The 56,806-nt window shown below is 45.9% G+C and carries 59 protein-coding genes, 2 tRNA genes and 2 other RNA genes (2 of these 63 running past the window's edge); 17 read left to right on the forward strand and 46 right to left on the reverse strand.

Features of this window, described 5'->3' with window-relative positions; all coding sequences use genetic code 11:
* The 19 genes from P0M28_RS10230 to P0M28_RS10320 all read right to left on the reverse strand — a co-directional run.
* A protein-coding gene (locus P0M28_RS10230; RefSeq protein WP_302209797.1) for a hypothetical protein crosses the window boundary here: on the reverse strand, positions 1-2,567 show its start. 2,995 nt of this gene lie to the left of the window's left edge; only the first 2,567 of its 5,562 coding nucleotides appear in the window; the start codon lies at positions 2,565-2,567; its stop codon lies beyond the left edge, outside the window.
* A gap of 59 nt (positions 2,568-2,626) precedes the next feature.
* Complete coding sequence (locus tag P0M28_RS10235; RefSeq protein WP_302209799.1) at positions 2,627-3,232, reverse strand: hypothetical protein; 606 nt, start codon at positions 3,230-3,232, stop codon at positions 2,627-2,629.
* Positions 3,229-3,756 (reverse strand): OmpH/Skp family outer membrane protein, encoded by a 528-nt coding sequence (locus tag P0M28_RS10240; RefSeq protein WP_302209801.1) that lies wholly within the window; start codon positions 3,754-3,756, stop codon positions 3,229-3,231. The genes P0M28_RS10235 and P0M28_RS10240 overlap by 4 nt, the downstream gene beginning before the upstream one ends.
* 5 nt (positions 3,757-3,761) lie before the next feature.
* The gene (locus P0M28_RS10245) at positions 3,762-4,853 is read right to left on the reverse strand and encodes a fibronectin type III domain-containing protein (protein ID WP_302209803.1); all 1,092 of its coding nucleotides are present in this window, start codon (positions 4,851-4,853) and stop codon (positions 3,762-3,764) included.
* A gap of 20 nt (positions 4,854-4,873) precedes the next feature.
* Positions 4,874-6,343, reverse strand: coding sequence for a hypothetical protein (locus tag P0M28_RS10250; protein WP_302209805.1), 1,470 nt, complete (start codon positions 6,341-6,343; stop codon positions 4,874-4,876).
* A 369-nt stretch (positions 6,344-6,712) separates the two neighbouring features.
* Complete coding sequence (locus P0M28_RS10255; RefSeq protein WP_302209807.1) at positions 6,713-7,234, reverse strand: hypothetical protein; 522 nt, start codon at positions 7,232-7,234, stop codon at positions 6,713-6,715.
* Positions 7,235-7,251: 17 nt separating this feature from the next.
* Positions 7,252-7,668 (reverse strand): hypothetical protein, encoded by a 417-nt coding sequence (locus tag P0M28_RS10260; protein WP_302209809.1) that lies wholly within the window; start codon positions 7,666-7,668, stop codon positions 7,252-7,254.
* Positions 7,652-8,194, reverse strand: coding sequence for a hypothetical protein (locus P0M28_RS10265; RefSeq protein ID WP_302209811.1), 543 nt, complete (start codon positions 8,192-8,194; stop codon positions 7,652-7,654). The genes P0M28_RS10260 and P0M28_RS10265 overlap by 17 nt, the downstream gene beginning before the upstream one ends.
* Complete coding sequence (locus tag P0M28_RS10270; protein WP_302209812.1) at positions 8,191-9,390, reverse strand: hypothetical protein; 1,200 nt, start codon at positions 9,388-9,390, stop codon at positions 8,191-8,193. Before P0M28_RS10270 ends, P0M28_RS10265 begins: the two co-directional genes overlap by 4 nt.
* The gene (locus P0M28_RS10275) at positions 9,390-11,372 is read right to left on the reverse strand and encodes a type II secretion system protein GspD (RefSeq protein WP_302209813.1); all 1,983 of its coding nucleotides are present in this window, start codon (positions 11,370-11,372) and stop codon (positions 9,390-9,392) included. The genes P0M28_RS10270 and P0M28_RS10275 overlap by 1 nt, the downstream gene beginning before the upstream one ends.
* A 6-nt stretch (positions 11,373-11,378) precedes the next feature.
* Positions 11,379-12,818 carry a GspE/PulE family protein gene (locus P0M28_RS10280; RefSeq protein WP_302209814.1) on the reverse strand — a complete coding sequence of 480 codons (1,440 nt, stop codon included), beginning with the start codon at positions 12,816-12,818 and terminating at the stop codon, positions 11,379-11,381.
* A complete protein-coding gene (locus P0M28_RS10285; protein WP_302209815.1) occupies positions 12,818-13,267 on the reverse strand; it encodes a hypothetical protein in 450 nt (149 codons plus the stop codon). The genes P0M28_RS10280 and P0M28_RS10285 overlap by 1 nt, the downstream gene beginning before the upstream one ends.
* A 64-nt stretch (positions 13,268-13,331) precedes the next feature.
* Positions 13,332-13,739, reverse strand: a complete 408-nt coding sequence (locus P0M28_RS10290) for a type IV pilin protein (RefSeq protein WP_302209816.1) — start codon at positions 13,737-13,739, stop codon at positions 13,332-13,334.
* A 260-nt stretch (positions 13,740-13,999) separates the two neighbouring features.
* Positions 14,000-15,169 carry a type II secretion system F family protein gene (locus P0M28_RS10295; RefSeq protein ID WP_302209817.1) on the reverse strand — a complete coding sequence of 390 codons (1,170 nt, stop codon included), beginning with the start codon at positions 15,167-15,169 and terminating at the stop codon, positions 14,000-14,002.
* Positions 15,157-15,654: a PulJ/GspJ family protein gene (locus P0M28_RS10300; RefSeq protein WP_302209818.1), complete on the reverse strand. Its 498-nt coding sequence runs from the start codon at positions 15,652-15,654 to the stop codon at positions 15,157-15,159. Before P0M28_RS10300 ends, P0M28_RS10295 begins: the two co-directional genes overlap by 13 nt.
* Positions 15,644-15,997 carry a PilV family protein gene (locus P0M28_RS10305; RefSeq protein ID WP_302209819.1) on the reverse strand — a complete coding sequence of 118 codons (354 nt, stop codon included), beginning with the start codon at positions 15,995-15,997 and terminating at the stop codon, positions 15,644-15,646. Before P0M28_RS10305 ends, P0M28_RS10300 begins: the two co-directional genes overlap by 11 nt.
* Positions 15,994-17,241: a hypothetical protein gene (locus tag P0M28_RS10310; protein WP_302209820.1), complete on the reverse strand. Its 1,248-nt coding sequence runs from the start codon at positions 17,239-17,241 to the stop codon at positions 15,994-15,996. Before P0M28_RS10310 ends, P0M28_RS10305 begins: the two co-directional genes overlap by 4 nt.
* Positions 17,242-17,249: 8 nt before the next feature.
* Positions 17,250-18,326 (reverse strand): toxin-antitoxin system YwqK family antitoxin, encoded by a 1,077-nt coding sequence (locus tag P0M28_RS10315; RefSeq protein WP_302209821.1) that lies wholly within the window; start codon positions 18,324-18,326, stop codon positions 17,250-17,252.
* Between the two features lie 571 nt (positions 18,327-18,897).
* Positions 18,898-19,050, reverse strand: a complete 153-nt coding sequence (locus P0M28_RS10320) for a hypothetical protein (RefSeq protein WP_302209822.1) — start codon at positions 19,048-19,050, stop codon at positions 18,898-18,900.
* A 236-nt stretch (positions 19,051-19,286) separates the two neighbouring features.
* Between P0M28_RS10320 and P0M28_RS10325 the strand changes: the two genes are divergently transcribed.
* A complete protein-coding gene (locus P0M28_RS10325) occupies positions 19,287-19,472 on the forward strand; it encodes a hypothetical protein (protein WP_302209823.1) in 186 nt (61 codons plus the stop codon).
* 304 nt (positions 19,473-19,776) lie between these two features.
* Here the strand turns inward: P0M28_RS10325 and ssrA are convergent.
* From ssrA to rpsF, 6 genes are all read right to left on the reverse strand, one after another.
* Positions 19,777-20,184: a transfer-messenger RNA gene (gene ssrA / locus P0M28_RS10330) on the reverse strand.
* 99 nt (positions 20,185-20,283) lie between these two features.
* Positions 20,284-22,350 carry a thioredoxin domain-containing protein gene (locus P0M28_RS10335; protein ID WP_302209824.1) on the reverse strand — a complete coding sequence of 689 codons (2,067 nt, stop codon included), beginning with the start codon at positions 22,348-22,350 and terminating at the stop codon, positions 20,284-20,286.
* A complete protein-coding gene (locus tag P0M28_RS10340) occupies positions 22,347-23,321 on the reverse strand; it encodes a GSCFA domain-containing protein (protein WP_302209825.1) in 975 nt (324 codons plus the stop codon). Before P0M28_RS10340 ends, P0M28_RS10335 begins: the two co-directional genes overlap by 4 nt.
* Before the next feature lie 79 nt (positions 23,322-23,400).
* Positions 23,401-23,844 (reverse strand): 50S ribosomal protein L9, encoded by a 444-nt coding sequence (gene rplI, locus P0M28_RS10345; protein ID WP_302209826.1) that lies wholly within the window; start codon positions 23,842-23,844, stop codon positions 23,401-23,403.
* Between the two features lie 90 nt (positions 23,845-23,934).
* On the reverse strand, positions 23,935-24,192 hold the full coding sequence (gene rpsR, locus P0M28_RS10350; RefSeq protein WP_302209827.1) for a 30S ribosomal protein S18: 258 nt from the start codon (positions 24,190-24,192) through the stop codon (positions 23,935-23,937).
* Positions 24,189-24,569, reverse strand: coding sequence for a 30S ribosomal protein S6 (gene rpsF / locus P0M28_RS10355; RefSeq protein ID WP_302209828.1), 381 nt, complete (start codon positions 24,567-24,569; stop codon positions 24,189-24,191). The genes rpsR and rpsF overlap by 4 nt, the downstream gene beginning before the upstream one ends.
* 316 nt (positions 24,570-24,885) lie before the next feature.
* Between rpsF and P0M28_RS10360 the strand changes: the two genes are divergently transcribed.
* Positions 24,886-25,548 carry an SOS response-associated peptidase gene (locus P0M28_RS10360; RefSeq protein ID WP_302209829.1) on the forward strand — a complete coding sequence of 221 codons (663 nt, stop codon included), beginning with the start codon at positions 24,886-24,888 and terminating at the stop codon, positions 25,546-25,548.
* 27 nt (positions 25,549-25,575) lie between these two features.
* Entirely contained in the window at positions 25,576-26,217 is a 642-nt protein-coding gene (locus tag P0M28_RS10365) for a 3-keto-disaccharide hydrolase (RefSeq protein ID WP_302209830.1), read from the forward strand.
* Here P0M28_RS10365 and P0M28_RS10370 read toward each other — a convergent pair.
* The 6 genes from P0M28_RS10370 to P0M28_RS10395 form a co-directional block, all read right to left on the reverse strand.
* A complete protein-coding gene (locus P0M28_RS10370; protein WP_302209831.1) occupies positions 26,214-27,365 on the reverse strand; it encodes a sigma-54-dependent transcriptional regulator in 1,152 nt (383 codons plus the stop codon). The genes P0M28_RS10365 and P0M28_RS10370 overlap by 4 nt on opposite strands.
* A 20-nt stretch (positions 27,366-27,385) precedes the next feature.
* Positions 27,386-27,821: RNase P RNA component class A (gene rnpB, locus P0M28_RS10375), an RNA gene on the reverse strand.
* Between the two features lie 28 nt (positions 27,822-27,849).
* The gene (locus P0M28_RS10380) at positions 27,850-28,257 is read right to left on the reverse strand and encodes a hypothetical protein (protein WP_302209832.1); all 408 of its coding nucleotides are present in this window, start codon (positions 28,255-28,257) and stop codon (positions 27,850-27,852) included.
* Positions 28,258-28,357: 100 nt separating this feature from the next.
* Positions 28,358-29,536 (reverse strand): acetyl-CoA C-acyltransferase, encoded by a 1,179-nt coding sequence (locus tag P0M28_RS10385; protein WP_302209833.1) that lies wholly within the window; start codon positions 29,534-29,536, stop codon positions 28,358-28,360.
* Positions 29,537-29,702: 166 nt separating this feature from the next.
* The gene (locus P0M28_RS10390; protein WP_302209834.1) at positions 29,703-30,569 is read right to left on the reverse strand and encodes a hypothetical protein; all 867 of its coding nucleotides are present in this window, start codon (positions 30,567-30,569) and stop codon (positions 29,703-29,705) included.
* The gene (locus P0M28_RS10395; protein WP_302209835.1) at positions 30,566-31,534 is read right to left on the reverse strand and encodes a vWA domain-containing protein; all 969 of its coding nucleotides are present in this window, start codon (positions 31,532-31,534) and stop codon (positions 30,566-30,568) included. Before P0M28_RS10395 ends, P0M28_RS10390 begins: the two co-directional genes overlap by 4 nt.
* A 180-nt stretch (positions 31,535-31,714) precedes the next feature.
* Here P0M28_RS10395 and P0M28_RS10400 point away from each other — a divergent pair.
* From P0M28_RS10400 to P0M28_RS10455, 12 genes are all read left to right on the forward strand, one after another.
* A tRNA-Ser gene (locus P0M28_RS10400) sits at positions 31,715-31,801 on the forward strand.
* Positions 31,802-31,869: 68 nt separating this feature from the next.
* Positions 31,870-31,944: transfer RNA gene (locus tag P0M28_RS10405), tRNA-Pro, on the forward strand.
* 404 nt (positions 31,945-32,348) lie between these two features.
* Positions 32,349-32,723: an ArsR/SmtB family transcription factor gene (locus tag P0M28_RS10410; RefSeq protein ID WP_302209836.1), complete on the forward strand. Its 375-nt coding sequence runs from the start codon at positions 32,349-32,351 to the stop codon at positions 32,721-32,723.
* On the forward strand, positions 32,720-33,325 hold the full coding sequence (gene merTP, locus P0M28_RS10415) for a mercuric transport protein MerTP (RefSeq protein WP_302209837.1): 606 nt from the start codon (positions 32,720-32,722) through the stop codon (positions 33,323-33,325). Before P0M28_RS10410 ends, merTP begins: the two co-directional genes overlap by 4 nt.
* Before the next feature lie 2 nt (positions 33,326-33,327).
* Complete coding sequence (locus P0M28_RS10420) at positions 33,328-33,549, forward strand: GDCCVxC domain-containing (seleno)protein (protein ID WP_302209838.1); 222 nt, start codon at positions 33,328-33,330, stop codon at positions 33,547-33,549.
* A gap of 291 nt (positions 33,550-33,840) precedes the next feature.
* Entirely contained in the window at positions 33,841-33,963 is a 123-nt protein-coding gene (locus P0M28_RS10425; RefSeq protein WP_302209839.1) for a hypothetical protein, read from the forward strand.
* 894 nt (positions 33,964-34,857) lie between these two features.
* Positions 34,858-36,312 carry a type IV secretory system conjugative DNA transfer family protein gene (locus P0M28_RS10430; RefSeq protein WP_302209840.1) on the forward strand — a complete coding sequence of 485 codons (1,455 nt, stop codon included), beginning with the start codon at positions 34,858-34,860 and terminating at the stop codon, positions 36,310-36,312.
* A 74-nt stretch (positions 36,313-36,386) separates the two neighbouring features.
* Positions 36,387-37,175: a hypothetical protein gene (locus P0M28_RS10435; protein ID WP_302209841.1), complete on the forward strand. Its 789-nt coding sequence runs from the start codon at positions 36,387-36,389 to the stop codon at positions 37,173-37,175.
* Positions 37,176-37,237: 62 nt separating this feature from the next.
* Positions 37,238-37,867, forward strand: coding sequence for a hypothetical protein (locus P0M28_RS10440; RefSeq protein ID WP_302209842.1), 630 nt, complete (start codon positions 37,238-37,240; stop codon positions 37,865-37,867).
* 164 nt (positions 37,868-38,031) lie between these two features.
* Positions 38,032-38,349 (forward strand): hypothetical protein, encoded by a 318-nt coding sequence (locus tag P0M28_RS10445; RefSeq protein ID WP_302209843.1) that lies wholly within the window; start codon positions 38,032-38,034, stop codon positions 38,347-38,349.
* A gap of 66 nt (positions 38,350-38,415) precedes the next feature.
* The gene (mobF, locus tag P0M28_RS10450; protein ID WP_302209844.1) at positions 38,416-41,151 is read left to right on the forward strand and encodes a MobF family relaxase; all 2,736 of its coding nucleotides are present in this window, start codon (positions 38,416-38,418) and stop codon (positions 41,149-41,151) included.
* Positions 41,129-41,575 (forward strand): hypothetical protein, encoded by a 447-nt coding sequence (locus tag P0M28_RS10455; RefSeq protein ID WP_302209845.1) that lies wholly within the window; start codon positions 41,129-41,131, stop codon positions 41,573-41,575. Before mobF ends, P0M28_RS10455 begins: the two co-directional genes overlap by 23 nt.
* A 12-nt stretch (positions 41,576-41,587) precedes the next feature.
* Here the strand turns inward: P0M28_RS10455 and P0M28_RS10460 are convergent, their stop codons facing one another.
* Entirely contained in the window at positions 41,588-42,331 is a 744-nt protein-coding gene (locus tag P0M28_RS10460) for a hypothetical protein (RefSeq protein WP_302209846.1), read from the reverse strand.
* A gap of 214 nt (positions 42,332-42,545) precedes the next feature.
* On the opposite strand from P0M28_RS10460, the gene P0M28_RS10465 reads away from it, so the two are divergent.
* A complete protein-coding gene (locus P0M28_RS10465; protein ID WP_302209847.1) occupies positions 42,546-43,181 on the forward strand; it encodes a hypothetical protein in 636 nt (211 codons plus the stop codon).
* Between the two features lie 116 nt (positions 43,182-43,297).
* Here P0M28_RS10465 and P0M28_RS10470 read toward each other — a convergent pair whose 3' ends face one another.
* The 5 genes from P0M28_RS10470 to P0M28_RS10490 all read right to left on the reverse strand — a co-directional run bounded on the left by P0M28_RS10470 (position 43,298) and on the right by P0M28_RS10490 (position 45,881).
* Positions 43,298-43,582 (reverse strand): hypothetical protein, encoded by a 285-nt coding sequence (locus P0M28_RS10470; protein WP_302209848.1) that lies wholly within the window; start codon positions 43,580-43,582, stop codon positions 43,298-43,300.
* A gap of 3 nt (positions 43,583-43,585) precedes the next feature.
* Positions 43,586-43,939 (reverse strand): DUF2958 domain-containing protein, encoded by a 354-nt coding sequence (locus tag P0M28_RS10475; RefSeq protein ID WP_302209849.1) that lies wholly within the window; start codon positions 43,937-43,939, stop codon positions 43,586-43,588.
* A gap of 252 nt (positions 43,940-44,191) precedes the next feature.
* Positions 44,192-44,773, reverse strand: coding sequence for a hypothetical protein (locus P0M28_RS10480; protein ID WP_302209850.1), 582 nt, complete (start codon positions 44,771-44,773; stop codon positions 44,192-44,194).
* A gap of 226 nt (positions 44,774-44,999) precedes the next feature.
* Positions 45,000-45,326 (reverse strand): DUF2958 domain-containing protein, encoded by a 327-nt coding sequence (locus P0M28_RS10485; protein ID WP_302209851.1) that lies wholly within the window; start codon positions 45,324-45,326, stop codon positions 45,000-45,002.
* 54 nt (positions 45,327-45,380) lie between these two features.
* Entirely contained in the window at positions 45,381-45,881 is a 501-nt protein-coding gene (locus tag P0M28_RS10490) for a JAB domain-containing protein (RefSeq protein WP_302209852.1), read from the reverse strand.
* A 274-nt stretch (positions 45,882-46,155) separates the two neighbouring features.
* On the opposite strand from P0M28_RS10490, the gene P0M28_RS10495 reads away from it, so the two are divergent.
* Positions 46,156-47,268: a Fic family protein gene (locus P0M28_RS10495; RefSeq protein ID WP_302209853.1), complete on the forward strand. Its 1,113-nt coding sequence runs from the start codon at positions 46,156-46,158 to the stop codon at positions 47,266-47,268.
* A gap of 31 nt (positions 47,269-47,299) precedes the next feature.
* On the opposite strand, the gene P0M28_RS10500 is transcribed toward P0M28_RS10495, so the two are convergent.
* The 9 genes from P0M28_RS10500 to P0M28_RS10540 form a co-directional block, all read right to left on the reverse strand.
* Positions 47,300-47,563 (reverse strand): DUF3253 domain-containing protein, encoded by a 264-nt coding sequence (locus P0M28_RS10500; protein WP_302209854.1) that lies wholly within the window; start codon positions 47,561-47,563, stop codon positions 47,300-47,302.
* A gap of 162 nt (positions 47,564-47,725) precedes the next feature.
* On the reverse strand, positions 47,726-49,738 hold the full coding sequence (locus P0M28_RS10505) for a copper-translocating P-type ATPase (RefSeq protein WP_302209855.1): 2,013 nt from the start codon (positions 49,736-49,738) through the stop codon (positions 47,726-47,728).
* A gap of 9 nt (positions 49,739-49,747) precedes the next feature.
* Positions 49,748-50,203 (reverse strand): DUF305 domain-containing protein, encoded by a 456-nt coding sequence (locus P0M28_RS10510; RefSeq protein ID WP_302209856.1) that lies wholly within the window; start codon positions 50,201-50,203, stop codon positions 49,748-49,750.
* A 12-nt stretch (positions 50,204-50,215) separates the two neighbouring features.
* Positions 50,216-50,743, reverse strand: coding sequence for a DUF3347 domain-containing protein (locus tag P0M28_RS10515; protein WP_302209857.1), 528 nt, complete (start codon positions 50,741-50,743; stop codon positions 50,216-50,218).
* 403 nt (positions 50,744-51,146) lie between these two features.
* Positions 51,147-51,464 carry a four-helix bundle copper-binding protein gene (locus P0M28_RS31275; protein WP_496060942.1) on the reverse strand — a complete coding sequence of 106 codons (318 nt, stop codon included), beginning with the start codon at positions 51,462-51,464 and terminating at the stop codon, positions 51,147-51,149.
* A gap of 163 nt (positions 51,465-51,627) precedes the next feature.
* Positions 51,628-52,149, reverse strand: coding sequence for a helix-turn-helix domain-containing protein (locus P0M28_RS10525; RefSeq protein ID WP_302209859.1), 522 nt, complete (start codon positions 52,147-52,149; stop codon positions 51,628-51,630).
* Between the two features lie 82 nt (positions 52,150-52,231).
* On the reverse strand, positions 52,232-54,049 hold the full coding sequence (locus P0M28_RS10530) for an efflux RND transporter periplasmic adaptor subunit (protein WP_302209860.1): 1,818 nt from the start codon (positions 54,047-54,049) through the stop codon (positions 52,232-52,234).
* 1 nt (position 54,050) lies between these two features.
* Entirely contained in the window at positions 54,051-55,304 is a 1,254-nt protein-coding gene (locus P0M28_RS10535) for a TolC family protein (RefSeq protein ID WP_302209861.1), read from the reverse strand.
* A protein-coding gene (locus P0M28_RS10540; RefSeq protein WP_302209862.1) for an efflux RND transporter permease subunit crosses the window boundary here: on the reverse strand, positions 55,301-56,806 show its final stretch. 2,313 nt of this gene lie beyond the right edge of the window; the window shows 1,506 of its 3,819 coding nt (coding positions 2,314-3,819); its start codon lies off the right edge, out of view — the gene reads right to left on this strand; it ends in the stop codon at positions 55,301-55,303. Before P0M28_RS10540 ends, P0M28_RS10535 begins: the two co-directional genes overlap by 4 nt.

Here is a 56,806-nt window from a genome sequence, read left to right on the forward strand (position 1 = left end):
CTTAGACTATTTAATGTGAGCTTACCCTGTTTGCGGTAATTAAAGTTTGGAACATTTTCACCTACATCGGTTATATTTTGGTACATACTGCCGGAGGCATCGTAACTATTCGGGGTTAGTGGCTGTAGAGAGTAATCGTGCCCAAAATCTATGATCCGTAGCGATTTTTCGGTAAGCTCTTCAGCAATATTTGCTACATCGTGAATATCCACCAATCCGCCTCCTTGATGAATGGTTCCACTCACCGTTCTAGTAACAGGTTGCCCATCTCGGAAAGAACCATCTTCACCGGATACCTCCCAGCGGTGATTATACTCGTCGCTATTGTTAGCAATACTGCTACCACCTAACGCTTGGTACGCTTCATTCTTAAGCAGATAAATCTTATTAAGCTTTAGCGTGCTGGTAGGCATCTTATTGTACTTGCCAATTTCCCTTTCTGATTCTAGCCTAGAGCCAGATCGTCTAACGGTTACTGTTACTGGTTGGTCAGTTTGCACTTCAAATCCTCCGTTGTCCGGATCAGTAGTACTTTTACTGTCGGCCCGTAGTTCTTTCACAAATAGTGCGGTGTGGGTTCGGGTTTGTACGGTATTAAGGTAGTACAGCTCCTTTTTCCCCCGGGAGTAATTTTGAATATCCCGATCAATATCCTTGTGCATCCCCTCACCCGGGTTGCGCCACTCGTAACTATCCGCCCATTTTCCGTAGTTAAATTTTACCCAGTATCCCCAATCGTTTTCTTCGTCTATGGTTCCATCTTGTGCGGGGTTGCGGTTTACGTAGTCTGGCCCCGTAATCGCCGTAAGCAACCAGGTGTAGGCATAGGCGTGGGGGTGCTCCTTATTATTTTCTACGTTTCCCCGCCTATCGTCAATCGTTTCACTGTGAATGTATTCGTCGTAAGCGTACACCGGTAGAGAGTAGTGGTAGGTGATGCCACTTTCATTCGTGATCATAAACCCACCTACTTGCTGGGTTACTGCGCTACCATACCTACCAGAACGAGAACCATTAGAAATACCCCGACGAGGATCATCCGTATTATCAGTGGGGTTGCGATTTCTAGAAACTTGCGATTGCTTATCGTAGGAGATGAATCCGAAATCATCATAAGCTTCGCCACTATTAATTTGAAAGTTTGTAAAGTATTCTACGTGTTTAGAACCTGCTAGCTGCTGCTTTAGAACATTATATCCGTCGGACGGACGGTAGGTGTTAGTATTGTTTACTATCACTGAAGTAGGCGAAGTTCTACGAATCGAAGGATCATTCACTAGGTGATTAGTGTTAGAAAAGTCATTATTGAACCGAAATGCGACTGCCTTTGCGTTAAAATTTCCGACGTAGGTTATGATATTTTGCCCAGTGTCTTCATTATCTCCATTTACTTGGTCGACATTTTCCCGATAAAGGGTTCGGTTAGTGTAAAAATAAGGTTGAATACTGCCGCTCAAGCCCTGTCCGGTTACATTATAAAAATCAGTTGCCGCCATACTACCGCCTAGCACTTTGTCGGCCTCATCGTTCTCCACAATACCTCCTTCCGCATCCGGATCTAACAGGGCGTAAGAATCAAATGAATTGTCTTCTGGCTCTTGCCACTCTGGATAGAGCGTTCCCCAGGTGCTTACTTCACTACTCTCATTGGAGTAATAGCGAAGGTAATTATAACCTAACGTTAACCAAGCCTTGGGAGTACCTAGGGGGATAGGAACACTAAAGCCATAACCTTCTGTTGTAATACGCCCAGCAGTGCTGTTTACTTGGTTAATAGATGCTCCCCCGACACTAACGTTCGGTTTTAATCCGTTAGAACTAATGGAAGCTCCCATTATTGATATACCATTTGAGCCTATTCCAGCACTAGCGTAGCCACCTATGCTTCCCGATGAGTTAATTGATAACCCGATTGATCCACCTAATCTTTGGGCTGATTCAGCTGATTTTCCGATGGGTACTCCGGCTGATACTCCAACATTGGCGTAAGACCCGCCATACCCGTTAGTTCCAACGTTTATTCCTGCACTTAAAGGACTTTTTTCTCCAAAAGGCATCCCGAAACCAAAGTTACTGCCTACACCAAATCCTTGGTAAGTGTCTTGTGAAAATGATAATCCAAAGTTTGCCCCACTCGGTAAGCCTACACCTACTGAGAAAGTACTTCGCCCCCCACCTTCCCAACTATCCGTTACTTTCCGATTAGCTCCGTAGTGGTCGTCGGGGTAGCCGTTTACCGTTCGGTTAATAGCACCGGGGTTCAACGTCCAGCCTAAACCAACCCAACTAGCTTCTTCATTAGGCTGAATACCTGCGTGATAGGATAGAGATAAAGGATACCCGCCTTCCGGGCCAGGAACTTCCAGCAATGGGATGTTATACGTAAAATCTCCGGTTGCCAAATTGACCATATCGGTAGTATCTACCGGCTCAAAGCTGGTGTACTCGGGGGCAGTGGGGCCCGCCGTCAGTGCGTAACTGAGGGTGGGAAGAAACAGGTAATTTATCTGCAATAGTAGTAGGGCTACGGCTACTGGCCGTTTGATATTTTTTTGACTAATCATCATGCTTATTCCCGGTCAATTTTCTCTTATTTTATAATATTCTTTCCTCTTGGATATAAATCTCAATGAAACTGTATCTGTGGTGTTTTTTTCCAATCCTCGGTACGAAAGCGAAACTTCTGAGAACCAGTGCCCATCCCAAATTCTTGTAAATCAAACTGCACCCACGCATCTTCCGCTAACTCCTCTCGGGCAAACGCAAACAGCACATCCGTGCTGCTACCGTAACCGTATAAGCGGGGAAAAACGAAATCGCTTACTGGAATGGTATCCTCCTCAGAGGTAACCAGTTGCGTATACTTACCCATCCGAAAAGCTAGGGTCTGCAATTGCTCACTGAATCGCGCATAGTTCGCACTACGGTAGAGAGCATCTTGCTTATCGGCCGACAAGCTCAGCACAAAGTAAGCGTATTGACCGTATTTCTGCCGCAGCGAATCTACTTTGGCTGAACTGGTACTGCCGTTTAGTTCTTGAGCCACTAGTAAATCAGTAGGGCGATACTGAAGGGTAATCTGCAATTCGTTTGCCTGTTTTTTCTGTCGTAGCCCATGGTCAGCGTCTCGGACGTAGCGTTGTAGTTCAGCTTCGCTCAGGTAAGTGGGCGAGTAACAACCGTACAAAAAACAGCCCACCATGATTACTACCAGCTTCATTGGTATATTCATGGAATGTACGCTTCGTTTAATACTTTCAGTAGCTCCGAGGTTAAATCTGCTCCTTCCTGGGCGTAGGCAATAGTACCGGAACCATTGGCCACCAATATTACGCGGTAGCCATGTTTTTTGCCGTACTCCTCAACCAGGCTATTCACTTGGCTTAACACCTGCTGGGTCATCTGCTGGTCTTCCTGAGTGACTTTTTCTTGAATAGCCCGCTGGTAGTTTACTAATTGTTGCTGCTTACTTTTAAGCTCCTGTTCTGTCTGTGCAAGAGTAGTGGTCTTGAGGGTTTTCTGCTCTTGGTATTTCGCTTGTACTACTTGCATTTCTTGCTTTAAGGTATCAATGTTAGCCTGCCACTGGATAGCTTTTTTCTGGTAAGCCTGTTGGGCATCAGCCATTCCTCGGTACTCAGCCAGTAGTTTCACTGAATCTACGTAAGCTACTTTTTCTTTATCAGTAAGATGTAAGTAGTAGATACCCGCTAAGGCAACCGCCCAGAGGATATGAGGAATCATGTTCTTGGTCATAATTTTCACGGATTTTCGCAGTGTAACCTCCCTTTATTGTTGATAATAATATTGCTGATACAGGCTTCGCAGTTTTTTTCTACTGTCACCCGGTCTCGCACCGTTAGCGTTGCTCCCTCAATGGTGAGTAGTGAGGAGGTTCCTTCGGTATCCAGGCTTAACTTGGTACATAACTGATCGCCGTCTAGTGAAATAGCGTGCCCGTTGATAAAAACCAATGCAGCTTCGTGAGGAGTTGAGACTGTCGGCGGGCCTTGTTTAGTATGTGACCAAGTGAGTGGGGTAGTCCAGTCATTGCTGGCAATAGCGTAATAGGTGACTGGCGAAACTAGCATGGTTGTGGCAGCAGTAGTATCGGAATAATTAGAAACCCAGTCCCCATTTACGGCCTGGATGCGGTATTGGTAGGTCACGCCTGAAACTAACGTAGTATCTAAGAAAGCTTCTTCGTTTACCCTCGTCGTAAATATACGTTGGAATGCCCCGCTACCCTCGGGTCGGCGCTCAATGGCAAAGCCCCTTTCGTTATCAGACTGATCTTTCCAAGTAAGGTATATTTCCCGGTCGGACGCTGCTTGCGCTACTAGATTGGTAGACTCATTGGGAGCACCCGGATGACGAACCAGCCGACTATCGGAGAAATCGCTGGGGCTGCTGGCTTTCACGTCAATCTGTCGCCCTTGGTAGAAGAGCCTATGCGTAGCTGAACCTTGGTAGTGTCCACTCCGCACAAAAGTTTCGGTATGAGCCGGTATGCTAAGTGATTGCTCGGCACTGTTACCGTGCGCTTTGAGTACTACACTTTTCACTTCGTTGGTTGCATTACGAATTCGCCACACCGAGTACCGTTCCTGTCCGCTTTCCCGAATCTTCCCGTGGGAGACTAAGCGTAACCCAGTGTTCTGTTTACCAGCATCGGTCCCAGGGAATGGTAGGTCAGCTCGCCCGAAGTAGCGTACCGCTTCGTCTAGCCGGATGGTAGTAGCTCCATCACTGTTGAGAGCAGTATCATTAGCGAAGCTTACTGAAGTGGTGCATGCTATTACACTTAGTAGACTGAACACCTGGGGCATTAAAGGTTTTAAGTAGTTGAACATAGCTGATATGTTTCTAATGATTATTTCTTACGCCCTAATTGCTGAACCTTCTTCTCTAATTGCTCAATCTTTTTATTCTGCTCAATCAGATATAAAGTAAGCTCTTCTATTTTTTGCAATAGCCTAGCATCCATTTCACCTAAATCAATGCCTTTCTCCTTTACCTCCGATTCGGAAGGAATATCTGGTAAATGTTTATGCTTCTTAATAAACTTCTCTACTGAAAGGAGCGAAGGAAGCTGGTAAGTATCGTCGGTAAATACGAAATCCGGCCACCGCTGCCCTGAAGTAGCTCTAATAGACGAGACTAGTACATTTCCGCTAAGTACTATATTGCCCCCTCCCTCTTTCGTTATAGCGAAGTCATTATTATTGTTCAAGCCCATCCAGGCTTTTCGCGAATTACTTCTTTTAAATTGGAAATACTGCCAAGAGTTATCGGAGTTGTTAAACGTCATAACTGCATCCGAATTGGTGTTGACAGTGACACCCCCCTCGAAGGATACACTCCCCTTAACATCTAAAGTATGCGAAGGAGAAGAGGTACCTATTCCAACCCTTCCATCCTTGGTAATTCGCATTCTTTCAGAAATATTTCTACCCGAGCCAGAAGCTGTAGAGAATGAAATATAGGGATTATGGCTGTTGCCCTCCCATAGTTTTATTTGTGCTTTTGTTTGACCATCATTGGTAATCATAAAACCAACCTGTCGGTTTGAGCTACCTGAATTGAAGAGCCATGATCGCTCTTGTGAAACATCAACTCCGGCAACTATTTTAAGATCGTGAATTCTAGCATCTCCATTAACATGTAAAGCGTCGGTGGGATTGGTAGTTCCAATACCTATTCTTCCATTATGCTCAATAACCATACGACTCGAACCAGCAGTTTTAAATAGAATGCGCTGATTATACTGTGCTCCGTAACTATTCATTGCTTCTAGAAGTAGAGTATTGCCCGTGCCACTACCAATTCCGGTACTCTTATCGATCATCACCTGCCCATATCGTCTACCATCAGTCTGACGTATAAGCATTCCCTTCCCATCAACACCTTCTATTCGTATATTGCCGTTATTAATTTCTAGCTTATCATTAGGTGAAGTGGTACCAATTCCTACTCTCCCATCTCCCGAGCCGTCAATGCGCATTACTTCTTGGTGTGAAAGGTTACGAGTATTAGTTATAAACTTAATAACACCTTCTCCCGAAGTATTACGCAAAAATAGATCATTATCCATAAAACCAACGAACCCGTTCAATCCACTATCACTACCTCTACGGAATCGGATTAACCCCTGCCCATTTGTGGTACTTCCGACAGATAAATTTCCATTGATATCCAACGCGCTTCCTGCTACAGGAAGTGTGTTAATTCCAATTCGCCCCTGTGTATCTTGTACTTTAATTTCGGGAGTATACAATTGAGCGAAAGATTGGGGGATTAGTAATCTGAGGAGATAGATTACTATAGCGACTTTTTTTAACATCTGTTCAGGTGATTTGAAAAGTTGAAGGCGTAAAAATAGCAACCTAAAAGTAATTGGTGATAGATGCTAAAAACGGATTTCTTACACACGTACTTTTGTAACAAACTACAGATTTATCGCTACAAAATCAGCTGATACTTTGTTAACGAAATTCTTTCGCGTAGACCCACAATATCTTTAAATACTACCGAACTTAGGTACTTCTTATTCAGGTTATCAGTCGTTCTGAATAGCTATAAAAACGTTTTTTCTCAAATGTTGAGAGAACAGCAGAGTGAGTGTTAATTCTACTCCCACTCACTCTGAGTGCCAAATTGTCTAATTTCATGTTTTGAGGGAAAGAGTAAGTTTTTTTAGCAAATGACTAACTTATGGATTACCTGTTAACCATTTTATCCTACCCTCCTTTACGATATATTGAATATCCTTACCCGAACGTACCAATACTGAATCTTTATAAATTTTTTCTACCAAAAAGGGTGAGATGCGATCCTGTATCTTAACCAATTTCCGCACTCCATCCAGCGCAATGATGGCTACCTTTTGTTGAGTGTGGCTATTTTCAATCATTCCCAAATAAGTAATACGGCCCCAGTTTACCCCGGCTGATACATCGGATTTAGTGGTATTGGCAATCAGTATCGGTGTAGAAGAGGCAGAAGCTGGCTCACCTTGCGACCGGACAGGCTGACGTTTTAAGAAAGGATCAGCGTAATTTAGCTGAAGAGTGTAGGTATCTATTACCATTTCTTCTGTTGTCAACAAAGGAGCCGTTCGGGAGGGCATGAGTGGTTCTTCTCCCTTAACTGCCTGGTAAATCCGATAGCCAATAACAATCCAGATCACTGCCACGGCAGGCAATAGTATATACACCAATCGCTTATCTTTCATCTCTATCACTTTTAGATTTAGCCATCAGTTTCTACCGGATCATCATTCGGAATAGCAGCAGGTGGATCAACTGTAAAACTTCTAGCTGGGCTAAAAGTGCCTTGGTAAGTGGCATTTTCAGCCCGTACCCGCCAGGCATATTGCCCTGCTGTCAATACCAGCGGGAGTTGATGGGTTTGAACCAATGTATCAATAGTCAAGGTGGCGGATTTCTCAAAAGTAGGACTAACTACTTGTACCCGGTACAAAGTATTTACAGATAAACTCTCCCACCAAAGGATGATGTCAGTTCGCTCTGTCGTTATTAAATCAGCCGGGGCTAGCAGTACAATGGTTTCATTAGAGACATCCTCAGCGATAAAGTCATCGCAACTGATCAAACCTAGTAACCCAAGGTATACCAGCCACAGTATGGTTTTACCTATTTTTATCATTGGTTATTTCTTTTATTCCCTGAATAAAAAACTGCCCCTGTAAATACGTTTGTTTCTCCCGTCGGTCGTAGATAGTGTTAAAAACTATCGAAGTAACTCTTCCTTGTTGTAAGCTAGATTCCAGTGCCTGGCATACTCGGACTTGAGCTTGAAAGCTTCCCTCTAATATCAACTCATGGGTTTCTACTTCTAGGTGTTCTTCTATAAATGTTTCTGCCTCCTGAAAGGAGTGTAATTGTAACTGATGTTGCTGACAGTAGGCACCAATTTTCTCGAACAACTCTCTCCGTAGGGCACTTTCCGCCGTACCCATGGCCATGACTGATCCTAATTGAGTAGACCGCTGCTCCAACTGGGCAATCCGTTGGGGTGCTCCTGTAGCCTGTTCCAACTGCTGTTGTAAATCAGCGTTGACTTGGACTAGACTCACTGTCTTACGAACCGAAACGCCCAGTACCAACAGCAATAGTATACCGGACAAAGCGAGCAACAACTGATTCTTACGACGATAACTGAGCGAGTTCATGGCTGAAGTAGTAAGGTGAACATAAACTCTCCGGCTTCCCGACTGGCATCCGCCGTATACTGCTGGTTCTGAAGCTTAGCTACCCAAGGTTGCTGTTCCAGCTCACTAAGCCAGCGATTTAAAACAACCATATCGTGGCAGTGCCCAGTTATCCGTAGCTGGCTACTATCAAACACTTTCCTCTTATCTTTTCGGTAGCGGTTTTCATCTAAGGGGCTTACGTGCAATTGAGTTAGAACAATATCGTTTGGTACCGTAGCTGCCAAACGGTCGGCAAGCGAGGCTTTACTGCGGCTATTTTCCCAGTTGAGGGTAGTCAAAAAGGCCTCTTTTTCTGCTACTTCTTGCTGTAGTGTGGTTAATTTCTGCAATACTGATTGATGAGCCACACTTTCGCCAACTAGTAACTCATTTTGCTGAAAAGCCCGAAAATAAACTACCGAATTGATCAACAGTACCAGCAAAAAAAAGCCTAATATTACTGGAAGTGATTTTGTAAATATCTGGCGTTGTTTGAACTCGGCTTGAGTGGCCTGCTGTGGTAGGTTGCCTTCTACTGGTATAAAGTACGAAAGGGCGGTAGCATACGCTAGTAAGTCCCGGGAGGGTATAACCTCATCACCGATAGTATAGCGGGCTTCCGAATGATCGTGCTCATTCGTAGTATGTATTTGTTGTAGTTGTTGATCGGCAACATCAATGTTTTGGAAAGGAAGGTGCAGAGCAGTGATTTCTTGAGACAAGTACGGAAGGATTGTATTCAGTGAAAAGGGGCCTAACTGTACCGATAGTACCCATCTATGATGTCCGTTAAAACGTTCTAACAGCTTATCCACCACACTCCGGCGGGCAATTCCCACCCATTGCCCTGAATAACGAATAGCGTAAAAATCTTCAAGTCGGGCATCGGGAATAATTTCACTGAGATAATTTTGACTATCTTCCGCTACTTTTCGTACCAGAATACCTTTCCCTTCTACGGTAAGATGTATCGGTGTATGTGGGGCAATATATTCAGTAAGTTCTTCCCAACGCTTAATGCCAGCTCGTTTGGTCACTACCTGGATCATTTGCTTACGTTGTTCCAGTACGCAGACTGAAAAGGTGCATTCTTGAGAGGGTGCCCAACGGGCGTGAACCCCCGCCACGGTCTTGCTCTTCAGCCAACGGTTTGATATGGTATCCCATGCTTTCATCAATAGACAATCGTAGGTTTGATGAAAATAATCAGTTGGTTTTTCGCCCGGCTTTTCGAGCGGGAACTAAACAACCACTTCAAGACCGGAACCCGCGATAGTCCGGGAGTGCCTGAGCCGGAATTACTGCGGCGTACTTCCTCTAATCCCCCCAGTACAATCATTTCCTGATCGCGTACCCGAATCTTGGAAATAAAGCTACGGGTTGCATTACCAGGAGGTAGTCCTTCTCCGGTAGGCTCAATAAAGTCGGAAAAAGAGGCTTCTATATTTAGGGTCACATGTTCATCTCCTGCTACAAATGGATTGATTTTAATTTCTAGATTCGCTTCTAGCTCGCGAAATCGTTGGGTTACGGTATTAATGGGGCTTACCCCAGTTGTGATATTCTGAGTTTGTTCGGCAAAAAACTGTGTTTGCCCAATCGACAAAGCAGCTTCATGTCCATTCAAGGTAGACAGTTTAGGTGTAGAGCGAACATTAATCATATTCTCATTTTCCAGGGCTTGTAAGTTGACGTAAAACTGCGGAGTAACTTGCCCGAGATTAACAATACCATTATTACTCAACTTGCTTAGTACGCTGTTGATGGATCGGGAACTGAGAGTCATATCCACTCCTGATAATATCTGCCCACCCGTAGTGACGGTAGAGTCTGATAATCCAGCTTGAATACCAGTTTGCAAACTGCTTCCTTTTTTCACGTCTACCACGATAACCTCAATCAAAATATTAGGTACTAATTGATCAATACCGCGAAGAAATGCCTTTACCTCATTGATTTGAGGGCGACCGCCGCTAACAATAATGCTATTTAAGTCTTTAAATACTTTAATTTCCACGCCCTGTCGCAATTCGACCGGAATAATTTCTTCTACTTCTTCTACTGTGCGAAACTGCATACGGATCAGTTCAGAACTTCTCAGTCCTTCCTGGTTTCGCTGCCCAATCAGATAAACTGATTCTTGCTGCCGGTAGGTATGCTGAGTATTTTGTAGTAAGAAACTAAGTAGGTTTTCGTAACTTACTTCTTTCAAAAAGCAGGTCGCTACTCCTTCCGGCACAGTGAAGAACACATAATCTTTGTTGAGACGACGAGAAGCCGCCTCAATAACTTCTACAATAGGGACTTCCAATGCTTCAATAGATAATAGGCTATCTCCGGTTTCACTTACCAGCAGTTTTAATTCAAAAAAGCTACTAGAAGTGCCCTCTGATGAAGTGCCGTTACCTTGATGATTACGACGATGATTGGCTGAACGACGAACCACCGAAGTAGTCGTAGTTGCCTCTGAGCTACCGGATTTAGGTTCAATAATGTAGAAGCCATCCTCGGTTTTACGGGTTGTTAAGTTATTAGCAAAGGCCACTTTTTCCAGTCCCTGATCAAAAGGAGCATTACGCAAGTAGGCACTGACTACATTGTCTCGTACCTCAGAGGCAAGTATTATATTTTTCCCGCTCTTTTCCGTGAGCTGGCGGGTGAAAATGGTTAGGCTATCCCGGTTTAGATTCACTGACAACAGGTCATTTTGATTATCGTACTCAATACTAAGTTCCTTTTCCTCATACGGTAGTGCCGGAGCTTTAGGCCGTTGGTATGGATAGAAGGACATAATATTATTGACGAAGCGAACGTCTAACTGGTACTCCTTACACAAAAAATAAAGGAGGTCTTTAACCAGTACGTCGTGAAAATTATTAGTAACCTGAGCACTAATAGCCGGATCAACGCTGATATTAAGTCGGTGCGTTTCAGAGATACCCCGCAGTAGTTCCTGTAGGGGGGCAGCTACCACCGAAAAATTGGCAGTTTCTTCCAGCCCCGGTACCTCAATAGCCAAATCATCCAGCGCGTACTTAATCTGGCGTAGCCGGTCTTCATCCGAATAGTACCTTTCCTGCGCAATAACTACTTCTGCCAATCCTCCCCAGCTTAGTACCCACATCAACCCTATGATCCACTGTATCTTTTGACGCATCCTCACTTAGTAGTTAAAAAGTAGGGGATAAATCTCTTCTAAGCTGGTTTGCCCCTCGGCAAACAGGGCAAATGCATTCTCGGCTAAGGTTTTGATCCCTCTCTCCTGAAGCAGGTCACCTACCTGGTATTCGTTTTCTTTGATTTTCTCACTAAGCGTAGCATCAATGGGGACTACTTCGTAGATCGCTTTTCGTCCTTGGTAGCCAGTCTGATAGCACTGCTCACAGCCCCGAGCTACATAATGCTCAGAAACCTTCTGAAAAGGGCGAAAGCTTTTTGGGTATAGCTCTTCATAGAATGGCATTAACTGCTTACAATTCGGACACAACACCCGTACCAACCGCTGAGCTACGGTGGTGTTCAAGGTATTGGCCAACAAGTAAGACGGAGTTCCCATATCAACCAAGCGGGACACTGTACCCCAGGCCGAATTGGTATGGATCGTAGACAATACCAAGTGCCCGGTGAGCGCCGCCCGGATTGCCATATTGCCCGTATCTGTGTCCCGGATCTCCCCGACCATAATCACATCCGGGTCTTGCCGAAGAAAAGTTCGTAAGGCCCTTCCAAAATCCAGACCGATATTCTCCTTTAGCTGAACTTGATTGATACCTTTAAGCGTATATTCAATGGGGTCTTCAATGGTCAAAATATTGCGGCTCTCTTCGTTGAGAAGTTTTAGTGTTGCATACAGCGTGGTTGTCTTCCCTGAACCGGTTGGCCCACTAATAAGGAGTATACCGTTAGGGCGACGAATACCTTCCAGGTAATGTTCCAAATCGGCGGGAGCAAAACCGAGTTGAGAAAGCTCGATTTCCGAGGTATCACTACCCAACAATCGTAGCACAATCTTCTCTCCGTGCAGGGTAGGTACCACCGATACCCGAATATCAAACTTAAAGCCCTCCTGATGAAAAAAGATCCGGCCATCCTGGGGTAACCGCTTTTCAGCAATATCCAGGTTCGCCATGATTTTTATTTTATTAACCAGGGCTGGATACTCTTCTTTTTGAATGATCAGCCGCTCGATTAGCTTTCCGTCTATCCGCATCCGCACCCGGCACTGAGCTTCATAGGTCTCAATATGAATGTCACTACTATCCAGGGATTTTGCTTCTATTACCAACTGCAACACAAAATCGCCTGAGCCTATTGATATTGCACGACTGCCTCCTTCGGGTTTTTTACGAATCGTTTTCTTAGGATAGTACTGCGTAAGTGCACGCTCCAGGATAGTAGTCGATACCGGATACAGTGTAATACTTTTTCCGGTCAACATTTCTAGCTCGTCTACCAATTCATCATTCAACTGCTGATCATCAGCGTAGCACTCCAACGTACTAGTAGTAATTCGTTTAGGCACAGTGCGATAGTGCCAGGCCTGCTCTGCTGTCAGGCACTGCATCGTCTCGGTGTCTAGTACAATCTGATCCGCAGGTGTCATTATATCCAAAGTATTGTATCGTTGAAACCAAACGCCAATAACCAACCAGTGTAGCATATAGCTTGCAGCCCAGCTAAGGGTATCTTCTGCGTATTTCCGTAAAAGGAATACCTTCGTAGTGCGAAATGAGCCAGTAGGGCCAATACTAGACTAGAGGTGTAGAAAAACATAAAAGTTAATGGCGTTAATGCTGGGCATAGAGCCAGCCAGAACAGAACATCACCCCATCCAAGATAACCTTTCATGGGGTTTATCAACTGTTGGTGCTTAAGAATGAGATACAACCACACTCCCCCCAACTGAATACTCAAAATCAATACATTGATTACGAGTGACCACATTGTCTGTGAAAAGGAAGTACAGTACCCTCTGCCCAGACATATCAACCCGAAGACTACGGGAAATGTCCAGAGGCTAATGGCTCGGTAGCGAGTATCTTCCCATGCCATCCAGGCAAGTATGATCATTAACCCACCTGTAACTATCACTACTATTGCTATTTCTATCACCGTTCTAATCTGGGGTTATTTCCTGTAGAGCCCCTTGCTGGTCAATTTCCCATACATTAAATTGCCCGTCCCCATCAAAGTCTACAACTGCTGTTGCCCGGGCTCGAAAGGAAGTAGGGTTGGCATCAATTACCTCAACGAGGTAATTTGCTTTTCCGCCTTCCCCATCGGTTATCAGCCTCTCTTGCTCAAAACCAACAGCAATAATATTATCCGAGTAGCGGGAATGTTCGTAGAAGTAAGTTTTTTCTAGCGTGTGCAAGTGCTTTAGTGCCTGCTTAGCTTCTACGCTCCGAGTGCGGGAAATAAGGGGCATTAGAACCGGCATGGATAGCAAAACCAGAATACCAATGATAACCAGTACGACTAACAGCTCGGTCAATGTAAATGCATGTGCTTTGGCAGCCTTCATATATTATTTTTATTATACTTTATCTTACAAAGTAAATAATAATAGAATCGCTAAAAAACAGTTTTTCTCTTGACTAGGTAGGCGGGTAAGTTTTTAGCAGAATTCGAGCGAGCATACTCAATAGCTGACAGTCACTGGTCTATAGTCCACAGAAAACTTTCCCAGTTATCTGTACTTAATTATTCGTCTTTAACCTTGATCTTTTAGCTTTCAACTCCTCACTATCAATTGTATATTATTCGCTATTAACTGTAAATTACTTATCCTCCAATGCTGGTAGATAACTGAAACATAGGCAGGTACATCGCAATGAGAATGAAGCCAACGACTAGCCCTAAAAAGATAATCATTAGTGGCTCCATAAATGTGCTTAGTAAGGAAGTTTTATGTTCTACGTCTTCTGAGTAGTGAAGGGACAACTTTTGAAAGAAAACATCTAACTGATTCACTTCTTCACCAACTTTAATTAACGCAACCAATCGGGTATCAAAAATAGGAAAACAAGATAGACTTTGATGTAGCTCGCGACCTTGCATAATATCCTGTTCTATCTGGGTCAGCGCGTGATGGATAGGGTGAAAGGCGATCATTTGCCTCACCAGTTGTACGGCTCGCAGTAGTGGTACTTTTGCTCCAACCAGCAGAGCCATAGAACTACAAAATTGAGCTAAGTAAATGCCAGTGTAGATGCGACCAAATACCGGTATATGAGTGATTAACTGGGCACTTATTCTCTGAAACCATAGCTTTTTGGTTACTAGTAGTGTCCCACCGATTGTTCCTAGTATAGTGAGTAGGATAACCCAAAAATAGTTGCTCAACCCTTGTGAGAGATTTATGATCAGCTGAGTAACGTACGGAAGATCCCCGCCGAAGCGTTTGAACACATCAGAAAACATGGGAACAATAAAATAAAGCATAAAACCTACCGCTCCTAGGGAAGTAGCCAGAACTAACAGCGGATAAGAAAGAGCACTGGTAAACTGGCGACGTTGCTTTAGTTTCTGCGTAAAATAGCGGGCTAACTCGTGCAATACCGGGCTGAGCTTACCGATTTCTTCGCCAATCTGAATACTGTGGTATTCGTAAGGGGTAAAGTAATTGCTTAGTTGCAGGCTCCGCGAAAAAGAAGCACCATTTACTACCTGATCTTTAATGTCTTGGATAATTTTTGCTTGCCTTTTGTTTTGCTGCTCTTCTTCTACCAAATCCAAAGCCGCTTTAATATCCACTCCGGCAGCCAGCATGGTAGCTAGCTCCAAATACAACGCCTCCTTCTGTTTATCAGATAAGCGGGTGGGAAAGAGTTGTATATCCTGACTCATTACCCCTTTCTCTGAACTAGTTGAAGGACTTATCTTATTTTTACTACCCAAAGTGTCATTATGATGCTGAGCAGTTTGCATGTTACGCAAATCTAGTCCGGCCATACTGTTGGAGTTAATTGCATTAATTCATCGGCTGCGTAGGTTCGTTGAGCTCGGTAGCGCAAAAGTTGGTCTTCCACTTTGAGAGTAAATGACAGAGTGCTGATGGGTTTTCCAGCGACAAATACCTCTTGAGTTAAGAAATAACACTGCAAATCCTGAGCCGTTCCTGGAAATTTCTCCTGTAATCCAGCTTGTTTTCGTACCACCGCATCGCTGGTAAATTGATAGCTAGTGCTTCCCTCAACCCAATGGCAAGTCACGGTTCGGTTATCTTGTCGTAAAATGTACTTTGACTTCTCGAAATCCTGTTGTAATACACTATTTAATGTTCGGTATTGAAGCGATTGCACCTGCTGGGTACGAAACCGAGTATAGTATTGCTGGATCAATGTCAGGCCGTAGTAAGCAGCTATTAGCAAAAGACTGCTTATGACCATTACTACGGCGAGTTCTGGTAGCGTAAATGCTCGAGTTCTAGGGCGCATAAACGATAATTTGGTGGGTAGCAAGGATAGACCGTTCCGGGCCTACTGCTTCCAGGCGAATGAGCCAACCATCCTGGCTTTGAGGATGTGGTTGTACTATCTTGCGTATTACTACCTCACTGTCCGTACTTTCCTGCCAAGTTTCGTTAAAAAAGCTCTGTTGCTGTCTGGTTTCTTGGGCAAGGTCATTTAACTGTAGCTGATAGCGTAACTGGGAAGAGAAGTTCGCCGAAGAAGATACGTTAATGTATATCATCATGGCAAAGCCCATCACCAGGCTGATAAGTACCATACCGACGATAACCTCGATGAGTGATGAAGCCTCTATTTTGCGTTTAATCAAAGCCATTGAATTATCTCTGGTTGATTAATGGTTCCCCAAAGCCCCCCACCGCAATAGTAAGGGGATTGCTGACTTGCATCAATAGTAGCATTTAGTAAATGGTTTTCATATAGGCTATTATCTGCGCGATAACGAAATTTCCGGCAGCTCAAATGGCCGTGAATATTTCCTTCTAGTTCTACTAGGCCATCAACATAGACCATTCCTTTGAGTATCCCATTGTTCCTCACCTTCATAGACCGCTGATGATAATCCATGTCCGTTCCAGTAACGAAAACAGTCCCGTGTACTAAGGTTGATTCTCCGATGATCATACTGCTTTTAGAAGAAGACAGTAGTACTAATGCCGATGGGTAGCTTAGCTTACAATGACTACCGATAATTAATGTATCAGTGGCTAGTATCTGTAGGCGACCTGAAAAACTAGAGGCAACAACTACACGGGGTGCTGCGATAATTATTGCGTCGAGCTGTGCTTGGGTGTTGATAAAGATAGCTTCTTCCGACGTAATAACTACATTCCCCTGAATAACTCCTTGGATTGTAACAGACTGTGGGTTATGGTAGTAAAGCAAAGGGTCAGCAAAAGAATGAGTTATACTATCTTCTAAATGCATTAGAGGAATCATATCTGGTAATTCCCCTTTTAATACGCGATGCAAATGATCTAAACGAACTTGGTTAATTGAGGGCAGCGATGGCTGACTGGCAAAAGTAGAGCCGTGAACCAATTGCTCACCTTGGTAACCAACTTGGTCAACATATGCACCTTTAATCCCTGCTTTCGGCAAGTAGCAATCTCCTTTCAAATAAGTATGACCGCTGATGGAGAGCGGACGTTGTTCGTCGGAAAGGTAAAGTGCCGACCGTGTCAGAGTATCGGGTAGGTAGCCTAGTAGTGCCATTTTTTGATAGCTATCACTGCCTCGTTTTGCCTTGGCTACCCCTACATCAAAGATACCCCAAGGCTTACACTGAAGCCATACGCTATCCTGCTTTTTTTCAAACAGATCATTCCATCTACCTTGTCGGTATATAGAGCGATTTGGGGAAGCTCGTAACAATGCTAACCCTGACCGAGCATTTAGAATTAAATCATCGCTACGCATAAATGCTATCGTCGCTTTACGATAGTAGTAAGCTAATATTATTAGACTACTGCAAAGAGTAGTGATGACTAGTGATATAGCCAATACACTAGATAAAATACCCCCAGAGACACGTATTGGTAAAAAACCTTTCATAATTTCTCTCATTGCTCTACTTCAGATGTACTTTTCGAATCAGATCTTTTCAGGGGCGTTTTTATCAACTCGCCATCTTGGTAGTACTGAATAATTTTATTATCTTCTTCATCCCACCTAATTAGCTTACCATGCAACTTACCATCTCGATAAGAACCTCTTTTACTTAGAGTGCCATCAGAATTATACTCTCTAAAAGCACCATGCCGTTGCTGGTTTTTCCATCGGTATACCCGTTTACTATAATGAGCTTGATTTCCCCCTTCAGAAGATGGAGTTAACTCATAGCTAATTATTTTTCCATGAAGCTTTCCGTAACGATACTTTCCTGTACGGCGGATATGACCGTCGGGAAATCGCTCTTTAAACTTACCGTGTAACTTCCCGTCCTGATATGTGGTCAATTGGGTAATAACCTTTTCCTGTTGTTCAGATTCAACATAGCGATTATGAGTAACTACTTTCCCGTGCAATTTACCTTGTCGATAGCTTCCTTGTTGATAAATTTGTTCCAAAGTATCGTAAATAACAAAAGGGCCTGTAAGCTGATTATTTTTCCAAGTTCGAGTCTGACGGACTGGCACTGAACTATCTGGTGAGAGCATATAGCGTGTTTCCTTGCCATGCAATTGACCACTTCGGAAGTGCTGAGTTTCCTGAAGAGTACCTTGTGACGTGAAGGTTTCCTGACTACCTCTTGCATCTCCTTGCTTCCACTGTCGTACAGTCTTGATCTTTCCATTTGTATGCCAGCGTGTCCATGTTCCATCCTTGAGCCCCTCCCGGTATGCTCCTTTTTCCAGCAATGTATTATCACGAAGCATTTTGGTATACGAACCGTGCAGTAGCCTTCCTTCGTATCCTCCTTGGGAATAAGCAATGTTATTTCTTAAGTACCAAGTATAAAATTTATCGGATTGGGGAGATACAGACTGATTAGCAGTAAGTGTAGAGAAGGTGTAGATTGTATCTTGTTTTACAATAGTAATACGCTGACTATCAGAACTGATATCCGTATACAACGATGTTGTACAAGCGGTGGCTAGCAGCAGTTTAAGACCAGAAGCAATTAATTGAGACTTCATACTAAGAGTGAAAATACATTATGATACAGTTTCTGCAAAAAGTCTATCTGAACTTAAGTGTACTTATCCAGTAGGATTTACTTGGTATTAGTAATTTTTAGTTGAATACACCTATTGTAGACTTTACGAAATGAGAAAAGAACCAAGATTCAAGCTTTCCTAAGCTTATTCTCGACCATTTTTTTCTCACCCATCAAGCAAACTATAAAATTGTGGTGCAACTTACATAGATGACTATTTTATATAATTGGAGGTAATTACCAAGATGCTAAGCACTTCGAAGGTTCTACTTCTGGCTGCTCAGAAGAAGTTAGTAGTGTGGGTTTGTGCAATCAGCTTCGCATTCTGTCCTTGTTGCTCGGCGAAAAAGCGGACAAGGGAAGAAGCTGTCTTTTTTGCTCCTTACCACAGTATTGCCTGCCCAGAGCTACGTAGTATAGCCTATACGTTCCGACTGCCAACATTCTAGTTCAAAACTGACATGTTGCCGAGACAAATCAGCAAAACGATCTTACTGAGCTTCCGATAAGCGAATGAATTGAGTGGCATGCTCTGGCAGTTTGCTGTGCTCTTATAAGAAGAGCTTTCCATAGAACGATAGTTCATCCAGCGGTTTAGCTTTTTCCACCTGAACTTCTGTTTGCTTTTGCAAAATGGCTTCTAACTGCTGATGAAGCTGCATATTTTGCTTTAAAGTAGGATGTTTTCCCTGCCGTGCTTCCACTAGCTGATTAAGTTCCTTTAACGCAGTGCTGACATCTAGCTATGAGCCAATACATCTTTGCTGTTGGGGTCAAAGCGGTGGAGTTACTCACTCGTACTCCTAGGCAAAGCCGTCGTAGCTGTAGCCTCGCAAAGCATCGGTAGCAGTTCGGCCAATTTGCTTTAATTCTTCCTATTGATTAGGCTTTTCTTGTTCCATTATTGGTTGTATAATGTTGATTACTTAGTAGTCCAGTAATGGGGTACACTACAGATATACAAACGCTGCAACGAGAAACAAGCACTTGGGCACAAAATGTCAACCTAAGCCAACGGGAGATAAATTGGCAACTCAAAATCGCTGAGACCCGAGCCAAACTCAGATCAACATATCCTAATTCTTTACCTTGGCAATGCACTAGCCTTCGCCAGATTAATAGCTAAGTTTTCGCCGCCTTTCGCAATAGCTTTTTTGCCGATGACCAGCTGAGCGGAAGACAGACTGGCAAGGAACGGTAGTATTCCAATACTAAGTATGGTTCGTGTGCTTATTGTCTTGTCATTGTTAGGTTAAAATACCGAGGCGGTAGCCAGTGGGCCGAGTCCACGGTGGATACCACCCAAAACTTTTCATTGTTGTGTTTGCTGGAAATGATTGAATACCTGCTTCTTAGAAAATCAAGAGCTTAAAAGAAAAACCCCTTTAAATTTTGAAATTTAAAGGGGTTTAAGATTATCTGAATCAGACTTGTGGAGCCGGAGGGATTCGAACCCTCGTCCAGAGAAGGCCACTATCGTGTCTTCTACATGCTTAGCTATTATTCAATTGTCGGGTTGCCTAAGGTAAATAGCGCACCTGCCAGCAACCGTATCTGCTAAAGTTTCGCTAGAGCGTCGCAGTGCCGCTTTAGCTAGTTCTGCTGAGTCGACACTCTGTAATCCAACCGAGCGGAACAGCGGTTGGCAGAATGTGGCCCGGGAGCCGTTGGCTCAACCGATTATGCCCGTTATTCTAGTCTATTAGACTAAAATTAGGCGGCCATGGCGTAATTAGATTCGCCAAGTATGGTTTAGGACTCAGGGGTCAAGGCGCGCATCCCATGCGCCTGCATGCTTACACACGTAGTCACACATCCTGTCAAATCCGGTCGGCCCCAATTTTTCAAGACAATGCCTATATACTACGTCTTTGTAGGCGAAAAGGTTCTGAGATAATTTAGTCGCCGCTACGAACGAGCTAATGAGTAGTATTTGACTAAGGCAAATTCCGTTGTAGTTGATCTAGAGCATCAGATACGGCGTGTACCGGGAGTTGACAGGTTTTATCGTAACAGACATAGAGCGTGGTTTGACCATCTTCTGCCCTTCGTTCCTTTAGCAGTGGAAGTTCGCTTTCGTTTTCAGTAGCCAGCACCACTTTGTTAGGATGGTAGTGTTGGATAAGCTCCGAGGCTACCTCCTGATGATCTGGCCCCACAATAGCTACCTCGGCCAGCGGTAGTGCCATTTCGGTAGCCAGCACCGCCCAATTGGTAGTATCCGAAGGATATTGTTTGACCAACGGTAGCATCCGGCTTAGCATACCCTGCGCCAACTCAGTGTAATCGGATTTTTCTAACAATACTCCTAGCTTATGCAGGTTGCGGGTCATTGCCGAATTGGAAGCTGGGATCACATTATCGAATAGTTCTTTTTTACGAGCAATTAGTTCAGAGGAAGCTGGGGTATAAAAGAAAAATTGCTCTTTCTGGTGATAGAAATGACGAATGGCGTACTGCACCAATTGATCGGCCAGGTGCAACCACTGCTCATCGAAATTGACCTGATAGAGTGCAATCAGTCCGTCGGCTATAAAGGCGTAATCGTCTAAGAAACCATCAATTTTGCGCTCACCTTTCGCGTAGGTATGGGAGATACTAGCTCCTTCACCTTCCGTTTGAATTAGCTTACTCTTTAAAAATTGAGCGTTCTGTTGAGCCAAATCTAGAATAGACTGTTCACCTAATGCTGTGTAGGCATCTATCAGCCCCCGCAGCATCAGACCATTCCACCCGGCAATAATCTTATCATCCAGTCCGGGTCTTTCTCGCTGCAACCGTCGTTCCAACAAGTCCTGCTTAGCCTTGTTAACTACTTCGCTAAAATCAGGTAGGCTCAGTTCGTACTTCCGAACGAATTCGCCTTCAGACTGGCTTAGATGCAGAATATTATTTCCGTTTTCCCAGTTTCCTTCGGGGGTAGCACTAAAATAGTCGGTGATCATATCAGTCGTATCGCCTAGCACTTGCTGAAGTTCGTCGTAGCTCCAGACGTAGTACTTTCCTTCTTCGCCTTCACTATCAGCATCTAGCGCACTGTAAAAGCCACCCTCCGGGCTGGTAAGCTCTCGTTGTACGAAGGCTATGGTATCGGTTAGTACCTGCCGGTATAAATCGCTGTGGGTAACGCTAAATGCTTCGGAGTACAAACTGAGTAGCTGACCGTTGTCGTATAACATCTTTTCAAAGTGGGGCGCAAACCATTCAGCATCAACCGAATAACGGGCGAAGCCACCGCCAATTTGGTCGTAGATACCACCCAAGGCTATTTGGTCGAGCGTGAGTAGCGCGTGGTTCAGTGCTTCGGTATCTTCCGTAACAAAATGGTAGCGTAGTAGAAATAGCCACTGACTGGGCATCGGAAACTTCGGCGCTTTGTTCAATCCTCCTTTTTCCGTATCAAACCGTTCTGAGAACGCCCGAAATACTTCTCTCAGCTCACGCTGCACCGAGGCTGGATATAACTCTGGTTGAGAAGCTGAAATATTGTACCGTAGAGTTTCGCTAGCCTGTAAGCCTTCGGCGAACTTATCGGCTGCCTCCACCACTTGCTCTCGCTGCTTTTCGTAGGCCAATGCTACATTGTTTAGAATCTGTAGCCAGTTTTGTTTGGGAAAATACGTTCCCCCGTAAAAAGGTTTTTGATCGGGAGTTAAGAAAACGTTCAGTGGCCAGCCTCCTTGCAAACCCATCGTCTGCACCGCTTCCATGTAAATCTGATCCACATCCGGCCGTTCTTCCCGGTCTACTTTGATATTGATGAAATGTTTATTCATCAGTTCGGCCACTTCTTCATCCTCAAAGCACTCTCGTTCCATTACGTGGCACCAGTGGCAAGCCGAATAGCCAATACTCACAATAATGGGCTTATCTTCATCTTTGGCCTTTTGCAATGACTCTTCCGACCACGGATACCAGTACACCGGATTGTGAGCGTGTTGAAGTAAGTACGGACTACTTTCGTGAATGAGGTGGTTCGAGGGTTGTGAAGATTTTGCGGTCATAAAAGTTGTTGTTCGAGTTCTTGAATTTCGGCGATTACATCTACCTGCTGCTTTAACTGCTTAAGCTGCTCAATCGTTTTACGTAAAAATTGCTGATGGGCTTCGGAAGCTGGGCGAAAGGCTCGATGCTGTACTGCTCTATAAATAGGATTCCAGGTTTTCAGAAACTGTTGCGCCTCAGCATCTAGGTAGTGCTCCGCTACTTTTTGCCAGATATAATCCTCCGCCACTTCCGAGGGGTGAAGCATATCCGCTTGATAAAAACGATAGTCCCGCAATTCATCTATTAGCAGTTCGTAGCTTGGGAAATAGTAAACATCTTCCGGATAGTTTTCCTGAATAGTGTGAGCTACCAGCCGAAGCACCGATTTGCTCACTGAATTTTGTACCAGCGTATCGCGAAGGTGGCGTACCGGGCTGACGGTTAGAATGTATTTGATATTAGGATTTAGTGTATTTAGCACCCGATAGAGTTGCTTAAACTGAGTAATCATTTCTCCTGGTTCAAGCAGCCAACGGCGAAATAGGCGAGCGGGCATTTTATGGCAGTTAGCTACGACTTGCCCTGTTTCTTTACGCCGGTAGCTAAAGGCTGATCCCAGCGTAATCACCACCCAGCTACATTGTTTCAAATAATTGCGGGTACTTACAAGTGCTTGTTCAATTTGCGTCTGCAAGTCTACTTTAGTCTCACTGCTAAAATCGGAGTGAAAATGGTAGTTGAAATGTGTATTTTGGTTAACTAGATAAGTATCATCATCCGGTACTGATTGATTGGCAGCGTTCAGCAGTAATTCAAATACTGAGAGCGGATTGTACAGCGTACCGAACGGATTGATGCAGGCACGAAATTTATTTTGTTGAAATCGTTTACCTATCGCTTGAGCAAAACAAGAACCTACCAACAGCAGTGAGTCGTGCAATGAAATACGTTGGGGGAGAGGCTCTATTTCAACGGGAGTCCGGAACATAAAAAATCTAAGCTTAGCCTCTACTAACGAAAAAAGCCCTAAAATGATTAGGGCTTTTAGTATTAAAAGGTTGAAGATTTTAGGCTTCTACTACCTGTATGGCAATGTTTTGCTTCACTTCTTTGTGCAAATCAACCTCAGCCGAGTATTCTCCTAATGTTTTTATATCCTGATTAAGCGAAATGCGTCGGCGGTCAATATCAAAGCCTTTCTCTTTCAGTACATCCGCGATCTGAAGTACGGTAACGGCTCCGAATATTTTTCCACTCTCGCCCGCTTTGGCCGGCAACTCTAAGGTTACCCCTTCCAGCTTAGCAGCAATATCCTCAGCATCTTTCTTCACCTTATCGGCTTTGTGCGATGCCTGACGAACGTTCTCTTCAATCATTTTCTTATTGGAAGGACTAGCGATAATGGCTAATCCTTGAGGGATCAGATAATTACGACCGTAGCCACCCTTCACGGTAACGATGTCGTCTTTATAGCCTAACCCTTTTATATCTTCTCGAAGTATAATTTCCATGTGTGTATTGGGTTTTTGGGGGTTAGGTGTTGGGTATTAGGGAGCGACAAGATGTCTAACCCCTAATTCCTAAAACTCAATCCCCAACATCTATTTTAATGAATCAGCTACGTAGGGGAGCAATGCTAAATGGCGTGCTCGCTTTACGGCTTGGGTTACTTTGCGCTGAAATTTCTGACTGGTTCCAGTAATTCGGCGAGGTAAGATTTTACCCTGCTCGTTGACGAACTTTAGCAAAAAGTCAGGATCCTTGTAGTCGATGTAGTTGATACCGGCTTTCTTAAAGCGGCAGTACTTCTCGCGACGCTCTTTGCGGTCGCTGTTAATTGGTTCGTTTTGTAAACTCATGCGGTGGCTTCTTCTTTGTTTTTCTTCTTTTTATCCTTTCTAAAATCTCCTCGTCGGCGACGCTCGTTGTACTCAACGGCGTGCTTGTCAAGCGATACCGTTAAGAAGCGCATCACCCGCTCATCGCGACGATACTCCGTTTCTAAAGTATCTACCAGCGTTGGTTCGGCCACAAACTCGGCTAGGTGATAAAACCCAGTGGTTTTGTGGTTGATAGGATAAGCTAGCTTTTTTAGCCCCCAGCTTTCTTCATTAATGACGTCGGCGCCATTTTCTTTCAAGAAAGTAGAAAACTTAGCAGCAGCATCCTTCATCTGATCTTCAGACAAAACGGGAGTTAAAATGAATACTGTCTCGTAATTTTTCTTAAATTCCATGCTTATTTTATTAAAGGACTGCAAATTTAGAACATTTGCCGTAGATGTCAAATTAAATAGTTTAATTTGATGGCGAGGGGCTGGGAGCTTGGCGCAAGGGGTTAAAACTTCCTAAATTCTGTGCTAAGTTTGGGCCTTTAGCTTCTGCCTTCGTTCTCACAACTTCTGTAAAGCAATTCTCTAAATTGAATTCCCAGTTCAACTGTATACCTGTTCTCGATCCATACTTTCTAACTTCTACCGCCAAGCTCCCGGCTCCCTGCTAAGTAGATTTGCTATTTTTTCCCTAACTTACCCAATAAACACCCATTAACCTATGTGCGGCCGATACAGCATTGGACCCGAAATTGAAACGTTAGTAGAAAAGCTCCGGGTAGCTTTACCCCCGGATTTTGCTCCTCATTACAACGCTGCTCCGTCGCAGCACTTACCGGTAGTAAGTAATCAACAATCTGACCGGGTAACTTTATACCAGTGGGGGATGATTCCTTTTTGGGCGAAGAGCTCCAGCGGACAGCGACTCATTAATGCCCGATCCGAAACCGTTCACGAAAAAAGTACATTCAAACGAGCGTTTCGTTCGCAACGTTGCTTAGTGCCGGCGGGCGGTTACTACGAATGGAAGAAGACCCCGCAAGGGAAAGAACCTTACCGAATCATTTTGGCGGATAAATTGCCCTTTGTTTTTGCGGGTATCTGGCAGCAGCCGGGTGAGCTATCGGCTACAGGAACTCCCGAGTATAGCATCATTACTACGCAGGCTCCTTCTTCTATCAAAGATATTCACGACCGAATGCCGGTGATTTTGGATGAAGCTGCCTGGGATTTTTGGCTGAGCGATACGGAAGACGGCGAAGGCCTACAGGATGTACTTCGCCCGCTAGACGATAATAAATTAAGAGCTTACCCCGTTTCCAAACGAGTGAATAATGTTCAGAACGATGACGCCGAACTTATCACTCCACTTTCAAACGGTTAATTTTTATTCTTTATGCAACCTACTTTAATGAGACGAATTTACTTGATGACTGTTTTACTAGCTGTTCTATCGCTCAGCGTTCACCTTAGCCTATTGGCACAAGACGGTTGGACGAAACTATTTGATGGTAAAAGCTTAGATGGCTGGAAGGCTAGTGAAAACCCGGAAACCTTTAGTGTAGAAGACGGAATGATTGTGGTGGATGGCCCTCGCGCCCATTTATTTTATGTAGGGGATGTGTACGACCACTCTTTTAAGAATTTTGAGTTTAAGGCGGATGTCAAGACGATGCCTGGAGCCAACTCAGGGATGTACTTTCACACTGAATACCAAGATGAAGGTTGGCCGAATAAGGGATACGAAGTACAGGTGAATAACTCCCATACGGATTGGCGACGAACCGCTAGTCTCTACGGAGTAGATGACGTTCGGGGGGCTCCCGCCGATGATAATGAGTGGTTCACTCAGCATATTATTGTACAGGATAGTTTAGTTACGATTAAGGTAGACGGAGAAATAATCACCGAATACGTAGAACCAAAAGACGTAAAAGAAGATGCCGGGAGCAGTGGACGCTACTTAGATACCGGAACATTTGCTTTGCAGGGGCACGATCCTGAGAGCAAAGTGTACTACAAGAACATTATGGTAAAGGCATTGCCGGATTAAGTAAAACGCTTTACATCCGAAGCGGTAATTTCGGCATCGCACATAATGACTAACCGCTCTACTACATTGCGTAGTTCTCGGATATTTCCGGTCCACTCAAAGCTTTGTAGTTCGGTAATCGCGTCGGGAGTTATTTTCTTGACGGGGGCACTGTATTCCTGAGCGATGTCATTCAAAAACTTATCTACCAGCAGCGGAATATCGTCTTTTCGGTCTTTTAATGCCGGAACGTGAATGAGGATAACACTGAGACGGTGGTACAAATCCTCCCGAAAAGTCTTTTCTTCAATCTCCTGCTTTAAGTCTTTGTTAGTAGCCGCAATTACCCGAACATCTACTTTGATGGCTTTATCGCCGCCTACTCGGGTAATTTTATGTTCTTGTAGTGCCCGTAGTACTTTAGCCTGAGCCGAAAGGCTCATATCGCCAATTTCATCCAAAAACAGCGTACCACCGTTAGCCTGCTCAAATTTTCCTTTTTTCTGCTTATGAGCGGAGGTAAAGGAACCCTTTTCGTGACCAAACAGCTCACTCTCAATGAGTTCAGAAGGAATGGCCGCACAGTTGAGTTCTATCAACGGAGCTTTCGCTCGATTGCTTTGGGCGTGTAACCATTTGGCTACCAATTCTTTTCCCGTACCATTCGGGCCAGTTACTAGTACTCGGGCTTCGGTGGGGGCTACCCGGGCAATGGTTTCTTTTACCGCAGAAATAGCTTCCGATTCGCCAATGATCTCACTAACCCCGGCTATCCTTTTGCGGAGCTTTACGGTTTCTTCTACTAAATCGGATTTATCGAGGGCGTTTTTGATGGTAACCAGCAGCCGATTGAGGTCGGGTGGTTTCTGCACAAAATCGTAAGCACCTATTTTAGTGGCTTCTACTGCGGTCTCGATGCTGCCGTGAGCCGAAACCATAATAAATTGGGTATCTGCACCCTGTTGCATAGCTTTCTCTAGCACTTCAATGCCATCCATCTTAGGCATCTTGATGTCGCAGAGAGCCACATCGTAGTCACCTTTAGCGAGCATCTGAAGACCTTCTTCACCGTCAGTGGCTTCATCAACTTCGTACTTCTCGTACTCCAGAATTTCCCGTAGCGATCCGCGGATTGCTTTTTCGTCGTCTATAATAAGAATTTTCGCCATACAATTACTAAAAGTATAAAAATATAAGCAAGCCTGTAAGCCGGGTTCTGTTGCTCTAGTGCAGGGCACTGGAGTTCTTGCCATTTATCTAGCCCCAGCATTGCTACCGGGGTCTAACGACCTACCCGTACAGCCTCTTAAAAAAAGAATAGGGCGAGTCACCCTACGTCCAGCTACGCTAGTCTACTGTACTTATTTGGTCTTTCAGCCCGTAAGGTTTACCCTGCCTCCTTAGTCACCCTCGGAGCGGTGCGCTCTTACCGCACCTTTTCACCCTTACCCTCAATCCCGAAAGATGAAGGCGGTTTGTTTTCTGCGGCACTTTCTGTGTAAATCCTGAACTTGGTTCAGTATCTACCCTTCCCGTTAGGAAGTACGGTACTCTGTGCTGCCCGGACTTTCCTCGTAATGTTCAGCATATGATGCCCAACATCCCGCGGCAAGCCAGCTTGCTAATGTTTATGTAACAATTGTACGATTTTTTTTAGAAAACGTCTAACCCAGTAAGCTTCTGTTCCCATTTATCAGCTACTTGAGCTACTTCACAGATCGCGCTTTTCAGGTATTCTTTGTTTTGTACATTGACAAACTCCCGAAAAACCGAAGCTTCCACCTTAACGAAGGTATCATCTACCACAAAGCGAGAGTAAAGCATTTTCTTATTTTCCGCCATGAAATCTACTAGATCCATATGCTCGTAGAAAGGGCACACTTTAGAAATAAAGGAGATAGTTTTAGTGCCTTGATCGTCAAGCATCTGCATTCTGCCTCGTACGGCCTGAAAACGCCCTTTTCCGAGAGGTACTACAATTACTGAAGTATGCTCGTCGTATTCAGAAAACTGGCCTTCCAGCTCGTCTGATATTGTCCGCATAAAATCTACTAGATTCATAGTCTTACCATTGTATTGATTAGACAATTAATCTAATGAATGTACCAGAAAATACAGCTTTAACTCTATAAGCCCTCTTACAATGTACTATTTGCTGCCATTATACTCGTTCTATCACCATAGCTGACGCTCCACCACCACCGTTACAGATACCTGCCACCCCCACAGTAGCATCCTGCTGCTGGAGCACATTGCAAAGGGTAGTAACGATACGTGCCCCCGAGCACCCCAGCGGATGACCGAGGGCTACGGCCCCACCAAAGATATTAACCTGACTGGAATCTAGTTCTAGCCTTTGATTGTTGGCGATAGCTACTACCGAGAAGGCTTCGTTAATCTCGTAATAATCTACGTCCTGCGAACTGACTCCCGCTCGTTGCATTGCCTTAGGAATCGCCAGTGCCGGAGCAGTGGTAAACCAGAGTGGGTCTTGAGCGGCATCAGCAAAACCAATAATTTTTGCGATGGGTTTTAGATCAAGTTCTTTTAGCTTTTTTTCACTTACTAATATCATAGCTGCCGCGCCATCATTAATGGTAGAAGCGTTGGCGGCGGTTACGGTTCCTTCTTTGCTAAACACAGGACGTAGGTTAGGGATTTTCTCGAAGTTTACCCGCTTGTACTCTTCGTCTTCGGTAAGAAGCAGAGGTTCACCTTTACGCTTCGGAACTTCTACCGGAATAATTTCAGGCTTTAGCTGTCCGGCTTCAGTAGCCTGTGCTACCCTTTTGTACGATTCAATAGCGTATTCGTCTTGGGCTTCGCGGGAGATGTTCATTTCCTTAGCAGTATTATCGGCACAATTACCCATCGCAAAGCCGTTGTACACCTCAAACAACCCGTCTTTCTCCAATCCATCCACCAGCTCTCCGCTTCCGTATTTATAACCAAAGCGGGCTTTCGGAAGATAGTAGGGAATATTAGACATGCTCTCCATCCCTCCGGCTACGATAATATCAGCTTGCCCCAACATAATAGCTTGCGCTCCGAACATAGCCGCTTTCATTCCCGAAGCACAAACTTTATTGACAGTGGTACAAGGAACCGTATTGGGAATACCTGCTCCCAAAGCGGCCTGCCGAGCCGGGGCTTGCCCTAAGTTAGCCGATACCACGTTGCCCATCAGTACTTCTTCTACCTGATCTTCGGGAATCTGAGCTGCTTGAATAGCCCCTTTAATGGCCGCGGTGCCCAGTTCGGTAGCACTCAAACCAGCCAAACTACCACCAAACGATCCTATGGGAGTTCGGACAGCGGAAACGATGTATGCGGTGTTCATAATATTTCTTTAGTTAAAAGCGGAGACTGGAAACAGGAGTCCGGAGACCGGAGAATACATTTTTTGATAACTAATAGTGCATAGTCGACGGCTCACAGCTTTCATTGTAAGTCAATCACTATAGCTTTCTGACTCCGGACTTCGGTCTCCCGTCTCCGTAAGATGGTTACCAATCAGGTTTAGAACGATCTTTGGGCTTAGTTGGTTTTCGGCGATTTTGTTGGATGTACTGCATCTCGTTGTTTCGCATGGCCTCCAGTATCATTCGGGCTTTCTCTTCGCTAATGTTCATTTCCTCTAGGCGTTCGGATAGCGGTGAGTTAGACATTTCTTCTTCACTTTTCTCACCTTCACTTTGCTCTTCGCCCTGTTGCGTATTCTGTTCCTGAGGCTCGCTCTCGTTAGACTGTTGCTGATCTCCTTCCTGCTGATCCGATTCGCTCTGCTGTTGTTCTTGATTTTGCTCATCGGTAGACTCGCCTTCTTGATCTTGCTGCTGTTCAGACTGTTCTTCGTTTTGCTCCTGATTTTGTTGTTCCTGCTGATCCTTCTCCTCATCCGACTGCTCTTGATTATCATCTGATTGCTGTTGTTGCTGCTCTTGTTCTTTCTTCAGCTTCTTTACCAGTTCGTAGTTATAGCGAGCATCTTCATTGGTCGGATTGGCCTTGAGTGATTCTTTATACATTGCCAAAGCATTATCGTACTGCTGCTGTTGGGTAGTGATATTTCCTAGCTGTTGGTAAGCCACTGATTTGATAGCAGCCCCTTCCGCATTCATCAGTTGACCGTACTGTCGCTGGGCGGTAGCGGTATCTCCGGCGTGTAGTTGGGCGTGAGCCAGATTTAGGCGAACCCGCTCATCCTGCACTTGCATAGAATCTACCAGTAGTTGGTAGTACTGCACAGCCTGGGTGTAGTCCCCTTGCTGATACGCTTCTTCCGCTTGCTTTTTCAGCCGGTTGATCGTAGCAATATCATCAATACCGCCAATAACTAGTAAAAGGCCCAAAGCCCAGCCCAGCAGTTTCATATTCTTACTGTTTTTAGTTTCACCAAATGATCTATCAAAAATAAGCCCACCCCCAGCAGCAAAAAGTAGAAATACTTATTGGCCGAAGCATCAATCTGACGCGAATCCCGCAGTTCGCCCTCAATCTGGCCAATTGAGGAAATGAGCCGTTCGGTATCATCTTGCCGACCACTAATCTCGAAGTACTGCCCACTGGTCTGATTCGCCAGCTGTTGTAGTGCCTGAGGTTTCAGTTTACTTATAACTACATTACCCGACCGATCAGTTTTAGGTACACCTCTCACTACCAATTGACTACCTTGCTCCGTGCCCACACCTAAGGTAAACAAACGAATTCCGCTCTGCTGAATTTTTTCAGATACTGCCGAAATGTTATCGCCAAAATCTTCTCCGTCGCTAATTAGCAACAGTACCTTCGATTTCTGCTGTGATGGGTTCTCCTCATCTTTCTCAAACTTCTCAAGTGCCAGACGCAATGGTGGGGTGAAGTCGGTACCCGAGTTAGGTACCAGACTAGTATTCAGCGCATCAATAAACATATTGAGCGCACCCTGATCGTAGGTGAGCGGACTTTGAATGAATGCTTCGGATGAGAAGATAATCAGTCCGATCCGATCCGAACTAAACGACTTTACAATATCTTTCAACTCGTATTTCACCTTTTCCAATCGACTAGGTTGCACATCGTTAGCATTCATAGACTGAGACAGATCTACTAGAATAAATATATCTTTACCCACCGCTTGAATCTCCTTGGTTGCTTTCCCCATCAGTGGTCCGAGCAGGGCGACCAGAAACAGCACAAAATATAGAATACGCAGCCCCACTTTAAAAACGACCGCTTGGTATCCCACCGGAATTACCCGATTGATTCGGATCACCCTGGTTAGGTACAGTATGTATCCTATGATGAAGAGAGTGAGAAATATTATTTCAGTTGTACTAAACGATCGATACCAATCCATGTCAATTTCACTTATCCAGGTAACGACAAAAATAAGCACTAAGTGCAAATATAGGCAAGCGAAGTTGTAATGAGTCAGAAAAGTAATTTTTAGCTTTTGTTTTTCCTGTTACGGTTGGTATGGTAATAAAACTTGTTTTATATTTGCAGCCTTTAAAGAATTATAGCTTCAAAACTCCACGGAGAGGTGGGTGAGTGGCTGAAACCACATGTTTGCTAAACATGCGTACCGTAACAGGTACCGGGGGTTCGAATCCCCCTCTCTCCGCTCGGCTGAGTTATTGCATATAAAGCTTTTAAAATAGTCGGGATTCCGTTGGTTTCACCAAAACTATTCGGGGCGTAGCGCAGTCCGGTTAGCGTACCTGCTTTGGGAGCAGGGGGTCGCAGGTTCGAATCCTGCCGCCCCGACTTGATAATCAAGCACTTACGAAGTAAAATTTGTAAGTGCTTTTTTATTTGCAAGCTATTTGCAAGCATTTTTAGCTATCGCCAATGGTGTTGCACATAGCCTATAGCTCAAACATGAGCATATTTCTAAAGTAACTTCCTATCGTATAGTCTGGCGGAATGTCACTTGACGGATTCCTGCTTTGCGTTGCTGTCGTCTAATATAGCGCTTGCTGTTCTTGGGTAAGATCGGCTTCCAGTGTTATCTCTTCCAATTCGATACTGGTAAATGGTAATTCTAGTTGCTCAAGAACCTGGCTGACCACTTCAGAAAATCGATCTAAAATGGTAAAGAAGCATTTTAGTAAATCACACAATTGTATTTTAGCATTTTCTTAAATAATGAAATAAGCTATATTTGTAGTATGAAAGAAAATCAATGTATCCGGGTATTTGCTGCTCAACAACAAATTGAACGTTGTCAGCAACGTGTAGAACAAGTGAGCCCTTCGGTGACTGGCTTATCCAACGCTTTGGGACTAGCGGGGAACGAAGTGCGCTTAAACATTCTGTTTCTACTCGATGAAGAAGCCGAGTTATGCGTGTGTGATTTGAGCGATATTCTGGGCATGAAAATATCGGCTATCTCGCAGCACCTGCGTAAGCTCAAAGACGGGAAAATCGTCCAAACCAAGAAAATAGGCCAAACCGTCTTCTACCGCCTATCCCCGGAATACGCCGGGCTCTTTCGTCCCTTTTTCGCCATGATTGCCGATAACAAAACCATTGCTGTATCATGAAGACGACTAAAAATTCTGCCGCCAGCTTAGGGGTATTAACCGCTATCACCGCTTCGCTTTGCTGTATCACCCCAGTACTGGCTTTTGTGGCTGGTGCCAGTGGCGTAGCGGCCACCTTCTCGTGGCTAGAACCTTTTTGCCCGTATCTGATTGGATTGACCGTGGTTGTGTTGGGTGTTGCCTGGTATCAACAACTCAAGCCCAGGAGCGCCGAAGAAATTGCCTGTGCCTGTGAAGACGATGAGCAGCCAAGCTTTTGGCAATCCAAAAAATTTCTGGTGATCGTTACCGTCGTAGCCGGAGCATTGCTCTTCTTCCCCATATACGCCGATGTCTTTTTTCCTAATACAGACCATCAAACCGTGATCGTTCAGGCATCTGATCTACAAGAAACGCAATTCGCGGTGCAGGGTATGACCTGTACCGGTTGCGAAGAGCATGTAAAGCATACGGCCTTACAACTGGATGGAGTGATAGAAGCCGAAGCCTCGTATGAGCAAGGCATTGCCCAGATCAAGTTTGATCCGACCCTAATTAATATAGAAGCGATTGACCAAGCTATTGAAGAAGAAACTGGATACCAAGTAGACCCATCACAATAAGCATGGAACAAGAAATTATTTTACAATCAACGCTTACCTGTCCGCAATGCGGACACCAGAAAGAAGAAACCATGCCCACCGATGCGTGTCAATATTTCTATGAATGTGAAAGCTGCGGGCAAGTCATAAAGCCCAAAGCCGGAGACTGCTGTGTGTATTGTTCTTACGGAACGGTCGCCTGCCCCCCGGTGCAAGAAAGCGGGAATACGGATTGTTGCTGCTAATTTTTTTAATCTTTTAAAGGAGACTACCCCACGAAAACCTATGGTGTGGTGGTGATTGGTTCTGGCATAGCCGGAATGACGATTGCCCAATATTTCTTGATTTTTTTTAGCTTTTCCTGTTATCTTATACTTATGTATGTTGCCGTCCACAATGACCAGCCAAGACCCAGAGGGTTAGCATTTTCTAACGAAACCCGCCAAGCAGCATCAAGCATTATGCGTTGCAATGGTTTAAACAAGACCCGTAATCATATCTATTATCGCTTGTGCCATGAGCTTATCTGTATGGAAATGAGTAATCCCTATGCGGCACAAGATGACATGATAGAACGTGGTGTTGAGCGCGTAGTGAACTCCTACCGGCACCTCAAAGAAGTTGACCTCTACTTTTACGACTCTGCCCTTTATTCCTAAAACCGTCCTTTTGCCTACACCTTTAAAGTAAAGAACAGCTCTTTCCCTCTGTAAGCCTTAGATATTTTTTCAGGGATTAGGGGGATAGAGAGACATTGATTTGTGAGCAAGTCTCATAATGCGCGGCGGAGTGGCTGGTATTGCGTGTTGGCAAGCTGGCCCTGAAGCGCAGCGGAATAAACAAGCCAAGGCTTTGCGCGTAAGCTTTATGCCGAACGGTTCAGGGGGCGTGTCCGCCGCGCGTTATATCTTGCTGGCAAACAATGATCTTATCGTGCGGCGGGCTTTGGCTTAGGGATAGAGCGATATGTTTGAGACCGGAAGGGCCTTGCGCTTAGCATGTCGAGTAGCGACAGCCCGGCCCGCACACAGTAAGGGCAAGCTCCTCCCCTTAGTCTGGCATAGAATTTTTAGAAAAATCTAGAAATATATTGATTTTCTGGAATATCTAGAAATTTCGGAAAAGCATATTTTTTTGCCCTTCAAAATCTTTTTTGCCAACTTTACTTCTGTCAATCGCTAGTGCGCGCAATTTTATTTCGGTTGATGAATGTTTCACCTTTTAAATTCTAACGACATGGGATTTGATTCCACGATGAAAAGTTATCTGAGAAGCTCTAAAGGCAACTCCGGTACAACGCGAGATGGTCGATCGGTTGAAAAAACTGATCATGGGTACAAAGTTGATGGTAAAAACGTTGGTACCCGTACCCAGGCTCTTAACAAGATTCGTTAGGCTATATCTGACCTACTAGTCAAGATGGCAGCTTAACCTTGCCCCGTTTTTTGTGGCAGGATAGTTCGGGAATAACTGTCCTGCAAATTCCTCTTCAGGCGATGTGTTTATTACGCATCGCCTTTTTACTCTTGTTCTTTCACACAAATCACAATGCTATGAGAAAAAACAGATACTCAAAACGAAAAAAGTATGCCCAGCAGCCAAACCCCTTACATGAACCGCTACTGTCGTTTTCGCCTCAAGATCACTGGTCGCTTAAAGATGCTTTTGAGGGCACTCTGATTGTTGGTACCAATGGCTCAGGCAAGACCTCCGGTCCCGGCAAGCATATCGCGCTGCAATTCCTGCGCTTTGGGCTAGGTGGTCTTGTGTTGGTCTCGAAAAGAGATGAAGCCAATCTCTGGAAAACCTATTGCGCTAGCACTGGACGATTGGATGATCTTATTATCATGGAACCGGATGGTCCTCATGTCTTCAACTTCATAGATTATATCGGGCGCACTCAGGTTGGACCAGGTAGTGGTCTGGCAGCCAATGTGGCGGATGTCATCTACCAGATTGCCGGGACAGCCGGGCAGGGTCAGGATAACCGGGATGCATTCTGGCAGGGTGAGCAAACCAAAATCCTACTTAGTCCGATAGAGACTTTACTGTTGAGTGGCCAAGAGCTTACACCCAAAGCGATCTACGGTATTGTGGCATCGGCACCGGGATCGGAGGAAGACCTGCAATCAGAGAAATGGCGTAATGATTCTGCCTGTTACCAAGCCCTTCGTACCATTCGGTACAAGATAGAAAACGGTCTTCTCAGCGAAGAAGAGATTGAAGATTATAGAGTTTTGGAGTCTTATTGGCTCTATGAATATGCCCGCTTGCACGAAAAGACTCGGGGGATTGTTAGAGCAATGTTCTCTAACTTCTTTACCGAGTTCAACCGCAGACCTAATCGGGCTTTGTTTTGCGATAAGACGACCATCACCCCCGAAGCTTGTTTCCAAGGGAAGGTCATTGTGGTGAACTTGCCGGTGCGAGTGTTTCACAAAGTTGGTGTTGTAGCACAGAAGCTTATGAAGCTGATGTTTCAACGCACTGCTGAGCAAACCGTTATAGAAGGGAAACCCCGTCTCCCGGCGTTTCTGTTTGGGGATGAATACCAGACCCTCTATTACGACTATGATCGTGAGTTTCAGGCCACGGCTCGTAGTAGCCATGTTGCAACTGTCTATCTTACCCAGAACCTGCCGAATACCTATGAGGCTGCTGGTGGGGCACAGATGGGAGAGAATAAGAGTAAAGCTCTTATAGCCAATCTTAACACTAAGTTCTTCCTGGCACAGGATGACCCGGTGACCAATGAATACGCTGCACGAATGATCGGACAGACCGTTTACTGGCGGCGCAATAAAGGGGCGTCCATTGGTGAGAGCACTTCCCTATCGCACGGGTCATCCGAAACCTACGATTATAAGGTACGACCCGAAGAATTTCACGCGCTGCGAAATGGTGGTTCCCCTCACAACTATGAGGTGGATGCCTATGTCACGCAGACGGGGCGCATCTTCAAGGCTAATGGCTCTAATGTACTCAAAGTCACCTTTTCCCAAGCATAATTATTTTCAAACCATAAATGTTAAACATCATGCAAAAGCAAAACCGTTTTCATCTCGTTTTACCCCGTCAGAATATGCTACGCCCTATACTGTACGGATTTATTCTCATACTCTCGTCTTGGCCGTCCCTGTTGATTGAAGTGTTTACCCGGCGCAAATTCGGGGAACGCCACTTCTCGGTAGGAAGTTGTCTGACTGCCGTGGGTATTATGCTCTTCTTTATGGTCTTTGTCCCGGACTGGCAAGTTCCCCTGCTACGTGATCTTGGGTACTCAGTACAGTATTCTGATGTACGGGGCTGGACGGTGAGTAAAGTGCTTATCGTCATGTATGGTATCGCAGTCATGCTGATTTCTCTTTACCACAAATACGATATTCTTAAAAAAGGACAAACCATGAACTCCGAACGTTATAGCAAATCCGAGGGGATAGCTTTCTTATACTGGTATCGCTTGTTCGGTCGTTTGCCTACCTGGGTGAGGGAATGGTGCCCCATGGATGAGATGACCCTTCGCCGGTATTATGAACCAATTACGGCTTTTTTGATCGGACTGGTGTTCTTTCTGATTCCCTTTACCACCATGTTTGGATTTGTAATCATGATTTGTGGGGGGCTTTACTTTTGGCGATCATACGTAAAGTATGCATTAGGGTATCATGCCATGTTGGACATGATGGATGATATGATTCTGGCTGAGGAACTAGAAGATGTGATTACGGAAGATGAGCCAGTAGGTGATCACCGAGGGGTATTTGTTCTTGCTCCAAAACCCAATAACCCCAATTTGCGCGAAGACCTTTATGAGGCCATGCGTCAGGAACTTAATCTCACAAAGCCCTCCGGCGAACCACAATTAATCTGATGTACTTTTGCTCCCATAGGCCGACCGTTCGCGGTTGGTCTATGGGACTAATCGCCGTTTTTATGAACAAACAGGATAAAGCCTTTGCCGCTAATCAGACCGATGTTACCAAAGATGCGGAATCAGCACGTGCCGCTTTAAATAAAGAAAGACAGGCTATGCGTGATGCTCATGCTCGCGAACTTGGTAGACAGTACGAAAAGCATGGACGTCAAATCAATGCCATCAACCAGATCCAGGATGAAGGGCCTTATATCTTGGAAAGACGTCGCAGGGAAGCGACCCGGCAGCATGATCGAATGACGGACCTTATTTTGGGCATTCAAGGGCGTGAAAAGCTCAAACTGGAAGTCACTCTCAAGAGGGACTGGCAGCGCAAGCATCCCGATAAACCCTTTGATAGCAGTGTAGCCGAAGCCGTGTTGAAGGCACGCCATGACAGCTACTACCAAGCGCAAACAGACCCTCAAGCCGATCAGCAGTTTGCCCGCCATCAGGTGGAATTTGACAGCGTGGTCAAAGACTATCTCGATGATAAAACGAGCTATGAAAGCTTCGTCTATCAGCATCAACAAACGGTCACTCGGCAAGCACATGAGCGGCGATATAGTCATGAACGCGAGCTACAGGAACAGAGTCTGGACAAGATCCGGGACCGGGTAAAAAGCGAGGGCAAAGCCCCCGACATTTAACCCCAAATTCCTCCTGGGGTACTGCGGAGGGGAGATGTCTGTTGTACACACCAAAACAAAACTTACCATAACCACGGTATCTTGTTTTGTTCTCATTCTCTCCTTTTCTCGCTTCACTTTCGCCTCATTTTACCCCCGGCATCTGCTTGCTTAACACTAAGCTCATGCCGGTCAAAACTTATTATCCAACACAAACCACGAACCCTATGTTCACTCGTCGCTTACTCAAAATTCTTGCTTTGTTTCTCACCGTTGGCGGAGTTGTTTTTCTAGTCGGGTTTCAATTCGGTGAACGTAAAGCCCGTCATGATTTCCGCCACCATCTTCACCATATTGTCGGCCGCTCCTCTTCCATCGTTCGGGTGGACAGTCTGTTCAGCCCAGCCGGTGAACTGGTCAAGGTGGAACGGGATACCACCGGGGTTCAGATGACCGTGGAACAACTCAACTTGTTAGAACGTGCAGCCCCCCAAAGGCCATAAATAATCAATCCTATCGTAGGAATATAATCTTGTCAGCATCGTTATTCTGCGCTACACTAAACCTATATGATCCGTATTATTGTCTCTACCTCCGCCGAGGCGGCCAAAAGCTATTTTCAGGATGGCTTGTCCAAATCGGATTATTACTTGAACGACCAGGAACTCCCCGCCCATTGGCACGGCAAGGCCGCTGCGATGCTGGGATTGTCCGGGCCGGTTCAGACTGAGCAATTCTATGCACTGGCCGATAACCGCCACCCCGAAACGGGCAAAGCGATTACGCCGGGCGGCAATAGGCCGAACCGCCGGGTTGGCTATGACATTAACTTCCATTGTCCCAAGTCGGTTTCTGTCCTGCATGCGCTGGGCAACGACAGCCGGATACTGGATGCCTTTCAGGACAGCGTGGATGCGACCATGCAGGATATGGAAGCTGATATGCAAACCCGTGTCCGAGTCAAGGGGCAATACGATGACCGGGAAACGGGCAATATGGTCTGGGCACGCTTTACCCACCAGACCGCCCGTCCGACCAAAGAAGCCCCACCAGACCCGCACCTGCACGCCCATTGCTATGCGTTCAATATGACCTTTGATAAAGAAGAGCAACGCTTCAAGGCGGGGCAGTTTGTCACTCTTAAGAAAGACGGGATGTATTACCAAGCCCTGTTTCACAAGCGCCTCGCCGACAAACTTCAGGCGATGGGCTATACCATCCGTAAAACCAAAAGCGCGTTTGAAGTCGATGAAGTGTCAAAGGAAGCCACTGCGCTGTTTTCCAAGCGTACCAACCATATCGGGCAGGTGGCGAAAGACAAAGGCATTACCAAAAAGAGTGAACTGGACAAGCTTGGGGCATATACCCGCGCGGCCAAGCAAAAGGGACTGACCATGCAGGACTTACGCAAAATCTGGCGCAGTCAACTGAAGTCCAATCCTATTCGTAAAGGGCAAGGCGGGAAAGGGGCACCCATCAAAACACCCAAGCAATGCGTCACCCATGCCATCCATCATACCTTTGAACGCCTGTCAGTGATGAACGAACGCAAGCTAAAACAGGAAGCGTTGCGTCATGGGCTAGGCAGTCGTGAAGTGACCATTGAGGCGTTAGACAGGCAGTTTGCCGAGGATGAGCGGCTGGTACGCCTTGATGAGGCAAAGGATGCACTTTGTACTACGCCGGAAGTACTGGCTGAAGAACAGGAAATGGTTGACCGGGCAATGGATGGGCAAGGCATTTTCAATCCAGTCTCTCGCTTGCCCCGTGGACACTGGCAGAACAAAAAACTGAACGCCGAACAAAAGCAGGCGGTCAATCGCGTCCTAATGAGCCGTGACCGGGTCACCCTTATTCAGGGACGGGCGGGGACGGGTAAGACCACCATGATTAAGGAAGCCATTGCCGGGTTCAACGAACATCGTAAACGGGTCTATACCTTCGCCCCGACGGCGGATGCCGCCCGGGGTATCCTCCGGCAGGAAGGCTTTAAAGAAGCGGATACCATTGCCAAGTTGCTCACCGATAAAGACCTGCACAAGCAGATTAAGCATCAGGTCGTATGGATTGATGAGGCCGGATTGATGGGGTCGCGCGATATGGTGCGGATTTTACGACTGGCCGAGGAACAGGATTGCCGTCTTATCTTGTCCGGCGATACCAGGCAGCATCGTTCGGTCGCCCGTGGTGATGCGTTCCGGGTGTTACAGGATGTGGCCGGGCTCAAAGCCACGGGAACGAAGACCATTTACCGCCAACAACAAAAGGACTACCGCGAGGTGGTAGAAGCCTTATCGGAAGGGCGTACCGGTCCGGCTTTTTCCCAGCTTGACCGGATGGGAGCCATTCGGGAAATCGGCACCGATAATGTAATAGAGGAACTAACAAACAGCTATCTGGAAACCACCAAACGGGGCAAGTCTGCACTGGTGATTTCACCGACAATTGCCGAACGGGATAAGGTCAATGCCCATATCCGCGACAGTCTTCGGGAAAAGGGGCGGTTGGGACGGAAAAGCAGAACCCTGACGCGCTTGCAATCCCTGCAATGGACGGAAGCCGAAAAAGCCGATAGTCGCAACTATGTTCCCGGTCACGTCATCCAGACGCATGCCAATATATCCAAGCATTTTGTCAAGGGAAGGAAGTTTCAGGTGGTGAAGGTCAAAGAAAAAGCAGTCCTCACCCGAAATGAAAAAGGACGTCTCAAGGCGTTGCCACTCGATAAGGCCGCTCGGTTTGATGTCTATGAGCGCTCCAAGCGGGATATTGCCAAACGTGACCTTATCCGTATTACTAAAAACGGCTCGGATAAAAACAAGGAACGGCTGGATAACGGCATGATGCTCGAAGTTATTGGCTTGACCAAAGACGGCCATATCCGGGCGCAAACGGCCAGTACCAGTAAAAAGGCCAAAAACCTCAAGCAATACCTTATTCCTCGATCCCATGAAAACTGGGACTATGCCTATTGCCAGACCTCTTATGCCGCGCAGGGTAAAACGGTGGATAGGGTCTTTATCCATCAACCGGCGGCTACCTTTCCGGCCACCAACCAGGAACAGGTCTATGTGTCCGTTTCACGCGGACGGGAAGCCGTCACGATTTATACCGATGATAAGGACGAACTGCGGCAAATGGCGCAGCAATCCAGCAGGCGCATGGCGGCACTGGAAGTGCCGGTGCCGGACTACGGGCATGAGCGAACGCCGGAACCCGAACGGCAGCCGGAGATAGAAAAAGAAGCTTCAATAGATATACCACCACCAAAATCGAAAAATTATGGATACGACCTCTCAATTTAGAATTGATTCCATTGAGTTGGGCCAGAAAGAAATTAAAAAGCCCAAATCAAGCACCATTAAGCCACCGAGAACGGCGGATAAGCTGGATTGTCTGCAACGTTCAACGACAATTCCGCAGAACCTGAACCTGATGATGGAAGGACACCTGCACTTAAGCTTAGCGTATTCGCATTTGGGGGCGATGCAGTATGAGGAAGACCCTATTGATCAACATATTATCCTGCATCATTCTCTTTACGAGGTCACTATCAGAGGTATCGGCTTAGACCCGGTTTATGAGGCGTTGCTGGAACGCAAAGCCTTATGGATACGCCAGGTACATATGAATTTTATTCGCCGCTACGAAAAGCTAAACCCCAGTAATGATAACAAGCGAGATAGCGCGCCGATGGTATCGGAGATTGAGTTTATCAGAAAAAGCTAGGTGCGAAAATAATCAGTCAGGCTTGAGCTTTTCTATGCGTTGTCGCAGACGATGTACTGTTGATGACCGCCAAGCTTTATCAGGCTTGCCGCGCGGCGGCGCAATACCTTGTTCGGTTAGTTTATCGGCCACTCTCTGGTTCGTCACTTTTTGGCCTTCGTTAAAAATTTCTTCCTCTGCGTTTTTAACAATGTCGGCCATGTTCAAAGCATAGCGATCTGCGTATTTTTTTGAAGCTTTCTTGATTGCCGTTAGATTGGCAATGCGCTCATAGAGGTAGGTAGAAATAGCGTAAACTGTATCTTCTTCATTGAGAGCATCGAAATGAACGCCTGAGTCCATCAAGGTATCGAATAATCGCGGGGACTTAAAAACAGGTTTAACGGATGCTACAAAATCAATTCTATTCGATCCGGATTGATGTGCTTCTTCAATGGCACCCTGCAACTGTTTTTTAAGGTCGTCTTCTGTTTCACCATCCCATTGTAAGATTGTAACAGGCTCTCTATCCATATCACACTCCAGTTCCGATAATTGACTTATGGAATTATCGCTTAAAGTATGAAAAGAGTCAATAAATTTCTGGCCTCTATCTTTTAGATATGACAGCCTATTCTCTTGTATCGTTTCGGGCGATTTGATTACCGTCGTATACAACCAGTCGTAAATAGGCATAAGAAGCTGCAATGTTTCCCTACATTTTTTACGATATGTTGTAATACCTCTATTTTTGATAGCACTGTGACTGGTATCCATACAACGAAATTACGATTTAATACCAAGAAAGAAACAAAAAAGTAAAATATCCATATCCTTACTTTGGGATATTTGAATTAATTTATATAGATTTATATATTGATAATTTACATATATAAAAATATTATTCTTAGTAATGCCAAATAAACAAATTTAAATATGGCTTAGCCGTCAGATAGTTGCTTCGCCATATTAAACGTTAAACCACAAATCTATGCAATTGTCTGACTTTTACCCTGAATGCCTTATTGTCCTTGTTAGTTTGTTTAAACAGAAACGTATAAGCCAGTTAGCTGCATGGCTTACTGTTTTTGGGTCACTAACACCCGAACCTCTTTCCCCCGAATTAAAATCTGTACCATGTGTGAAAGAGCTTACTGTAACGCAGCAGGTAACTGTACAGGCACCTGTCCAAGCGGTTAAGCCGATTTCCCCAGCACCATCTGTCACATCTCCGGTACAAGAGGGCGCGCAAACCGCACGGGTGTTTTCCGTTCCAGCTGATACCGTGCCATCTGATACACTTTTGGCGCAGACAGTGCCAAAAGATACTGTTTCAGAAAAAGCAGATAGTAAAAAAGAGAACAAGTACTACCCACCTCCTTATCAAGCACGAACAAAACGCGCTCGAAGCAGAATGATCCAATCATATGCTCTTTTAGACAAATCAGAAAAATTTCAAGATGAAGCTAATGACGCTAAAGAAATAGGAAGGATTGGAAAAGCCAGGCGTAGGCAAAACCGTGCGGATAAGAAGCTTGAAAAATCAATGAAAAAGGTAGAGAGGGCCAAACGTATTGACTCGAAGATTCTTATCAATGATGCTGATTTTGCCAGACGATCTAGATAATCAGAACCAGCGCAAAACCAAATGTCGTGCCAATGGCGCCGGAGATTGAGTTTTTTAGAAAGAGCTAGCGTAGAGCCGGGCGAATTCTTTGCCCGGCTCGAGAAATTTTTCTAAGCCTATAGTAAACTATACTGCCTTCGTTGCTCTTCGGCATCAATCCATTCAGGTTTCTGCGCATGGTGGTCTAGCCAGGCGGTAACAAAGCTGACGGCCCCTCCAGACGCTTCTATATTGTCGGGATGGGTGAAATGTGACTTATAGCCAGTTTCGGTGATAGGCAGTGGGATTGCTGCCTCTATCTTAAGACGGGCGATATGAAGGTCATTGTATTTGTGATAGCAATCATTGTATTTAATTGTAACCTCAATATCGCGCCATGTGATCGTATCTTTTATTTTCATGGCTTAGCCCTCCTTACTGGCATGAGAGGAATAAAGCGACTGCCCGGTAATAAGCCGGTCAAAAGCCGTTTTGGCGTTCATAGGTTGGAATGACAGGTCGCGTTCCAGTGGCAGACCGAACGGTGGCACCAGAAGGGTTTCCAGTTCGCTGCGTAGGACACTACCGGTTTCCCATTCCGTGATATGAGCGATACACCAGATATAGTCTTCATCCGCCGGGTCCATATTCAGGCAGTACCACGTACCGGCTCCATACGGATTGAAAATTTTACAGATGATATTCTGGGTTTCTAACGCACTACCTCTATCATACTGAGCGGTTAAGTCCTGGATGATTTGGTTGGTAAAGAGTATCATGAAATAGTCCTTTCCTTAAGTTGTTAATGGGGTTCGTTATGAACCCTTGTTCCCGGCGAGGGTGGGGTAACAACGGCAAGGGCAAACACGGGTGAATTTTGAAAGCAAAGCGGGTCGCGAGGAATGCCCGTTTACGGGCAGGGGAAAATTCTCCCGGGGTTTGGGCGGTATCGCCTTTACCCTTGCGGGCGTGAGGGCGAAGCCCTTAGCAAGAGAAAGAAGAGGGCTGGTAAGCCCGGAATCCAATAAGTCTTAGGGAGAAGGTGTCGTATTTGTTAATTCATCCAGCGTAAGGCCGATGAACGTATCAATCTGGGCAGCAAGGCGATTGACCCGATGCGCTTGATAGGCTTCAAGGTTTTGCTGGCTTTGCGCCATATAATGCTTGGCGTTAATCACCTGCTTATAAAACGGCATAGTGCCGGGAATACTACGCGATATGTCGCTCACGAAGCGTTCAATACAGGGGTCGGGCGGTGCCGGTATCTGGCAGGTTAATCCATAGGTGGCAATATCGATGGATTGTACATGTACCGCTTTCTCCAGCAGCTTTATAATATTGCGGAAGGTGGTGCTTTCAAGACCGGCTTGGGTAAATTGCTTATAAGCCATCCGGCCTTCTTGCAAAGCGTTAGACCATTGTTCAGTAGAGACATTGCCATGCACGATGTGCTGCGCCCTTTCTAACGCTGTTAAAAGCTGGGTTTGGGCAATTAACGGGTCTAGTGGGGAAGAGCGTGCCTGAGCGGTTTGGATAATACCCACTGGCTGAGATGTGATAATAATGAAAAGACCAAGCGCAAAGGCAATATGCCGGATAGAACGGCCTAGCACCGGATATCGGTGGTCATACTGCTCATGAGCGGCACGTTGAAGGTGCAGTCACCGCCGTAAGGCGAGTGCGCCGACAGTGACGTACTCGCAGCAAATGCCAGTGCGGCCAGCAGACAAAAAGCAGTACCACCGGCCAGGGCGATGAGTGCGTGTTTGTACGTCTTCAACATGAGATGTGGTATAAAGGGTGCGGCTGCATAAGTCAAATACTGCCGCACCCTAGATGCTATATAGTCTCTCCAGCCATAAGCCTGTCCCAGAGCTGTTGGGCATTCACGGGCTCAAAATGAATGTCCCGTTCCAGTGGTAAGCCAAACGGGGGCACCCGGATGGTTTCCAGGCTGCTTCTCAATACGCTCCCGATTTCCCATTCAAACAGATGGGCAATTCCCCAGACATAATCCTGGTCGGACGGGTCCATATTGATGCAATACCATGTACCGGCACCATAGGGGTTGAAGATTTTACAAATGACGTTTTGGTTTTCCAGATGTCCGCCTTTTGGGTACTGGTTGATTAATTGGTCAATGATGGTTTGTGTGAACAGTGTCATAAGGCATAAAATTTAGATGAAACATGAAAAGCATTGGAAAAAGAAAGAGGATGCTTAAAGCATCCCCTCATCGGCAAAAGACCGATAGCTGTCTTGGGTTAAAATGATATGATCGAGAAGGGGTAAATCCAGTAGGATGCCAATCTCTTTCAGTTTTCGGGTGAGCTTAATATCGGCCTCACTGGGGCTAAGTTGGCCCGATGGGTGATTGTGCGCGGCAATCAACGCCGCCGCATGAGCTTTCAACGCGGCCCCAAAGATCACCTTGGGGTCGGCTACGCACCCGGCCTGTCCGCCTTGTGATACCGTTCTTAATCCCAGAACCCGGTTGCTGCGGTCAAGAAAGATGGTTTTGAACTCTTCGACATACTGGATGCGTCCTTTTTTCCAGCGACTGCGTAGTACCGCCACAGCACTCTCGGAATCGGTAATTTTAAACCGGTCACAGTCTTTGACCTTGCGGGAATAGGATACTTTGATTTCAGCGATGCGACTGGGAAAGACAATAGTTCGCTGGCCGCCATCGGGGCGGTAGTGTTGTTCTGAAGCACTCATAGAATTTAGGCTTTAGGGTGATACATGAATTTTGGGTCTCACCCTGCGGTTTGGCACGACTAGAGCAAACAGGAAACGGAATACCGGACGAAAGCGAAGCGAAAGGAGGATATGCCGTCCCTTTTGCGGATGTCGGGACAACACCGCGACCTTTACCCAAAAACGCATGGACACCTTGCGCGTGGGGGTCGTAACTTACTATTGAGCCGAATAATCTTGACAATCGGCTCATTAATTTGATATATTTGAGCCGAATAAAGGATATAATCGGCTCATGGCGTATAATTGGCAACTTCCGGACTGGCCGGACTTTACTTACTCAATAGACGAAGTTGAAGATAAACTCTTTGACTTTGCTCAACGGGTCGGGCGGGTTAGTGGCGTATTAGCCGGTTTGCCGGACACAACCCAAACCGAAGCGGTGATTGACCTGATGGTGTCCGAAGCGGTGAAGACCTCCGAGATTGAAGGGGAATATCTTAGCCGTCAGGATGTGATGTCCTCCATCCGTAATAATCTGGGGCTAAACCCATCGGTTGAGAATGTATCGGACAAACGCGCCGAAGGGGCGGCCGAACTGATGATTGATGTGCGTGACAGCTACGCCGAACCGCTGACCCAAGACAAGCTCTTTGCCTGGCACCGGATGTTGATGAAAGGCAATCGGCGGATTGCCATAGGGGAATGGCGTAGCCATGAAGAACCGATGCAGGTGGTCTCCGGGGCGTTGGGGAAAGAGAAAGTCCACTATGAAGCTCCGCCGTCTTCACTAGTACCTGCCGAGATGGCGCAGTTTATCCGATGGTTTAACGAGACCGGGCCGGGTGGTAAAAATGAGATCAAAAAGCCCATTCTGCATTCAGCCATAGCCCATCTCTATTTTGAAACCATTCATCCGTTTGAAGATGGCAATGGCCGGATAGGCCGGGCGATCTCGGAAAAAGCCCTGTCCCAACATATCAACCGCCCGATCCTGTTGAGCCTGTCCCGCTCAATAGAAGCCAATAAGAATGCCTATTACGGGGCACTTCAAAGAGCCCAGCAATCCAACGAGGTTACCAACTGGATCATCTACTTTGTGGATATGGTGCTGGATGCCCAGACCCAAGCCGAGGAGTTGATCGATTTTACCTTAAAAAAGACCAGGTTCTTTGATCGCTTCAAAAACAGTCTCAATGAACGTCAACTTAAAGCCATCCGCCGGATGCTGGACGAAGGGCCGAAAGGGTTTGAGGGCGGCATGAGTGCCAAAAAGTACATCTCCATTACCCATACCTCTAAAGCAACTGCCACCCGTGATATGCAGGACTTGGTAGAACAGGGTGTATTTGTCCCGGTCGGCGGCGGCGGGCGTAGTACGCGCTACGATCTAAAACTAGATCAATAAGTACCGCTGAACGTGTTAATTCATATTTTACTTAACCGAACGGGCATTTGGTAGATAACCGTATTGGCCCGATAGCCTCCTTAGCACTATCAATTCGTTTGCCCTTCTGTGTAATTATAATTTGACCGTCAGCAGCGAGTTGATCGGCAATGTCGCGAACAATTGGCATAAGGGTACGCCAATCATTATCAAGTATTTTGCGCGCTACTTCGGATGGACAAATGGTTTTATCGTGCCTTCTTTCGTCTGTCATTTGAAGGATTAAGGATTTGATACGTTTTTCGCGGTTGCTCATAGTAAGGTTATACAATCAAAGTTTGCTGTTTTGTGTAGATACGATTCTTACAACTTAGAAGGTATTTCTCTGAGACATTGATGCTATACTAGTAGAATAGCTTAACTCAAGAAGTTCACTTGGCGGTACAGTAATCGTTTATAGCAAGATAAAGCACCAGCGTTACTTGAACTTAAACCTTAACAATTGAGCATTCGCCGCACAAACAATCGTACTTAAACTCATCAAGGCAGCCCCAACGGCTGGATTGATCATAATCCCTTGATAAAATAGAACCCCGGCAGCCAGTGGAATGGCCACCACATTATAGCCGGTGGCCCACACCAGGTTTTGCACCATCTTGTTGTAGGTAGCGCGACCAAATAAGATCAGGTTGGCAATATCGGACGGACTGCTTTCAGTCAGAATAATATCGGCGGTTTCCGCCGCGACATCCGTGCCTGAGCCTACGGCGATACCAATATCGGCTTTCGCTAGGGCCGGGGCATCATTGACTCCATCCCCAGTCATTGCTACATGGTGTCCTTCTTGTTGTAACTTCTCAATCAGTTCGGACTTTTCGTGAGGAAGCACCTGACTATAGTAGCCATCCAACCCCAATGTGCTCGCTACGGCTTTCGCCGTTTGCTCGTTATCTCCGGTAGCCATCAACACTTTAATACCCTTATCTTTGAGCGTTTGGATGGCATCCTTACTTTCCTTTCTGATTTGATCGGCCAGAGCGATAAAGCCAATGAGAGAACCTTCTTTTAATATGAACACCACCGTTTCCGCCTGATCGGAATGGGCTCCTTCCGGTAGATTAATCCCTTCTTCTTTTAAATAGCCGGGACTCACAATCTGATAGGGGATGCCATTAACTTTTGCATTCACCCCTTTTCCTTTCGTAGAACCAAATTCAGAAACTGACGGCAGCTTAAGTTCCCGTTTTTTCGCCTCGTTCACAATACCTCTGGCAATGGGGTGTTCTGAGCTTTGCTCAATAGCTCCGGCTAAGGCTAAGAGGTCCTCCTCGGAACGTTCATCTAAGGCTTTGATCCGGTTCACGCCAAAATTACCCTCGGTGAGGGTGCCGGTTTTATCAAACACAATCGCCGAGATTTTACGGCTGTTTTCAAAGGCGGTTCGGTTCCGTATCAGTAGCCCATTTTTAGCGGATAAGGCGGTGGAAATAGCAACAACGAGGGGTACTGCCAAGCCTAAAGCGTGAGGGCAAGTGATAATCATGACGGTGACCATGCGCTCCAGGGCAAAATCCATTCCCTGAGACGTAAAGAAGGCCCAAACGACGAAGGTCACTGCCCCAACCCCAATCGCGATATAGGCTAACCATCCGGCTGCTTTGTTAGCGAGACTTTGGGTCTTTGATTTGGTTTGCTGGGCTTCCTCTACCAGCTTGATGACTTTATTCAAGTAGCTGTCCTCACCCGAAGAGGTTACTTCTACTTGAATACTGCCGTCCCCGTTGATGGCTCCACCGATTACACTATCACCTTCGGATTTTTGAACCGGCTTGCTTTCACCGGTTAAGGCACTTTCGTTCAGGTCGCTATCGCCCTCGATGATTTTTCCATCCGCCGGAACCTTCTCGCCCGGCTTAATCAGGATAATATCCCCTTTTTTGAGGGCGCTGATTTTGACATCATGAATATCGTTGCCTACCACTCTATGAGCTTCCGAGGGCATAAGTTCGGCTAGTCTTTCCAGAGCTTTGGATGCGCCCATGATAGAGCGCATTTCCAGCCAGTGCCCCAGTAGCATGATGTCAATTAGGGTGACCAGCTCCCAGTAAAATACCTTGCCTTCCAGTCCGAGGATCACGGCGGTGCTATAGGCCCAAGCGACCGTAATGGCAATGGCAATCAAGGTCATCATGCCAGGCCCGCCTTCGGAAAGCTCGTCTTTTAACCCTTTCAGGAACGGCCACCCCCCGTAGAGGAAAATAAATGTCGCCAGGGCGGCGGCCACGTAACCCATTCCGGGAAAACTGAACTCAACGCCCAAGAAGCCTTGGATCATTTCCGAAAAGGCCAGTACGGGGATGGAAAGCGCGGTACAGATATAGAACCGCCGCTTAAAATCCTCAATCATATGGGCGTGATGATCGTGATGCCCGCCCGAATGACGTTCATGATCGGTATGCGGATCGGTATGCGCGTGGTGATGTTGTTCCATCTTTACGTATTATTGCTCGCTTTCTAGCCGGTAAATCATCTTTTTCATTTGAGCAATTTCCCGCTTCTGCGCCTCAATGATTTCTTCGGCCAGTTTGATCGCTTCCGGGTCTTTCAGATGCGCTTTTTGGCTAACCATAATGGCAGAAGAGTGGTGGGGAATCATGGCTTTCATCCACTGCACATCAGCAATCAATGTTTGCTGGCGAAGCATGGTCAGCGTCGCGATAAAAACAATGGCTGCCACGGCCAGAATGACGTAGTTAAGGGCTTTGTTCTTATACATCCCCCACATGAACAGCATCATGGAAATTGCCATCGGGGCGATCATCAGGATGGTCATGTAGGTTCGGGTCGTGCTGAGCATCACATGATCCCAAACATCGGCGTTCAGGAACATGACCGCGTACATAATGACAAAGGATACGGTCATCATCAGACCAAATTTGATATAGTGATTATTCATCGTGCGCTCTCTTTATTTTGAAATAGTCTCTACGGTTTCTCCACAGGTCGGCATCTGCTCACCGAAGTAGGGGTTGTTGATCTCTTTTACATCGGCAATCCAGTAGGCTCCTTTATTGTCAAAAGCCATCGGGCAATACTGTTTATAGACGGTACCTTTTGAGATAGCTTCGCTAAAGAGCGGTTCAACCTCATTGGTAAAGGAAGAAAAGTGTGTCCGTACACCCGCTAAATCGTCCGCTTCGGCCATATTGACAGCAAGCTCTTTAAGATGATCCCGTTCTTGGGTGAACGTCTCTGATAAATTACGGGCTACTTTTTTCGCCTCATCCAGATCGGAATTAAACAGCGCTCGTTGAAGCTGTAAATAATTGTGAAAAGCTTTGCCGGTCATGCCATCGACAAAGCTAACATCCGCTATATCAGCCGTCGTTTTCTGTTCTTCCTTTACCTCAGCCGGGGTATTGACTTCGGCGGATTGTCGGTTTTGCTCGCCGGAACAGGATGCTAAAAAGATGATACTCAGTATCATCGTGGTCATGATTAAGGAGGTCTTCTTAATATTCATTATCGTGTCCTTTTAAAGGTTATGAAATAGACTTATGAATTGTCCGTGAATAGTCAATGGCTTGACGTATAGTTTCAGTTGGGTAATAGAAAAACGGTTGTCATGTATTACTATCTGGTGTTCTAGCTCATCATACTCTCGATGGTTATGATTGATTGGCTCGTTGGCGACTAGACATATAGCTGATGGTAAATAAGTTTTTGTAACTCATACTATTGGGTTGCTTGCGGTATGCAATTGTAAAAGCAACTTAGTATATAGACAGTATTAGGTATAAGGCGCCCAAATGCCGAGCAAGATTGCTGTCATTATTGATAAAACTCTAAATCTTTTTAAGAAGAGTTCACCTTTGTTAGGGTGAACTCTTCATCTGCTCTTAAGCCGCCATTTTCTGGCATTCTTCCGCACACTTACGGCAAGATTCGGCACATTGCTTGCAATGGTCATGATCGTGAGCATCGCATTCTTGGGCGCACCACTCGCAAATTTCAGCGCAGAGCGCGCAGTATTTACTGGCATACTGGCTATCAGCGGCCATAAATTTGATGCAGACGTAGCAGGCATCCACGCAGATTGCACAACATTTGGGACAGTCGTTCATGCTGCTCTTACCCGCCATTTCCATGAGGCAGTTTTGGCACTCTACCAAGCACGCCTGGCAGGCCTCAATACAACTTTTGAATTTGCTGTTCATAAAAAATGGATTTAGTTAAAAAATAGACTCGGAAAGTAAACTAATATCTAATGCTATCGAGTTACGATACTCTGTTTAATGTGTATAAAATTTCAACTTCTGTAACCAGGAAATGGGTAATGATCTGTACTGCTTTTATTGGTTTGAGATGTACAGCGTCTTGTCATAGGCTATCAAGAGACTCTCTATCTATCTTCACCCTTCTTTTGTACTCAGATACCGAAAAGCCCGTGATTCTTTTAAACTGGTTAGAGAGATAATGGACACTGCTATATCCTAAGGTCATGGCAATTTCAGAGGCATTAAGCTGATCGTAGTCTAACAGCTCCTTCACCTTCTCTACCCGTAAGTGGATGTAGTAGCTCTCTAGCGTATCGGTGGTATATTTTGAAAATATCTTGCTTAAGTAACCGTAGTTCTTACCAACTTTAAGTGCGATATACTCCGAGAGCTTTTTGGCATTATTTCCTTTGGCCTGCACGTGATTTAGATAATCCAAGACAGCAATTTTAGTCTGCTCGATAAGTAGACTTTCGGGTTCATAAATAAGTTCAAGCCCACACTTTTTCAGTTGAGCATCAATTTCTTTAAGTGTAAGTGTCGCTGGAAGTTGCACCTGAGCATAGCCCAGTTCTACCGCTTGCACCTCGGCTCCCAACGCCTTCAACTCACTTTCAACAACCATTATACACCGTGGGCATACCATATTTTTTATATGAAGTGTTGTTACCATCTTCAGAATTAGTTGGTTTTTCCAGATTGAGATTTTATTTGAACGTTGATACCACTTCACCACAGGTAAGCATGGCTTCCCCGAAGTAGGGATTAAGCACTTCATCAGAGTCACTCAGCCAGAAAGCCCCGGTATTGTCTTTAGCCATCGGGCAGTACTGCCGATAACCATCAATCTCAACCTGATATTTTTTTAACGTGTGATAGAGCTGGTCACTCAAGGGGGAAAGCATCTCGCGTATCGTGTCAAGATTACTGGCGTTGGCAATCGTTTGGCTTGAAGTTTTTAAGACATTCAAGTCGTTCATCCACGTCATGTGAGCCTCATCTTTCACCAGAGACATATCTACTTTTTCCAGGGTCTCCAGTAAGGTTCGTGCTGCGTTATTGGCGGCGGTCACATTGCTTTCAATCAATGCATCTTTAAGGGGTAGATAGTCTCTAAAAACGGCTGAAAGCTGATTATTAAAGGCTTCATCAGCTTCGTAGGCCTCACTCATTTCATTGACGTGTGGAAGGGTATCCATTGAATGTCCGCTATGACTTTCTTTGGTAGAGGTCGGCATAGAAGAAGGCGCGCCTCCATGATTATGCCCGGTCATAGTCGCTCCTCCCTCGGGTGCCATCATAGAGGGCTTTCCGGCGAGCTGGGCGGCAGCATCAATTGAGAAAGTGCCACTGACAGCAATTTCCTCACCCGCCGTCAGGCCACTTTCCACGATGTAAGAGTCTTCCAGAGCCGGACCTAAAACGATTTCCTGCATTTTAAAATGAAGTCCCTGATCGCCCGACGTTTTGACGTAGACGACGGAACGTTTACCCGTCCATAAGACTGCTGACTTGGGAATCACCAGCTCATCGCGCCGCTCTTCCAGTTCGGCTTTGATAGAGCCCGAAGCAAACATTTCCGGCTTTAATGCCTTGTCGGTATTTTGAACGACCACCCGCGCTTGGGCCACGCGCGTTTGCGGGTTAATCACGGGGTCGATATAATCAATCTTTCCTTCGTAGGTTTTGCCCGGCAGGGAAGCCACTGTGAACTCCACAGAATCACCCTTATCAATCCAGGGAAGATCGTTTTCGTAAATATCGAATAAGACCCAAACGCGGGATAGGCTGGCGATCTCATAAATGGCTTCTCCCGCCATGACATGATCGCCCAGATTAACATTCCTCTCCAAGACGTAACCGGAATAATCGGCATTAATGGGAAACTCCTCTTTGGCTCGTCCTGAGCTAATGACTTTATCAATCTGGCTTTCCGTGAGTTTCCAGTTCTTCAGCTTTTCCCGGGCAGCACGGTAGAGTTGCGGTTGGCTTTGGCGGATTTTATAGGCTTCAAAAAGCTCCTCTTGGGCGGTGACTAATTCTGGTGAATATAAGTAAGCAATGGGCTTTCCTTTGGTGACGTATTCCCCGGTAAAGTTGACCAGCAGCTTTTCAATTCGACCGGGGAAGTGAGCGGTTTGACTAAACACCAGTCGCTCATCTTCCTGTACTTTTCCGTTCAGTTGCAGGTTTTTGACCGGTCGTAAGCTTCCTACTTGCGCGGTAGCGACATTAGCCAGTTGCATGGCCGTGGGTGACATGGAAACGGCCATCGGATCAAGTCCCTCATCATTACCTTCTTCCAAGGGGATCAAATCCATGCCGCAAATTGGGCATTGTCCCGGTTCGCCCTGACGGATTTGCGGGTGCATAGAGCACGTCCATACCGTCTCACCACTGATAACTTCGGTATGCGAATGTTCTTCCGGTGCTGAACTGCCACCAAAAAAGAGCCAGCCTAAAAGCAGTCCAGCAGCAAGTATGGCCAGACCAATAAGAACGAGTTTTTGAATGGAAATCTTCATATCAGTAATTCTTTGCCGTTAAGTAATTAAGCTTCGCTAGCGCGATATGGTACTTCATCAGCGCGGTTGCTTTCATCTTTTGATAGGTGAGCAGTTGCTGTTGTACCCTGAGTACTTCTTCAAATTCCTTCCCCGAGTTACTATAAGCGGTCAATAAAAGATTGAGCACCTGACGGGTTTGCCCGATTTGCTCTTGATACAGGGCAATCAGTTGGCTTTGCTGGGACAGCTCAAAGGTGGTCACCTCAAAATTGGTGATGAGATCGTTGATTATCCCTTCTTTTTGCAAGGAATAGCCCTGCTGCATGAGCTGGGCTTCCTTTTTTGCTGCCCGGTATTTACCCCGGTAGAGGGGTAGGCTCAGGGAAACCATCGGCATCAACGCATCCTGACCGTCATCCTGTATACTCATGCCGGGTGCGAGGTCTTCCCGCTGACCGACCATTACATAGTCCAGACCAATGCCTATTTTGGGCAGCCCCTGCTTTTCCGCGAGAATCCCTTGCGCTTCGCTGGCTTTTATTTTCAAATCCAGTTCTTCTAATACCGGATTCTCTCTAAACAGTGAGTCTTGGCTAATCTCTTGTGCCTCAGCCGAGATAATCAGGGTATCGGGTATTTCTATGGGGGTAGACGCTGATTGGTTGAGCAACGTATTGAAGGTGCTCTCAAGGGGTTGCCGTTTCTCTTCAAGGATTTCAATAGTGGTAGTGGCATCTTTGAGCATTAAATCCACGCGAAGCACATCCACCAAGGTACCTTCCGCATTTTCAAATTTGGTGGTGGCAATGGTTTTATAGGACTCCATAATTTCAGCATTTTCTCGCTCCAGTGTAAGCCACTGATTGAGTTCGTAGAGCGGATAGTATGAAGCGGATACCCGATAAAACAGCTGGTTTTTCTGGTCTAGAAAAGCTTGATACTGGGCTTCCGCTTTTAGCGCGGCTACATCCCCACTGGCTTTCAGGGTTCCAAACCAGGGGAACATCTGATTAAGGGAAAACCGGGCACGTTGTGGCCCGACGCGGGTTTCTACCGGCGAGATAAAATACCCGAAGGAAAGGGTCGGATCAGGCAAGCCTGTCACTTGCGGTATTTTCTCCAGGGCAGCTTCAAAGGCTTTGTATTGGGCTTGAAGTTCCGGATTATTCTCCGCAGCAATGGCTAAATAGTCCTCCAGTGTTGGGTCTTGTGCCATAGTACTTCCGGCAAAAACGCAACTCGCAACGGTCAATACGTGTATAATCTTTTTCATGATTGTTTCCTGAGTTTTCGTTCCTCCCGAAGGCAATAGAGTACCGGGACGATAAAATAGGTCACGGCCGCCACCATCATCCCGCCAAAAGCCGGTATTGCCATCGGGATCATAATATCCGCTCCCCGGCCGGTTGACGTTAGAATGGGAAGTAGGGCAATGACCGTGGTGGCCGATGTCATCACCGCCGGTCTGATCCGGCGTAGACCGGCCTCTACGACGGCATCCCGAATTTCGGTAATGCTTTTCGTTCGGTTTTTGATAAAGCTCTGGTCAAGATAGGTTCCCATCAATACGCCATCGTCAGTTGCAATACCGAACAGGGCAATGAAGCCGACCCACACGGCTACACTCAAATTGATAGATTGCATCTGAAACAGGTCGCGCATGTTGGTATTGAAGAGCGAAAAGTTGGCAAACCAGTCCTGTCCGTAGAGCCAAATCATGATGAACCCGCCGGTGAAGGCCATCGCAATACCGGTAAAAATCATCAGCGATGTGGTAACGGATCGGAACTGGAAGTAGAGGATTAAAAAAACGATAGCCAGCACTACCGGAACGATGATGGACAGCCGCTTTTCGGCCCGTACCTGGTTTTCGTAGCTGCCGGAAAACTTGTAGCTGATACCTGCTGGCACGTCCAGATTTCCCGCCTCGATTTGATCGGTAATCGCCGCCTGGGCATCATTGACTACATCCACTTCGGCGTAACCATCCCGCTTGTCAAACAGGACGTAGCCGACCAAAAATGTTTCTTCACTCTTGATGGCTTGCGGTCCCCGAACGTATTCAATGTCAACCAGTTGGCCTAAAGGAATCTGGGCTCCGGTAGGGGTAGCCATCAGGATGTTTGCCAGTGATTCCGGGTCATCCCGCAGCTCTCGGGGGTAGCGCACCCGAACCGGAAAGCGTTCTCGTCCTTCCACCGTCGTGGTGATCTTCATGCCACCAATAGCCGTCTCAATGGTTTGCTGAACATCTTCTACGTTCAATCCGTATCGGGAAATTTCGTCGCGGTTGATATTGAGGTGCATATAAGGCTTGCCGACGATGCGATCCGCAAACACCGCTTCGGCTTTCACCGAAGGAACATTCTTGAGAATTTCTTCCAGTTGTAATCCAAAATCCTGGATAGTTCTCAAATCCGGGCCATAGACTTTGATACCCATTGGTGCCCGCATACCGGTTTGCAGCATGACTAATCGGGTCTCAATGGGTTGAAGTTTGGGGGCTGAGGTAACCCCGGGAATTTTCGTTACTTGTACAATCTCATCCCAAATGTCATCGGGGGACTGAATGCGCTCTCGCCAGTTTCTAAAATACGTGCCATTGTCATCCCGTACTAACTGATCGGCGGAAATGCCCTGTTCTAGGGCTTCCTCGTTACTGAGAACGTCACCGCTTTGTAAGCGATAGTTACCTTCTTTGTCGACTTTAAAGCGGATACGACGGCCTCTTTGATCCACCATGTATTCCGGTTTATAGTTAATGACATTTTCGTA

The organism is Tunicatimonas pelagia (assembly GCF_030506325.1).
Classification (GTDB): Bacteria; Bacteroidota; Bacteroidia; order Cytophagales; family Cyclobacteriaceae; genus Tunicatimonas; species Tunicatimonas pelagia.

What these genes read in the sequence shown, in the direction of transcription:
- P0M28_RS10235 (WP_302209799.1), bottom strand. Translation starts at nt 3,232, where the DNA reads ATGAATATACCAATGAAGCTGGTAGTAATCATGGTGGGCTGTTTTTTG.
- P0M28_RS10240 (WP_302209801.1), bottom strand. Translation starts at nt 3,756, where the DNA reads ATGACCAAGAACATGATTCCTCATATCCTCTGGGCGGTTGCCTTAGCG.
- P0M28_RS10245 (WP_302209803.1), bottom strand. Translation starts at nt 4,853, where the DNA reads ATGTTCAACTACTTAAAACCTTTAATGCCCCAGGTGTTCAGTCTACTA.
- P0M28_RS10250 (WP_302209805.1), bottom strand. Translation starts at nt 6,343, where the DNA reads ATGTTAAAAAAAGTCGCTATAGTAATCTATCTCCTCAGATTACTAATC.
- P0M28_RS10255 (WP_302209807.1), bottom strand. Translation starts at nt 7,234, where the DNA reads ATGAAAGATAAGCGATTGGTGTATATACTATTGCCTGCCGTGGCAGTG.
- P0M28_RS10260 (WP_302209809.1), bottom strand. Translation starts at nt 7,668, where the DNA reads ATGATAAAAATAGGTAAAACCATACTGTGGCTGGTATACCTTGGGTTA.
- P0M28_RS10265 (WP_302209811.1), bottom strand. Translation starts at nt 8,194, where the DNA reads ATGAACTCGCTCAGTTATCGTCGTAAGAATCAGTTGTTGCTCGCTTTG.
- P0M28_RS10270 (WP_302209812.1), bottom strand. Translation starts at nt 9,390, where the DNA reads ATGAAAGCATGGGATACCATATCAAACCGTTGGCTGAAGAGCAAGACC.
- P0M28_RS10275 (WP_302209813.1), bottom strand. Translation starts at nt 11,372, where the DNA reads ATGCGTCAAAAGATACAGTGGATCATAGGGTTGATGTGGGTACTAAGC.
- P0M28_RS10280 (WP_302209814.1), bottom strand. Translation starts at nt 12,818, where the DNA reads ATGACACCTGCGGATCAGATTGTACTAGACACCGAGACGATGCAGTGC.
- P0M28_RS10285 (WP_302209815.1), bottom strand. Translation starts at nt 13,267, where the DNA reads ATGGCATGGGAAGATACTCGCTACCGAGCCATTAGCCTCTGGACATTT.
- P0M28_RS10290 (WP_302209816.1), bottom strand. Translation starts at nt 13,739, where the DNA reads ATGAAGGCTGCCAAAGCACATGCATTTACATTGACCGAGCTGTTAGTC.
- P0M28_RS10295 (WP_302209817.1), bottom strand. Translation starts at nt 15,169, where the DNA reads ATGGCCGGACTAGATTTGCGTAACATGCAAACTGCTCAGCATCATAAT.
- P0M28_RS10300 (WP_302209818.1), bottom strand. Translation starts at nt 15,654, where the DNA reads ATGCGCCCTAGAACTCGAGCATTTACGCTACCAGAACTCGCCGTAGTA.
- P0M28_RS10310 (WP_302209820.1), bottom strand. Translation starts at nt 17,241, where the DNA reads ATGAAAGGTTTTTTACCAATACGTGTCTCTGGGGGTATTTTATCTAGT.
- P0M28_RS10315 (WP_302209821.1), bottom strand. Translation starts at nt 18,326, where the DNA reads ATGAAGTCTCAATTAATTGCTTCTGGTCTTAAACTGCTGCTAGCCACC.
- P0M28_RS10325 (WP_302209823.1), top strand. Translation starts at nt 19,287, where the DNA reads ATGGGGTACACTACAGATATACAAACGCTGCAACGAGAAACAAGCACT.
- P0M28_RS10335 (WP_302209824.1), bottom strand. Translation starts at nt 22,350, where the DNA reads ATGACCGCAAAATCTTCACAACCCTCGAACCACCTCATTCACGAAAGT.
- P0M28_RS10340 (WP_302209825.1), bottom strand. Translation starts at nt 23,321, where the DNA reads ATGTTCCGGACTCCCGTTGAAATAGAGCCTCTCCCCCAACGTATTTCA.
- rplI (WP_302209826.1), bottom strand. Translation starts at nt 23,844, where the DNA reads ATGGAAATTATACTTCGAGAAGATATAAAAGGGTTAGGCTATAAAGAC.
- rpsR (WP_302209827.1), bottom strand. Translation starts at nt 24,192, where the DNA reads ATGAGTTTACAAAACGAACCAATTAACAGCGACCGCAAAGAGCGTCGC.
- rpsF (WP_302209828.1), bottom strand. Translation starts at nt 24,569, where the DNA reads ATGGAATTTAAGAAAAATTACGAGACAGTATTCATTTTAACTCCCGTT.
- P0M28_RS10360 (WP_302209829.1), top strand. Translation starts at nt 24,886, where the DNA reads ATGTGCGGCCGATACAGCATTGGACCCGAAATTGAAACGTTAGTAGAA.
- P0M28_RS10365 (WP_302209830.1), top strand. Translation starts at nt 25,576, where the DNA reads ATGAGACGAATTTACTTGATGACTGTTTTACTAGCTGTTCTATCGCTC.
- P0M28_RS10370 (WP_302209831.1), bottom strand. Translation starts at nt 27,365, where the DNA reads ATGGCGAAAATTCTTATTATAGACGACGAAAAAGCAATCCGCGGATCG.
- P0M28_RS10380 (WP_302209832.1), bottom strand. Translation starts at nt 28,257, where the DNA reads ATGAATCTAGTAGATTTTATGCGGACAATATCAGACGAGCTGGAAGGC.
- P0M28_RS10385 (WP_302209833.1), bottom strand. Translation starts at nt 29,536, where the DNA reads ATGAACACCGCATACATCGTTTCCGCTGTCCGAACTCCCATAGGATCG.
- P0M28_RS10390 (WP_302209834.1), bottom strand. Translation starts at nt 30,569, where the DNA reads ATGAAACTGCTGGGCTGGGCTTTGGGCCTTTTACTAGTTATTGGCGGT.
- P0M28_RS10395 (WP_302209835.1), bottom strand. Translation starts at nt 31,534, where the DNA reads ATGGATTGGTATCGATCGTTTAGTACAACTGAAATAATATTTCTCACT.
- P0M28_RS10410 (WP_302209836.1), top strand. Translation starts at nt 32,349, where the DNA reads ATGAAAGAAAATCAATGTATCCGGGTATTTGCTGCTCAACAACAAATT.
- merTP (WP_302209837.1), top strand. Translation starts at nt 32,720, where the DNA reads ATGAAGACGACTAAAAATTCTGCCGCCAGCTTAGGGGTATTAACCGCT.
- P0M28_RS10420 (WP_302209838.1), top strand. Translation starts at nt 33,328, where the DNA reads ATGGAACAAGAAATTATTTTACAATCAACGCTTACCTGTCCGCAATGC.
- P0M28_RS10425 (WP_302209839.1), top strand. Translation starts at nt 33,841, where the DNA reads ATGAGTAATCCCTATGCGGCACAAGATGACATGATAGAACGTGGTGTT.
- P0M28_RS10430 (WP_302209840.1), top strand. Translation starts at nt 34,858, where the DNA reads ATGAGAAAAAACAGATACTCAAAACGAAAAAAGTATGCCCAGCAGCCA.
- P0M28_RS10435 (WP_302209841.1), top strand. Translation starts at nt 36,387, where the DNA reads ATGCTACGCCCTATACTGTACGGATTTATTCTCATACTCTCGTCTTGG.
- P0M28_RS10440 (WP_302209842.1), top strand. Translation starts at nt 37,238, where the DNA reads ATGAACAAACAGGATAAAGCCTTTGCCGCTAATCAGACCGATGTTACC.
- P0M28_RS10445 (WP_302209843.1), top strand. Translation starts at nt 38,032, where the DNA reads ATGCCGGTCAAAACTTATTATCCAACACAAACCACGAACCCTATGTTC.
- mobF (WP_302209844.1), top strand. Translation starts at nt 38,416, where the DNA reads ATGATCCGTATTATTGTCTCTACCTCCGCCGAGGCGGCCAAAAGCTAT.
- P0M28_RS10455 (WP_302209845.1), top strand. Translation starts at nt 41,129, where the DNA reads ATGGATACGACCTCTCAATTTAGAATTGATTCCATTGAGTTGGGCCAG.
- P0M28_RS10460 (WP_302209846.1), bottom strand. Translation starts at nt 42,331, where the DNA reads ATGGATACCAGTCACAGTGCTATCAAAAATAGAGGTATTACAACATAT.
- P0M28_RS10465 (WP_302209847.1), top strand. Translation starts at nt 42,546, where the DNA reads ATGCAATTGTCTGACTTTTACCCTGAATGCCTTATTGTCCTTGTTAGT.
- P0M28_RS10470 (WP_302209848.1), bottom strand. Translation starts at nt 43,582, where the DNA reads ATGAAAATAAAAGATACGATCACATGGCGCGATATTGAGGTTACAATT.
- P0M28_RS10475 (WP_302209849.1), bottom strand. Translation starts at nt 43,939, where the DNA reads ATGATACTCTTTACCAACCAAATCATCCAGGACTTAACCGCTCAGTAT.
- P0M28_RS10485 (WP_302209851.1), bottom strand. Translation starts at nt 45,326, where the DNA reads ATGACACTGTTCACACAAACCATCATTGACCAATTAATCAACCAGTAC.
- P0M28_RS10490 (WP_302209852.1), bottom strand. Translation starts at nt 45,881, where the DNA reads ATGAGTGCTTCAGAACAACACTACCGCCCCGATGGCGGCCAGCGAACT.
- P0M28_RS10495 (WP_302209853.1), top strand. Translation starts at nt 46,156, where the DNA reads ATGGCGTATAATTGGCAACTTCCGGACTGGCCGGACTTTACTTACTCA.
- P0M28_RS10500 (WP_302209854.1), bottom strand. Translation starts at nt 47,563, where the DNA reads ATGAGCAACCGCGAAAAACGTATCAAATCCTTAATCCTTCAAATGACA.
- P0M28_RS10505 (WP_302209855.1), bottom strand. Translation starts at nt 49,738, where the DNA reads ATGGAACAACATCACCACGCGCATACCGATCCGCATACCGATCATGAA.
- P0M28_RS10510 (WP_302209856.1), bottom strand. Translation starts at nt 50,203, where the DNA reads ATGAATAATCACTATATCAAATTTGGTCTGATGATGACCGTATCCTTT.
- P0M28_RS10515 (WP_302209857.1), bottom strand. Translation starts at nt 50,743, where the DNA reads ATGACCACGATGATACTGAGTATCATCTTTTTAGCATCCTGTTCCGGC.
- P0M28_RS31275 (WP_496060942.1), bottom strand. Translation starts at nt 51,464, where the DNA reads ATGAACAGCAAATTCAAAAGTTGTATTGAGGCCTGCCAGGCGTGCTTG.
- P0M28_RS10525 (WP_302209859.1), bottom strand. Translation starts at nt 52,149, where the DNA reads ATGGTTGTTGAAAGTGAGTTGAAGGCGTTGGGAGCCGAGGTGCAAGCG.
- P0M28_RS10530 (WP_302209860.1), bottom strand. Translation starts at nt 54,049, where the DNA reads ATGAAGATTTCCATTCAAAAACTCGTTCTTATTGGTCTGGCCATACTT.
- P0M28_RS10535 (WP_302209861.1), bottom strand. Translation starts at nt 55,304, where the DNA reads ATGAAAAAGATTATACACGTATTGACCGTTGCGAGTTGCGTTTTTGCC.